The sequence below is a fragment of the Paraclostridium bifermentans genome (assembly GCF_964259345.1).
Classification (GTDB): Bacteria; Bacillota; Clostridia; order Peptostreptococcales; family Peptostreptococcaceae; genus Paraclostridium; species Paraclostridium bifermentans_B.
Genome location: NZ_CAXVJR010000002.1, coordinates 288,357 through 346,027 on the forward strand (window position 1 = coordinate 288,357; position 57,671 = coordinate 346,027).

Here is a 57,671-nt window from a genome sequence, read left to right on the forward strand (position 1 = left end):
GATATATATTTAGCTCAGAGTGAAAAAGAGAGGGCTAAGGTCAAAAGTGCACTTGATGAATATAAGGTTGTAGATGAAAAACATCAAAAGTATGGGATTGGATATACTTCTGCACATAGTTACTTTGAACACTTATATAATGATCCTAAATATACATCAATACTTAGTATTGAATAATAAAAAATAAAAAAATATTTTAAAAGCTATCTTAAAAATATAAGATTGAAATATAGATGAAGGCTATATCCATTGATATGACTTAGATTAAACTATATTTAAATCTTGTAAATAAGATGGCTTTTTTTATGTTTTTCTTAACAAATAAACACGGTTTTAGGCGGGAAAATAAGGAAAGTAAGTTTGCAAAAGAAACAACCCTGTGATACAATAAAGTTGTTGGTAGAAAAAACTTGTTGTAACAATTAAGTTGTTACTTACATATAAATAAAATTAGAATTAAAAATTAGGAGGTAATATATGAATAATAATAACAATATCGTATTTAAAATATCATTAGTACTGACCAGTATGGTGGTGTTATTTGGATTAATATCACCAGATATGTTTAGAGAAGCATCAAATAAGGGGTTTAATTTAATAGTAAGCAATTTTAATTGGGTATATTTAATAGTAATGCTTGCATTAGTAGGATTTGCGGCATTCTTAGCTTTTAGTAAATATGGAAATATAAGACTTGGTAAAGATACAGATAGACCGGAGTTTAGTAACTTATCATGGTTTTCAATGTTATTTGGAGCTGGAATGGGTATAGGATTAGTTTTCTTTGGAGCGGCAGAGCCACTGAAACATATGGTATCACCTATAGGTGTAGCACCAGGAAGTCAAGAATCAATTAATTTTGCAATGCAACAATCATTTATGCACTGGGGAATAACTCCATGGGCAGCATATGCAATAATGGGATTATCATTAGCATATTTCCAATTTAGAAAAGATGCCCCAGGACTTATAAGTAGTATATTTTTACCTATATTAGGTGAAGAGGGAGTAAGAGGACCTATAGGTAAAACGATAGATATATTAGCAGTATTTACAACTATAACAGGAATAGCAACATCTCTAGGTATGGGAACAATGCAAATAGCAGGTGGACTTGAGTATATGTTTGGTATAAAAAATACTATATATGTACAAATGGGAATAATAGCTATAGCAACAATACTATACATCAAAAGCTCAACTAGTGGTTTAGATAAAGGAATAAAACTACTATCTAATATAAATTTAACATTGGCAATTTCATTATTATTAGGAGCTATAATAATAGGGCCTACAATGGATATGATAACTAACTTATCAAATGGAATGGGAGTTTACTTAGAACAATTTATATCTCAAAGTTTATATATGGACCCAACAGGAAGTTGGATAGCAGAGTGGAGAGTATTTTACTGGGCAATGTGGATAGCTTGGATACCATTTGTTGGTATATTTATAGCTAGAATATCAAAAGGTAGAACAATAAGAGAATTTATAATAGGGGTTACTGTAGCGCCAGCATTAGCTTGTATAGTATGGTTTGCAGTGTTTGGAACATTAGGTACGAACTTAGGATTAGATTTTGCAAAAGATGCAACTATGGTAACAGAAACAGCTTTATTCAAGGTATTTGGAAATTATCAATTTGGTAATGTATTATCTATAGTAGCTATGATACTACTTTGCACATTCTTCGTATCATCAGCTGACTCAGCAACATATGTACTTGGAATGTTTACATCTAATGGAGACTTAAATCCAAGTAACAAGAAAAAAATTACATGGGGAATAATACAAGCTTTACTAGCTATAGTGCTACTAATATCAGGTGGATTAGATACACTACAAACTGTATCAATAGTATCAGCGTTTCCATTTGCAGTCATAATGTTAGTAAGTATAGTATCTATAATGAAAGCATTAAGACAAGAGTTTGAACCAGAACAAGAAAGAGTTAAAGTTAAGGTAACAACAAAAGTAGCAGAAAAAGAGTATAGAGTTGAAAATAAATACAAAAAACCTATACTACCAAGACAAAAAGAAGTATATTAATAATATAAAAACAAATACTTATATTAAAACATCATTCAACAAAATAAAGGGGCTATCTATTTTTAGATAGTCCCTTTTATATTAAAACAAACATTATTAATAAATTTCTTTTTCAAATACCAAGTCAAATTCAATTATTTTTCCGTTTAATTCGAAATCACTAGGTATAGCACTCACAAAACGCCAACCTTCTTTACTATACTTGTTTATAATCTCTCTATGATCTGAAACTCTAAATACAGAACTTGCTTTAGACTTAACATATATATATTCATACATAATAAATTGCCCCCTTAATTATTAACTATGCCTAAATATTAATAACGGAGTTAAGCGGAGGGTATATATAAATAAATATATATACCTAAGCGACTCCTAAAAAATTAAAGTTATTCTTCTGTTTTATATAAAAACATTGGAACAGAAGTGTGGATATTAGCATCACCAATAACCATTAAAACATCATTTTCCATAAATTCAATATAAGGGCCTGGAGAAAGGATAAGTTCTCCGTTACGCTTTACTGCTACTATAGTACCACCAGTATTTTGCCAAAAGTTAGTTTGACCAGCTGTCATACCAATAAACTTACAATCAGATGTTATTTTAAACTCAAAAGGAACTAGAGGGTTAATAGTAGATAATCTACTAGAGTAATCTACTATTTTATTCATAGTTTCTAGTATTTGAGACTCAAGTTTAGCTCTACTGTTAAGTAGAGATGATAAATCAGACCTATAAGATGATATATTAGTTATATTTTGATATTTTTTTAAAAAAGATTCAGCATTATCGGAAGATAAAACTATTATTCCTCTTCCTTTTACACTTTGAACAACTTGTATGTCTTCAAGTAACTTAACAGAACGTCTAATCGTTTCAGGTGATACATTATACTTAGCAGCAAGTGCTGATCTACCACGAAGTGTAGTTCCTTCAGCTATACTACCGTTATATATATTATTTGCTATATCAAGAGCGATTTTTTGATATATGGGCATAGTATGTGATTTTTCCATAATTCCTCCAAAAAGATTCAATAAAATATATTACAACACTTAAATATTTTATCTATATTATAAATAGATGTCTATAATAATTTAATAAATAGTATCTATTGAATATTATATCACTAAAAAAGGAAATATATATAAGATTATATAATATATAAAGGAGTAAATTTATATGGAAAATATGAAGAACTTATTGGATTCAGAGTTAGTTAAATATAATGATAGTGTTGTACCTAAAATACCAGTTTTTGAAGGGCAAGATATGACTTCAGAAGTTTATTATTTTAAATCAGGTCAAATATTAAAAGAGCATAGACATCCAAATGGAGAACAAATATTTTTCTTTTTAAAAGGAAATGGAAAAATGAGAGTAGGAGAAAATACTATTGATGTAAGTGTAGGATGTAGTGTATTTGTTAAAGCTGGAGAGTGGCATGAAATAACAAATGGAGATAGTGAAATGGTAGCAGTGCAGGTTACTAAAGTAGGAGCTGGAGCTGAATACAAAGAAAGTTAAGAGATTTGATTAAGATTGTCTCAAAATAAATAGTTATTATAAATATTATAATTAACTTATATTTTGAGACAACATTATTTAAATCTATTTATATAACTTATCTTTTTTATGTTTAATAAAAGGAAATTCTTCTCTTATTTTATCTACATAATTAAAATCTATATCGCAAATAAAATACCCTTCATTACCATCTAATCTATTCAAAATATCACCCCAAGGAGAAACTACTATAGAATTCCCGTAAGATACATATTTATCATCAAGATTTCTAGAAGGTGCACAACCTATTGTATAAACTTGATTATCAACGGCTCTAGACTTAAATAATAATTCCCAATGAGCAGGCCCAGTTTTCATATTAAAGGCAGCTGGAACTATTATAGCTTTAGCACCTTCATTTACCATCATATTAAAAATTTCTGGGAATCTTAAATCATAACATATACATAATCCAAACTTTCCAAACTCAGTTTCAAATGTAGTTACTTTATCTCCAGCGCTAATTGTCTTAGATTCTTGGATAACTTTATCACCTATTTTCATATCAAATAAATGAATTTTTCTATGTTTGCCTATCATATTACCGGATCTATCAAATACATAAGAAGTATTATATACTTTATTGTTTTCATCAAGTTCCGGAATTGAGCCTGCTACTAAGTATATATTATGAAGCTTTGCAAGTTTAGATAAATATGTGAATGTAGCATCACCCTCGTGCTCTGCGTACAAAGGAAACTTATGAGTTATATAAGGACAGCAAAACATCTCAGGTAAAATGGCTATATCAACTTTATCTTCTACAACTTTATTTAAAAAATTACTTAAAGTTTCTAAATTTTTAATTTTATCATCTACAATATTCATTTGAATAACAGCTAATTTACATTTATTCATATAATCCCCCTTTTAAAATAATTATGTAATATTATATTAATATAAATTAAACATATATACTATCTTAATGATATAATATAAAAAATATAAATTAAAGAAAGAAGGATAAAGCTTTGAATGATTTATTAATAATGCTAAATTCCGATATAAAAAGGTGCAATGAGGTTTTAAGTATAAATGATTACTTAGAGATAGTAATAACCTTAGAGGAGCTAAATGATAAATATAAGGATAATATAGAGGCTTCATGCAAAGAAAGTAATAGAGTGTGGAATTATACTAAAAAAGATTTACAAATTTTAAAAGATAAGTTGATACAAAAAAGAGATGAAATAGTAAATGAATATATTTATATAAATATTGATATAAAATCTATAATAGAAAATATGAAAAGTGATATATCTATAAATAAGGAATTAGAATATAGCGAAAAAGAAGAAGCAATAAATATTTTAGAATCTATATACATAATATATAAAGAAAAAATATCTAGGGAATTAAAGTGGGAGAAACTTAAAAAATATATAGCGATAGCATCCTCTAAAGATGTATATTTAGGAAGTAAAATATTAGAATTGATTAATTTAATAATAAAAAAATAAAAAAGGGATATTATCCCTTTTTTATTATCTACAAATATAAGAATTTACATCTACAGACTGAACGATTCCTAATGCTGGTGGATTCCCTATAGCATAAACTGTATATATCCTATTAGCCTTAAGGTTTAATTTGCCTGATAAAACAATATCTCCACCATCATTTAACGTAATATCAACATCATACATACCAGCTGGAACTTTTACATAGTCACTAGATTCTTTAAACTCTATATCTTCAAACAATACATTTGAATTAGCTAGTATATCAACACTAGGAGCATTAGGAGATAAGTGAATTACACGAACTGTAGCTTCTTTTGTAGATGGAACCTCATCGATGTCATCTTCTATTATTAAAAGCTCAATAGCATCTAAATTTCCAACAGCAGCTATAGTAAAAATTCTATCATCAGGAACATCAACCGTTTTACTTAAAACAACATCGGTATCATTTCCAGCAGGATAAACTTTTATGTTATGCATACCTTCTTCAAGATAAGAATAAGGTGTCATACTTGTAAAAGTTAAATCTTCAGCCACTAATTGATCATCAACGTAAACATCTACTGCGGGTGCATCAGGAGATGCATGAAAAACTCTAACTATAGAATAACCATCCTTAGTTTTAAAACAATCCATTTATAAATCTCCCCTTATTATAAAATTTGTTACAATAGTAGATTATGAAAATTTAAGTGTATATGTTCATTATTTAAATGAAACTTATTATAAAAAATATTTAAGGATGAAATAAGTGGGTATAATATAAATAGGACAAATACAATGAAAAATTTTAGGAGGATTATCATGTCAGAAAAAGTATGTTTATGTAAAGGAATAACGAAAGAAACTATAGTTAATGCTATAAAAAATGGAGCAAATACAGTAGAAGATGTAAAAGAAGCAACAGGTGCTACAACTGGATTTTGTCATGGTGGTAGATGTAAATCTAATATAGAAAAATTAATAGAAGAAAATAAATAATTACTTATTTAAACATAGAGTACCGTCTATTCTAACATTTTTAGAAATAGACGGTATTTTTATTATTAAGGAAAATATGATTATCATAAAAATATAGAAAAATTATAAATTTAAGTATATTAATATATTAGGAGTACATGTGAAAATTTTTTATTTAATGCATGTAATAGTTGATATATCAATTGGTTTATAGATATAGAAGTTCAAGTTAAATAAAATTTTTATAAAATTAAATTTTAAAATTTGGTATAAAATTATTTTATTGGGTATAAACATATTAAGCATTTAATTGTCTAAATTACGATTAAAGTGAGCTTTAAATTTTAACTTTATAATTTAATCACAATAAAGGAGCAATTGACAATGAAACACTTATTTACAGAAAAGGTAGTTCCAATAGAACTAGACAACCCATCTATACAAATAGACTATGATAAATGTATAAAATGTGGTTTATGCAAAAGAGTTTGTGAAAATGAAATAGGAGTTGCTAATTACTTTGATTTAGAGAAGACTGGAGATGTAGCAATATGCATAAACTGTGGTCAATGTGTACAAGCTTGTCCTAAAAAAGCTATAACTCAAGTAGAAGATATAGACAGAGTTAAAGAAGCTATAAATAATCCTGATAAAATAGTTATATTTAATACTGCACCAGCTGTTCGCGTGGCACTTGGTGAAGAATTTAACATGGAAGAAGGTTCTTATGTTGAAGATAAAATGGTTAAATCTTTAAGAGAACTTGGTGGAGACTATGTATTTGATGTAACTTTTGGGGCTGATATGACCATAATGGAAGAAGGAAGTGAACTAGTAAGCCGTATGTTAAATGGAAATGGAAAACTTCCTCAATTTACAAGTTGTTGTCCATCTTGGGTTAAGTTTGCAGAAACTTTCTATCCAGAAATAATACCAAACTTATCTACAACAAAAAGTCCAATAGGTATACAAGGTGCTGTTATAAAAACTTATTTTGCCCAAAAAGCAAATATAGATCCAACTAAAATAGTAAATGTAACTATAACTCCATGCACATCTAAAAAATATGAAATAAAAAGACCTGAAATGAGTGATTCAGCTAAGTTTAACAATGTTGAAGGTATGATGGATAATGACATAATATTAACAACTAAGGAACTTGCTAAATGGTTAAGAGAAGAAAATATAGATTTTGAAGCTTTAGAAGGTTCAAAGTTTGATAATATGTTAGGGCTTGGTAGTGGAGCTGGTGTAATATTTGGTAATAGTGGTGGAGTTATGGAAGCTGCGGTTAGGACTGTATACAATATACTTACTCATGAAAATCCACATAAAGACTTCTTACAATTTAAACCAGTTAGAGGACTAGAAGATGTTAAAGAAGCTACTGTAACAATAGGAGATAGAACTTTAAGACTAGCTGCTGTCCAAGGCACTGCACATGCTAGAACTTTAATAGAAAAATTAAAAGCAGGTGAAGTTGAGTATGACTTTGTAGAAGTTATGACTTGTAAAGGTGGCTGTATAGGTGGAGCAGGACAACCAAAGATGAAGGCTAGAATAACAAATGAGATGAGATTAAAACGTATAGAAGGATTATACGATAAAGATAAACATATAAAGGTTAAATGTAGTTATGAAAACCCAGATGTAATAAATGTATATAAAGAATTTTTCAAAGAACCACTATCTCATTTATCACATGAACTTTTACATACTAGTTTTGAATCTAAACACAATATGCTAGGCTTAGATAAAGATAGCAATGTAAGTGATATAGGATAACAAAATAGGATAGATATTATTAGCTCATTGAAATTGCAGTCATATATTGATCATATGTGACTGTAATTTTAAGGAGTTTTAAAATTGAAAATAAATTGTTAAAAAAATATAAATGAAGGATTAGAGAAAATTTTATCTAATATTATTAATTTAGACATATTAATATATAAATCTGATATTTAAATATATATTTTAATAAAACTTATGAAGTTAGGGTATATATTTAAATATCAAATTTATAAATATAAAAATCGAGGTGAATATATGGATGTCAGAGAAATTATAGAAAAATTATATAATACAAATGATGCAACTGAAGAAGAATTGTTATATTTATTAGATAATATAGATGATAACTCAAAAGCGTTATTGATGAAGAAAGCTCATGAAACTAGAATTAGAAACTATGGAAATAAAGTTTATATGAGAGGACTTATAGAACTTACTAGTTTTTGTAAAAAAGATTGTTTGTACTGTGGACTTAGAAGACATAATAAAAATGCCGATAGATACAGATTAAACTTAGAGGAAATTTTAGAATGTGTAAGAAAAGGTGATAAGTTAGGGTATAAGACATTTGTACTTCAAGGTGGAGAAGATTCTTATTTTACGGATGATAAAATGGTAGAAATAATAAAAGCTATAAAGAAAGAATTTCCACAAAATGCAATAACGTTATCTTTAGGAGAGAGAAGTTACGAATCCTATAAGAAAATGTATGAAGCAGGAGCTGATAGATACTTATTAAGACATGAAAGTGCAAGCAAGAATTTATACGAAAGCATTCACCCAGGAGAGCCTTTTGAAGTTAGAAGAAATTGTTTAAAAAATTTAAAAGAAATAGGCTATCAATCAGGTGCTGGATTTATGGTAGGAATACCAAATCAAACTAATAAAGACTTAGTAAATGATTTAAGATTTGTGAAAGAATTTGAACCAGCAATGTGTGGAATAGGACCTTTTATACCTCATAAAGACACACCACTTAAAGATTTTGAACATGGGAGTTTAGAAAAAACTGTAATATGTTTAGCTATAGTTAGGTTACTACTTCCTAAAGTATTACTACCAGCTACAACAGCACTTTCAAGTATAGACCCTAAAGGAAGGGAAGAAGGATTAAAAGCTGGAGGAAATGTTATAATGCCTAATTTATCTCCTATGTCTGTTAGGAAAAAATACTCTTTGTATGATAATAAAGCATACATATTAGATGAAGATGCAGAATATAGAACTATGATAGAACAAAAAATTAATGAAGCGGGATTTGAGGTAGAAGTAAGTAGAGGGGATAATCCTGACTTTAGGAAATAATAAAGGAGATTAAGTTATGTTTATAAATCATGAAGAAATATACAAAATTTTAGAAGAAACTAAAAATCCAACAAATAAAGAAATAAAAGAAGTTTTAGATAGAGCAAAAAAAAGAGAAGGATTATCATATAAGGACATAGCGATACTTTTACAAGCTGAAGAGGAAGCTGATTTAAAAGAAATATACTCTTTAGCAGGAGAAATAAAAAAAGATATATATGGAAAAAGAATAGTTGTATTTGCACCACTTTATGTAAGTGATTATTGTGTAAACAATTGTGTATACTGCGGATATAAAAGAGATAATAACTTCTGCAGAAAAAGATTGACAATGGATGAAGTTGCAGAAGAAGTTAAGATATTAGAACAAATGGGACATAAGAGATTAGCTTTAGAACTTGGAGAAGATCCAGTTAATGCACCTATAGATTATGTACTAGAATGTTTAGATACTATATATAAAACTCAAAATGCAAATGGAGAAATAAGAAGGGTTAATGTAAATATAGCTGCTACAACTGTTGAAAATTATAAAGCTTTACATGAAAAAGGTATAGGAACTTATATATTATTCCAAGAAACATATCATAAACCAACATATGAAAAAATGCACCCTAAATCATTAAAAGGAGACTATAATTATCACCTAACTGCTTTTGATAGAGCTATGGAAGCAGGGATTGATGATGTTGGAGCAGGCGTTTTATTTGGATTAGCTGATCCTAGATTTGAAGTATTAGGATTAATGATGCATAATGCTCACTTAGAAGAAAAGTTTGGAGTAGGTTTCCATACTATATCGGTACCAAGACTTCAACCAGCAACAGGGGTTACATTAGAAAATTATCCACATTTATTAGATGATAAAATGTTTAAAAAAATAGTAGCAATACTTAGAATTGCAGTACCATTTACTGGACTTATATTGTCAACAAGAGAAACTCCTTCAATGAGAAAAGAATTACTTAGATATGGAGTAAGTCAAATATCTGCAGGTTCATCAACTGGTGTTGGAGGGTACAAAGATAGAGAAGAGGGTAAAGAACAAAAACAATTTAAAACTAGTGATGAAAGAAGTCCAATAGAAATATTAAAAGAGTTATTGAGTGATGGATATATACCAAGTTATTGTACTGCTTGTTATAGAAAAGGAAGAACTGGAGATAGATTTATGCAACTTGCTAAATCTGGAAATATTAAATATGTTTGTGAGCCAAATGCTCTTATGACATTACTTGAATTCACATTAGATTATGGAGATAAAGAGCTATACGATAAAGCTCAAGAAATAATAAATGTAGAAGTTGAAAATATTCAAAGAGAAGATATAAAGTCACGCACTAAAGAAAGTATGGAAAAAATGAAAAATGGAGAAAGAGACTTTTATTTATAGGAGGCAAATATGAATACTACTCCAAATGCTAATAGAAAACATATAGGAATATATGGAAATACTAATAGTGGAAAATCATCCCTAATGAATAAAATTTTAGGTCAAGATATATCTCTAGTATCGAGTATAGAGGGTACAACAACCGATCCAGTTCAAAAAGCTATGGAGCTTATACCTTTTGGACCAGTTCTTTTAATAGACACAGCAGGCCTTGAGGATAAAAGTGAACTAGGAGAAGTAAGAGTTAAAAAAAGTTACGAATACTTAAAAAGATTAGATTTTGCCATATATGTAGTTGATGGTAAAAACATTGATATAAATACTTATAAATCATGGAAAAGAGAAGTTAACAAATATAACGTTAATCATATAGTAGCTGTAAATAAAGTGGATTTATTAAGTGAAGAGGATATAAATAACATAAAAAGTATATTTGATAAAGCAATATTCTTATCAGCAAAAAATAATAAGGGTATAGATGAATTAAAAAATGAACTTATAAAAAGCTTAGAACAAGAAGAAGAGGAAAAACCTATAGTAGGAGATTTATTACCTTATGGGGCTAAGGTTATATTAGTAGTACCTATAGACTCAGAAGCTCCTAAAGGTAGAATTATCCTACCTCAAGTTCAAGTTATAAGAGATTGCTTAGACCATGGTATAAAAACTTATGTTGTAAGAGATACTGAACTTCAAGAAGCATTAAGTGAATTAAAACATGTAGATTTAGTTATAACAGATTCACAAGCATTTAAGGAAGTTGATGAAATGATTCCAAAGGATATGAAACTTACTAGTTTTTCAATATTATTCGCAAGGCAAAAAGGAGAACTTAATGATTTTATTGAAGGAACCAAGAAGTTAGATAAACTAAAGCCTATGGATAAAGTGCTTATATGTGAAAGTTGCACTCATAACATATCTCATGAAGATATCGGTAGAGTAAAAATACCTAATATGTTAAGAAAGATAGCTGGTGGAGAATTAGATATAGATTATAAAGTTGGTTATGACTTTAAGGAAAATGTATCTGATTACGATCTTATAATTCACTGCGGGGCATGTATGGTTAATAGAAAAAGTGTACTTAATAAAATTGCTATTTGTAAGGAAAATAATGTACCTATAACTAACTATGGAATGGTTATAGCGTATTTTACTAAAATACTAGATAGATCAGTTGAAATATTTAAATAATATAAAAACAGGTGTATATTTATACACCTGTTTTTATATTAACTTCAATACTATCATCAATATAATCTTTTACAAGATTATAAGGTACTGTTTTATTAAAAGCAGGATACCCTGAAATAAACCTTACTAAAACCGGAGTTTGTAACAATAAAGGATTATTTTCTAAAAAAGTTATATCACCATTAACTATAGAACTAATAGACATAGGAAGCAACTCTAAAAACTTTTTATATCTATATTTAGCTACCTCATATGGATAATCTCCAACAAATACAACTAATGTCAACTGATATATATTTTGATAAAACCAATACCACTGACCATAAATTAAATTTGTACTTACTGTAAATAAATCAAGATCATAAAAGTAAGGAGATATAGATAAATCTACAATAGTTGGATTGTCTAAATGTAATATAGTATATCTTCTAAATCTAATGGGTTCAGTTTCTGTATAAGGCTTAACTATTTTTACATTTACTTTAGATAAGCTTGTATCTCTCAAGAGAACACCTCCTAACTGTAATATCTAATTTATTATATTTAAATAAATTTAAATGGTGATACATTAAACGATAATATACATATACATATATACTTAAAGAATATATTTGTAATATGTAAAAATTTTATCTAAAGAGGTGATTATTATAAAGTATGAAGTTATAGTTAAGTACAACTCTAATATAAAAAGGCTAGAAAGTGAGTTAAACATAGAAGTTGACATATTAAGTCCCTCTTATGCAGCAATAACTACAAACAATAAAGAAGATATAAATAGATTGAGAGAGTATAATGAAATTGATTATATAGAGAACGTTTATATATTAGAAACTCAAGGGTCATCAAGTGGATATTTAAATAATTCTAGATTTAAAGCAGAATATCCAAAGCATTTATATAATTATAACTTTTTAAATTCCCTAAAAACAGATTTGGATGATATAGATGGAAAAAATAAAATGAATAGATTAATGGAAATTAATACAGTTATGGATACGGATTTATCTAATTCTATATTAATAACTCATGATGAAAAATTTTTTGAAGAAGTTGAAACTTTAAACATAAGCTATGACTTAGTTAAATTAAGCAACACAAGGACATTGATGTTTCTTCAAGTTTTAAGTAGAAATAATATAGAAGCGGTACTTAGATTAAAATCAGTTGAAATAATTGAAAATGTTGTAAGAGTAACACCCCTAGGAGAAATAACTAGAGGAATAGAAAATGGAATAACGGGGCAAGAGGAAATAGGAGTTAATTTCTTTAAAAATAATCCTAATATCTTACTAACTGGTCAAGGAACAGCAATAGCTATTATAGATACGGGAATAGATTATTTACATGAAGATTTTATATACCCCGATGGAACTAGCAAAATATTATATTTATGGGATCAAACAAAAGAAGGAAATCCTCCTAATGGATTTTTTCTAGGAACAGAATATACAAGAGAAGATATAAATAAAGCTATAAAGGAAAAAGACTCTACGTTGTCAAAAGATGAAGAAGGTCACGGGACTATGATTAGTGGAATATGTGCAGGTTTAGGAAATGTAAATCGTTTATTTGAGGGGATTGCGCCTGGAGCTGATTTAATAGTAGTTAAACTAGCAAAAGTAGATGGGTATTATAATAGTGCAATGGCATTTGCTGGAGTTCAATATGCTTATAGAAAATCAGAAGAGCTAGATATGCCTACAGTGATAAATGTATCTGTGGGAAGCAATGGATTAGCAGGATATGCAGGAAGAGTTAATAGTAGAGAGACGTATCTTTCAAATGGAATATGTATAGTAACTGGAGCTGGAAATGAAGGAAATACACAAACTCATATTTCGGGAACGTTGGAAAGAGAAGGTGCTATAAATGAGATAGAAATACAAGTTGAAGAGGAAGAGCGTAGTCTAAGAATAGAGGTATGGCTTAGTAGGCCAGACAGAGTAAATTTAACTGTAATATCACCAACAGGAGAAGAAACTAAAGCTGTAGATCTATCTAACTATGATTTAGTAACGGGAATCTTTGATATAGAAAATACCACTTACTCAATTAGATACTCATATCCTGCAAGCTACTCAGGACAAGAACATACAATAGTATATTTATATAATGTAAAGAGGGGTATATGGAGATTAAGATTAGAAGGGGCTTATATAACAGGTGGTAACTATAATGTGTATTTACCTAATCGGGTTTTCTTGAAACAGGGAACTAAATTTAAGGAATCGACTCCTAATTACACAATAAATTATCCATCGGTACATAATGATGTTATAAGTATAGGCACATATAATTCAATAAGTAGAAGTGTATGGGCATCATCATCAAGAGGACCTAATATAATAGAAAGATTAAAGCCCGATGTACTAGCTCCAGGGGTTAATATAATTGCACCTTATATAAATGGAGAATATGCAACTATAACAGGAAGTGCTCCGGCAGCAGCACATGCATCTGGAGCTATTGCTTTATACTTTGAATATATTATAGTAGGAAATACTTACCCTAATAAAGGCTTTGTACAAAAAATAAGGACTTTTATGCAAGGTGGAGCAAGTAGATTAGGTGATTTACAATACCCAAATAATACAGTTGGATATGGAATACTAAATTTAAAAGGTATGTTTGATCAATTAAAGTAGGAGGGAAAAAGGTGAAAAAAAGTGAAAAATCATTTTACTTACTTTACAAAGGTAATATTATAGGAGCCTTTGAAAATAATGGAATAGAAAAGTATATTATATTAAATGATAAGCTTGCATCAATATATGTACCTCTTAATTTTAATGAACTTATATTAAACAACATAAAAGAAGTGAAATGGTGGAGCGGATCAGATGCTATGAGTTCTTTGATGGAAATTACCAATGATTTAGAAAATGGTGAAACTGCTAGTGATGCTGCTGGAACAATTTATGTAGAAACAAATCCTTACGTTAATGTTTCTGGAGAAGGGATACTAATTGCAGTAATAGATTCTGGAGTAGATTACTTACATGAAGACTTAATGGATGAAAATAATAATAGTAAAATACTATATTTATGGGATCAAGAAAGTAATTTAAAAAGTCCTCCTGAAGGGATGATATTTGGAAGTGAATTTACAAGGGAGGAGTTAAATCAAGCAATAAAGGAGAAAAATGGTAATCTAAGCAAGGATAATATAGGAACAGGAACTATGGTTTGTGGAATGCTAGTAGGCGAAGGTAATTTAATTAAGGAATATAAAGGAATAGCAAGAGATGCAGAATTGATAGTCGTAAAATTAAGGGGATATGAAGGTGTTTATTATCCAGGTAAAATAAGCTACACTGTATCGGACTTTTTAGCAGCAATAACTTATGTATTAAGAATTGCAAAAAAAGAAAATAAACCGTTAATAATTAATTTAACGGTTGGAACAAAATCAGATATAAGGGTAGAAGTATCTATATTAGAAAGTTATAAAGAGGTACAAAAATCAGGTGTTATTTTGGTAAGTGGCGCTGGAAATGAAGGGAATACAGATATACATTATAGCAATAATATACTTTCGGTAAATGAATATGAAGATGTCATAATTCAAAATGGTGAAAATAATAATTTAGATATAATTTTAAGTGGAACTGGTCCAGATAAAATTGGAATACAAATAATTTCTCCATCGGGAGATGTTAGTCAAATTATAAGGTACACCCCAGATGATCAAACATATACCGGTAAATTTTATATTGAGAATACTTCTTATAGAGTAGTCTATAGGTTTCCGTGGTTAGAAACTGCAGAACAAGCACTTGAGATAAATTTAAATGATATAAAACCAGGTGTTTGGACCCTTAGATTAACACCTGAATTTATTATAGATGGAACTTTTCATGTATACTTGCCAAATAAAAATTTAATATCTAAAGATACTAGATTTTTAGATCCTACTTCTACAGGAACAATAACTCAATTAGCACTATCACGAAAGATTATAACTATAGGAACTTATAATGGAAAAACCAACAGCTTATGGATTGGTTCTTCAAAAGGTGGATTAACAGGACATAGAATAAATCCAGATATAGTAGCTCCAGGAGTTGATATAATATCAACTTATACAGATGGAGGATACAATACAGCTACGGGAACTGGAGTAAGTAGTACTATTGTATGTGGGGCATTAGCACTTATAATGGAGTACCTTAGTGATCAAAGTGGATTACCTAAGTTATCATTGTTTACAGACCCTTTGAGAACTTATTTAATGCTTGGTGCCACAAGAGATGAGATATATGAATATCCAAATTTATCTCAAGGGTATGGAATATTAAATTTAAGAGATACTTTTAGACAAATTGCTAGAAATTTATAAAATGCAAAAGGTGGGGCATATTAAGAAAGCCCCTTTTTTATGCTAATATAATGAGAAGGTAAATATAGCACGTTCATTTTTAGATTGTGTATATTTAAAATAATAATCAATCCATTAAGATTTAAATACTTTTTATAGGTGATTTAAATTTTAAATTCAAAATTATAAAAAAAATTAAATATTACTTAAATAACTGTGGAAAATGTTATCCTTGTGTGATATACTGTGGAGGTCATAATAATTTTCATAAAGGGAGAGGAAGTATGTTAAAAGCAATCTTAGGATTATTAGCAGTAATTACAACAGGTTTTTCAACAGTCTACATAAGTGACTTTAAAAAACACAGAGATAAGAGTAAAAATAGTATATTTAAAACAGGTATACTTATAGGGTTTATAACAGACTTTTTAGATGCAATAGGGGTAGGGTCTTTTGCAACTACTACGGGGATATTAAAACTTAATAAAAATATTCATATACCAGATAAAATATTACCAGGGACATTAAATGTTGCACATGCACTACCAATGATAGTACAGGCATTTATGTCATTGAATTCAATAGAAGTGGATTTGTTAACTTTAGTAAGTATGATAATATCAGCGGTAGTAGGTTCTTGGATAGGAGCAGGGATAATATCTAAGTTACCAGAGAGAAAAGTACAATTAACTATGGGGGTTGCATTAGTTGGTACAGCTATATTAATAGTATTAGGACAAGTTGGATTAATGCCAGCAGGTGGAGAAGCTATGGGATTAACTGGAACAAAACTAATAATAGGAATAGTAGGAAACTTTATATTAGGGGCCTTAATGACAGCGGGAATAGGTTTATATGCACCTTGTATGGCAATGGTTGCTTTACTAGGAATGAATCCAAAAGCAGCTTTTCCTATAATGATGGGGGCTTGTGCATTTGTTGGACCTATAGCTAGTATAAAATTTGTGAGAGAAAAAGCTTATGAAAGAGAAATATCTATGGGAATAACTATAGGTGGAGTAGTTGGATCTGTTATAGCTTTATTATTTGTAACTAATATGCCAGTGTATTGGTTAAAGTGGTTAGTAGTTGCTGTTGTAAGTTACACTGCTGCAACAATGTTTAAAGCAGGACTAAAAAATGATGAAATTGTAGAGCTTGAGCAAGCTAGTTAATTATAGAAATCTATAAAACTTAAAAGTTTTATAGATTTTTTACGTTAAAAACTATAATTATCATAAATTTTTATTAAAAAAACAAATAATGGGTAATAGTTATATATAATTAAAAGATGAGCAAAATAATTTAAACAAATTGAAGCAAGAGAGGATAAAAATATGAAAAAACAACATGAAGAAAATACAGCAATTGAAAGAAATTCATATGAAGAATTATTTATGCCAAAGAAAAGAGCTTATGAAGAACTATTTAAAGGAGGGTCTATAGAAGAATTAACTGATGACAATCCATATTCATTTATACACCCAAATCATGATGAAGTAGAAGAATTATTAGAAAAAAGCAAAGAAGATAAATAAATTAAAAATATTAACAAAAACAACAGTTAATTAATAATATATGAATGAATAGATTATATTATTAAAGGAGTAAATATATGAAAATAAAATATAAAACGTCTGGCTGTTGTTGTAGAGAAATAAATTTAGAGATAGACGAAGATAATATAATAAAAGATGTTGAGTTTATAGGTGGATGTGCAGGGAATCTTATAGGAATAAGGTCATTAGTTATTGGAAAAAAAGCTGATGAAGTAGCTAAAATGTTAAAAGGAATACCTTGTGGTACTAAATCTACATCTTGTCCAGATCAACTATCAAGAGCAATAAGGGAAAATATATAAATAAGCTTATTTATAAAAGACAGGCGACTTGTAATAGCCTGTCTTTTATTGTCGAAAATATAGACTATTTCAAATAAGAATGATATAGTTTGTATTAATAATCGATAGGGGAGAGAAAAATGTTAGAAGTAAATAGTAAGAAGAGGTTTAAAGTAAATAATAGATTAGCAACAGTATTAACTATAGGTATATCTGTTTGTCTAGTCTTACTATATATAATTAGTTTAATTTCAATATTTAAGTACAATATAAACATGAAAATAGAACCAGAAGACTTTATAAGACTTTTTAATATATTGTTGTCGTTTTTGGCTATTGTAAGTTGTTTACTATGTTACAGCAGTACAAAAAAGGAAGAACTATTTATTATATCCTTGATGTATATGATATTTTTAGTAGATATACTTTTAGGTGTATTTGATAATTTAACATTAGAAAATACAATTATAAGTATGAAAGGATATATTGCTATATCAACATCTATAATGAGAATAGTAATTATTTTGATAGCTGTATTTCCATTTAAAAGAACAAGGAAACTTATAATGAATAATAAAATTTTAGTTATAGTTTTAGTTCTTATAGGAGCAATTTGTTTTGGATATCTAGAGCGCGAAAGTATAATATTTCCTATGAATAAGGATACTGATTTCTTTATAGGATATAATGGATTATTAATTTTCATTTACACCATAAGCAGTATAGTATTTTTTGCAAAAAGTATAAAGAAAAATGATTATACATATTCAGTTATAGGTGCAAGTATATTAATGTTATGGATAAAAGCTATATATGCAATAATAGGATCTAATAAACCTATTATAGATATAAAATTTATATCTATATCTATAACATATATGGCATTTATTATAGTTATAATAGGTTTATTTTTAGAACTTACCATAAGTATAAAGAAAAAGAAAGAGTTACAAGATGAGATAAAAATATTTTATAACTTAGTTGAAAAAAATAAACACAGTTGCATATTTATAAGTAAATTAGATGGACAAATAATTTATTCAAATAATAAATTAAAACAATATTTCTTTAAGAATGAAGAGTATAGTGAGGAAATACTAAGAGAGAAAATTAAAAAATCAATATATTCATTAGATGAAGAAATAAATAAAAACATAAAAGAAGCTATGCATATAGATGGGTGTTGGAATGGAAAGGTAGAACTTAAAAAAGAAAAGACAATACTAGATTGTAGTATACAAACCATAGATATGAATAATGATTGTAAAACATTGGTTGTATCTTTTACAGATATAACAGAAAAGCAAAGAATGGAATCTTATGTTATTGAATATGAAAAAATGAAAAATCATGAAAAAGTTAAGAATGAATTTTTCGCAAATATAAGTCATGAACTTAGGACTCCTTTAAATATATTTTACTCTACAGTTCAATTATTAGATTTAAAAATAAATAATAAAGATGAAGATTTTAGAGGCTACTACTCTAAATATAGACAATGTTTAAGATTGAATTGTCAAAGAATGTTAAGACTTATAAATAATATTGTTGATATAACGAAGATAGATGTAGGATATACAAAGGCTAATATGGTTAATTGTAACATAGTGATGTTGGTAGAAGACATAACTATGTCTGTAATAAGTTATGCAAAACAAAAGGATATCAATATAGTATTTGATACAGAGATAGAAGAGTTAGTAATACAATGTGATCCAGAAATGATTGAAAGAGCTATGTTAAATTTATTATCTAATGCAATTAAATTTACTAATCCAAATGGAAATGTTTTTGTAAATATACACGCAAATAAAGAATGGGTTCAAATAATTGTTGAAGATGATGGAGTAGGTATTCCTATACACATGCAAGACTTAGTATTTGAGAGATTTGTACAAGCAGATAAATCATTAAATAGAATGAATGAAGGCAGTGGAATAGGTCTTAGTATAGTTAAGTCTATAATAGAATTAAATGGTGGCGAAATATATTTAGAAAGTGATGGCAAGAATGGAACAGAATTTGAAATTTTATTGCCTAATAAAATGTTATTAGGAGATGAAATGGAGTTAGAAGGAACTAAATATCATGTAGACATACAAAAAATTGAGTTAGAACTTTCAGATATATATGAGCTGTATTAATGTAACTTTAAAAGTTATTGTTAAATATTGGAATAAAATATATAATATTAGTATAAATATTATTTTTTGCTTTGAAAGGAAAGTATATGGGGAAAAATTGTTTATTTAATAGGGTTAATGTTTTGATTTTAATTAATATTTTTATCCTTTGTTTTGTTTTGAAAAGCAATGTATACGCAGAATTCAAAAGTATAGCATTTAACAATTTAAATGTAGAACATGGTATGAGTCAATCTACAATCGATGTAATATTTCAAGATAGTAAAGGTTATATATGGCTTGGTACAAATGATGGTTTGAATAAATATAATGGATATGAATTTAAAGTGTATACTTATGAAGAAGATAAAAATAGTATTAGTAATAATTATATAACAGATATAGCAGAAGATGCATATGGAAATATATGGATAGCTACTATTGATGGAATAAATAAACTAAATGTAGATACAGAGGAAATTACTAATTATACTGCAGATGAAGGATTAATATCTAGTAATAATATAACAGAAGTTATGTTATCCCAAAATGGTAGTTTGATAGCTGCTACTGCGAATGGATTAAATGTATATAATGAGGAATCAAATAAGTTTGATAGAGTATTAGAAAAAGGTACAGAACTGATAAGTCAATTTATATATTCTATAGATGAAGACAGCGAAGGGAACTTATGGATAGGAACTAAAAAAGGCGTAAGTAAAGTATCTAAAAATTTAAAAGTAACAAGAAACTATCCTATAAATGATAAAGAGAACTTTATAGGAAATAGTGAAATATATAATGTATATTGTGATGATGAAAAAAATGAAGTGTGGTTTGGAACTTTAAATTCTGGATTATATAAATTAAACACAATAACTAATGAAATAAATAGTTATGTTAGTAGTCCGGATGATTCAAACTCTATACCTAGTTCATCAATAGGTGCAATTACTAAAGATAGCAAAGGAAGTATATGGATAGGCACATCTAAAGGACTAGCTAAATACAATGAAAAAGAAGATAACTTTCATATTTACACTAATAAATTATATGATAAGAACAGTTTAGTTAATGATAACGTGAAAAGTTTGATGGAAGATAGTGAAGGGCTTATATGGGTAGGAACATATTCAGGTATAAGTGTATTTGATACAGATAGCAAAATAAATCACTATAAAGCAGGACCAGATAAAGACTATTTATTAAATGAAAATATTGTACATGGTATATATGAAGATGAAGAAGGATATCTATGGGTAGGAACTAATTCGAAAGGTGTAAATATAATTGATAGAGAAACTAATAAGTCTAAATATGTAAACACATCTAATAATAAAAGCTTTATTAATGATTCCATAAATGATATAACAGGTAAAGGAAGTATAGTTTATATAGGTACAGATGGCGGGCTTATAAAAGTTGATAAGTCTAAAAATACAATATCAAGCTATACAGAAAAAGATGGACTAATAAATAATCGTATAAAAGATGTAATGATAGATAGCAAAGGCTATTTATGGATGGGTACTAGTGATGGTGTGTGTATATTAAATATGAAAACTGATGAAATTATAGATATAAATAAATATATAAATGATGGCAAAAAAGAAAATAAGTATGTACGATGTGTTTTTGAAGATAGTGAAGGAAATTACTTTTTAGGATTTTTAAGAGAAGAAGGTCTATGCAAGATAGATGTAAAAAACAAAACTATTACACACTATAAAAATGATAAAAAAAATAAAAGTAGCATAAGCAATAATTATGTAAGATATATAAATGAAGATAGTAAGGGAAATATATGGGTAGGAACTAGCTACGGACTAAATAAGTTAGATAAAAACACGGATACATTTAAAAGATATACAACTAAGGATGGTATAGCTAACAATACTATATATGGAGTATTAGTAGATAATAATGATAGTATATGGGTAAGTACAAATAAAGGAATATCTAAAATTGACACAATTAATGATAAAATACAAAATTTAAGTGTAACTGATGGACTTCAAGGAAATGAGTTTAATGGAAATTCAGCTTATAAAAACAAAAAAGGAGAATTCTTCTTTGGAGGAGTTAATGGGTTAAATTCATTTTACCCAGAAAATATAATAAAATCAGGAGAAAAGCCTAATTTACTATTTGATAAATTTATTATTAATAATAAAGAATATAATGATATTGAAGGATTAAAATTTAGTGAAACAACTGATACAATAACTATTAAGTTTTTTACTCCTAAATATTCTAGTGAAAAAAGTACAACATATGAATATAATTTAGAAGGAACTAGTGGAGATGTAGTAAGAACTAAAGATAACTATGTTACATATAATGATTTACCTCCAGGTAAGTATACATTTAAAGTTAGAGCTATAGATACAAGTGGAAATATAAGTGATGAAAACAGTGTGAACTTTACTATAAAGCCTCCATTTTGGATGAGTTGGTATGCTTATTGTATATACGTACTTATAATTATTATGTTTGTAATAAATCATAAATATAAAGTTAAAAAATTAGATAGATTAGTACAAAAGAGAACTTTGAGATTAAGAGAAGAAATGGAAAGAAATACTGTTTTATTAAATAAAAATATAAAACTAGAAAAAAATAAAAATAGCTATTTTGTAAATTTATCTCATGAGTTGAGAACTCCCTTAAATGTTATAAGTAGTACCAATCAATTAATAGTAGAACTTATGAAAAAAGATGGGGGAATAAAGGGTCAAAGTTTAAATCATCATATAGATGTATCTCAAAGAAATTGTAAGAGACTTTTAAATCTTATAAATAATATAGTTGATACTACAAAACTACAAAATGATATGTATGTAATATCTTTAAAGGAAACAGATATAGTATTCTTAGTAGAAGAAACAGCCTTGACTTTAGTAGATTATGTAAAAGCAAAAGGAATAGAGCTTATAATAGATCCTGAGATAGAAGAAAAAACTATTATGTGTGATAGTTATGAGATAGAAAGGTGCATTGTTAATTTAATTGGAAATGCAGTTAAGTTTACTCCAGAAGGTGGAACTATAACAATAAATATTGAAGATCTTGATGATAGAGTTAAGATAAGTGTTTTAGATACAGGTGTAGGTATTGATGAAAAGCATCATAAAATAATATTTGATAGATTTAGCCAAGTTGTTGATTTAAATAATGAAGTCAAAGGTGGCAGCGGATTAGGACTTACAATAACTAATCATATAGTAAAGTTACATAATGGAGAAATTTATGTAGAAAGTGAACTTGGAAAAGGTAGTGAATTTATTATAATACTTCCTATAAATCCTAATGTAGAACAGAAACCTAAATCTGAAGAATCTAATGTGGAACAAATATAATAAAAAAGCAAACTCAATTGGGTTTGCTTTTTTACTTAGATTAAATAATATTATAAAAAAGTATTTACAGAATATACTAATTTATGATATATTATATACAGATTAAGGAGAGGTGTCCGAGTGGTTTAAGGAGCTGGTCTTGAAAACCAGTGACTCCGAAAGGGGCCGTGGGTTCGAATCCCACCCTCTCCGCCAGTTTATAAAGTACCTAGTAAGTAGGTGCTTTTTTTATGTTATAGTTATAATTAAAACTCAAATTAACAAAAAAAGAAATAATAAATTAAAAGAGATATCTTAAAGTATAATGTAAGTATATTTTTAGGTATCTCTATTTTTAAAAATAAAAGAAGGTGAAAAAATTGAAAATAAGTACTGTTAAATCTATTATTGAGTCAAATACAGATAAGAATAGATATACAACTGGAACTATGCTATATAAAAATAATTTAGTAAAAAATAGTTATATAAAGAAGGATGGAGAGAATATAAATTTTTATTCTATAGTAGTTAATGAATACAATAAAGAATCTAATACTACTTTAGTTGTAATAAGTGATAGGACAAACAGAATAATTAGTACTAGTTGTGATTGTAATGATTGGTTAAGTAAAAGTGAAAATAACAATACATTTATATGTAGTCATATGGTGGCTACAATATTTCAATGTATAGATGACTTAAAAAAGAAAAAAATAAGTAAAGTTGATAAACATAATTCATTTAATAATGAAATAAAATATGTGAACTTGAATATAAGTGCGGATTTTACAATTGATGAAAATAACAATTTAAACTTTTCGTTTAATATAGGAAAATTAGATAAACGTAGATATAAAGAAATATACAAAACATATAAAGAAAACAAGAGATTATATAAAGTAAGAGATTCGTTATATATAGATTTACATGATAAAGATACAAGAAAACTTTTAGAGTTAATAGATGCGCTTGGGGTTGATAGTGAAATTGAAAATGTAAAAGTTGAAAGTAATAAAGCTTTGTATATTGACAATTATATAAAAGAAAACAATATAAACTTTATAAAAGGAAAAGAATATATAGAAAATATATCTAATAGATTTAATAATCGAACTGATCAAAGTATAGTTCCGAATGGATTGAAAAATATACTAAGAGATTATCAAGTAGAAGGTTTAAACTGGTTTAGAAACATAAGCTTTTATGGATTTGGAGGAATACTAGCAGATGAAATGGGATTGGGGAAAACTTTACAGACAATATCATTTATAATGACAAATAAAAGTAAAAAAAATATAATAATAACTCCAACATCACTTATACATAACTGGAAAAGTGAATTTGAAAAATTTGCACCAAATATAAAAGTAGGAATGGTTTATGGAGATAAAAAAGCAAGAGAATCAATTCTTAAAAATTATAAAGAGTATGATGTTATTTTAACTACATATTCAACTATAAGAAATGATTTAGAAAATTATGAAGGTATTAAATTTGATAACTGTATTATTGATGAAGCTCAGAATATTAAAAATTCAGATGCTATAACTACAAAATCGGTAAAATTTATAAATTCTAAAGTAAGATTTGCTTTAACAGGAACACCTATAGAAAATAATTTAATGGAGTTGTGGTCTATATTTGACTTTATAATGCCTGGTTATTTATATGATAAAAAAGAGTTTCAAGATAGGTTTTTAAATAATGATAATAATGAACTTAAGAAGTTGATAAATCCATTTATTTTAAGAAGAACTAAAAAAGAAGTTATAAAAGAACTTCCAGATAAGATAGAAAAGAAATTTATAGTTGAATTAAATAAAGAGCAAAAAAGAATATATGAAATTTATAATAAAAATGTTTTAGAAAAATTAAAAGATAATAAAAATAATAGCGATAAAATTACTATACTTTCATACTTAACAAAATTAAGACAATTATGTTTACACCCTAAATCCTTATTAAAGGACTACGAAGGCAAAAGTTCTAAAGTTGATACATGTATAGAAATAGTAACAGATGCTATTGAAAATAATAGAAAAATACTTTTATTTTCTCAATTTACTACTATTTTAAAATATATGAAAGAAGAACTGAACAAAAATAATATAAAGTACAGTTATTTAGATGGACAAACTAATTCTAAAGAGCGATTAAGATTAGTTAATGAATTTAACAGTGATGATGAAATAAAGGTATTTTTAATATCATTAAAAGCAGGTGGTACTGGATTGAATTTAACTAGTGCAGATATGGTTATACATTTTGATCCTTGGTGGAATATATCAGTAGAAAATCAAGCAAGTGATAGAGCTCATAGAATAGGACAGAAAAATGTAGTTGAAGTAATAAAGTTAATATCAAAAGGTACTATAGAAGAAAAAATTGTAGAATTACAAGAAAGTAAAAAAGCATTAATAGATGATATTATAGACAATAAGCTATCTAATGCAAAAACACTATCAAATCTAAGTAAAGATGAACTAATAAATTTATTCAAATAGTTATTTTATATTCAAATAATAAGATTCCTATATGTAATTAAGGAACAAAAGAACAAAAAAATACATATTAATATATAAGTAGATAAATCTACTTATATATTAATATGGGAGATGTTTATTAAAATGGCAAAGAAAAAAGTTGAAGAAAACATTAAAAAAGTTACTAAGCCAGTTACAGATGTAGGTAAAGAAGTTTTAAATGGAGCCGGAAATATAGGTAAAGAAACAATAAATACAGGATTAAACGTAGGTAAAGATGTGTTAAATGGCGTTGGGAATATAGCAAAAGAAACAATAAATACAGGTGTAAATGTAGGGAAAAAAGTTAAAGAAAATATAAAAGGTAAATAGTTTTAAAAAGGGAGCTCAATGCTCCCTTTATTAATATACATGTAAATATTGGGATAAACATGAAACGACAAGAAATGACACTTCTAATAGGTTATAATATAAAAAGTGCATAGACATATAGAATGAGAGGAGATTAGAAAATTGGGGAATAAGTTTGTGGCTTTAAAGGAATCGTATCAATTGTTAATTGAGAGTGATAAAATACTTAAAAATAGATTAGATTATGACGGGTTTATCAAAAATATTTCTATAGACCAAGAAAATAAGGTAATCTTAGTAGAAGATAAATTAGGAAGTATTATACAGTATGACGAATGTGATTGTTATACAGCACTTATAAAAATAATTAAGAGATATAAAGATGATAATATAAGTAAAATTTATAAGAATCTAAAAGATATAAGTTTAAAAGTTGAAATGGCACAATTGTAATTATAATAAAAAATAATCTTTGCTTAATTATTTAAGTAAAGATTATTTTTTATTGTTTAAATAAAGATAGGAATAATCTGTTATAATGTATATTGAACTTAAAAATAAAATTATATGAAATAAAAGGAAGTTAAATATGGTTAAAGTTACTATAAAAGATGTAGCAAAAGAAGCAGGGGTAGCAACGTCTACAGTATCAAGAGTTTTATCTAACAACTCAAAAATAAGTGATGAAACTAAAGAAAAAGTACATAAAGCTATAGATAAATTAAATTATAAGCCAAATGCTATAGCTAGAAGTCTAGCAAAAAATAAAACTAGAATACTTGGAGTGATATTACCAAGTGAAGCACAAGATTTGCTTGTAAATTCATTTTTTATAAATGCAATGAAGGGAATGAGCTTATATGCTCAAAGTAAAAACTATTATATTACTTATGTATTTACAAAAGAAAATGAAACAGAATTAGAAAGTATAAAAGAGATAATAAATACAAATTTAATAGAAGGTATAATTCTTTTAAGATCAAAAGAAAATGATCAATGTATAAATTATTTAAAAAATATAAATTTTCCATTTTCAATTATAGGCAGACCAGAGGATTCAGAAGGAATACTGTGGGTTGATAATGATAATTTTCAAGCAACTTACAATATTGCAACTAGATTAATCGAAAAAGGACATAAAAATATTGGTTTTATAGGTGCTATTGAAAATTTAAACATGTCAAAAGATAGACTTAATGGATATAAGATGGCATTAGAAGTAAATGGGATGAGTATAAATGAAAATATAATTATTCATGCCAAAGATTTTACGGAAGATGAAGGATACATATGTACAAAAAAGCTAATTAAACATAATGAGTTAAGTGCGATTATAGCAACTGATGATGTATTAGCTTTTGGAGCTAGAAAAATATTAAAAGAAGAAGACATAGATAATATATCTTTAGTAGGATTTAATGATACCCAATTAGATAAGTATCAGACACCACCACTAGCATCTGTTAATATAAATGCAGATGAACTGGGATATCATGTCACTAGGTTGTTAATTGAAAAATTAGAAAATAGTGAGTGTAAATGTAGTCATTTTATAGTAAAAACAGAATTTATAGAAAGAGAATCATTTATATAAAAACAAGCTATGTATAATTAAGACATAGCTTGTTTTTATATAAATGCAACCGATTGCATTAGAATGGATTTATTTTATAATTAAATTATAAAATAAATCCAATAAATTGTTGAAAACATTTTCATGGCGTGATATACTAAGACTGTAAAAAGGAAAATAATTAAAACAAATAAATTTTTTTAACAAATTATGCAATCGATTGCATAGAAAGAAAGGGGATTAATATGAGTAATAAAACTAAACTAATATCTTTTGATTTTTGGCAAAAACTAGGTAAAGCGTTATTAGTAGTTATAGCGGTTATGCCAGCAGCAGGACTTATGGTTTCAATAGGTAAACTTATAGGGATGTCATCAGATGCACACATTATTATGACTACAGCTAAGGTTGTAGAAGATATAGGTTGGGGAATAATAGGGAATCTACATATATTATTTGCTGTGGCTATAGGTGGTTCTTGGGCTAAAGAACGTGCAGGTGGATCATTTGCAGCTGTAATTGCGTTTATACTAATAAATAGAATAACAGGAGTTTTACTTGGAGTAAACTCAGAAATGCTATTAGACCCTAACGCAACAGTAACATCACTAACAGGATCTACATTAGTAGTTAAAGATTATTTTACATCTATACTAGGTGCGCCAGCTCTTAATATGGGAGTATTTGTTGGTATTATATCAGGATTTATGGGGGCAGTACTATATAATAAGTTCTATAACTTTGATAAGTTGCCAAAAGCTTTAGCATTTTTCAATGGAAAACGTTTTGTACCGTTTGTAGTTATATTAGGTTCAGTAGTAGGAGCTATAATATTATCTATAGTATGGCCATTTGCGCAAGGAGCATTAAATGCATTTGGAGTTTGGATAGCATCTTCTAAAGATACAGCACCAGTACTAGCACCATTTGTATACGGAACACTTGAAAGATTATTATTACCATTTGGACTTCATCATATGATAACAGTTCCTATGAATTATACAGAACTAGGTGGTGTGTACCATATAGCTACTGGAGCAGCAGCGGGAACTACAGTTGCAGGGCAAGATCCATTATGGTTAGCTTGGATAACAGATTTAATAAACTTTAAATCAGCAGGGGATATTTCAGCATATAACAACTTACTAACAAGTATAACACCAGCTCGTTTTAAAGCAGGACAAGTTATATTATCAACTGCATCACTTGCAGGTATATCTTTAGCAATGTATAAAAATGTAGATAAAGATAAAAAGAAAAATTATAAACCTATATTTATATCAGCTATGTTAGCTTGTTTCTTAACAGGAGTTACAGAGCCTATAGAATTTATGTTTATGTTTATATCACCAATATTATACTTAGTATATGCACTGCTTACAGGATTAGGGTTTGCTCTTGCAGATATAATAAACTTAAGAGTTCATGCGTTTGGATTTATAGAATTTTTAACTCGTACGCCAATGCTTATAAAAGCAGGACTTACAATGGATTTAGTTAACTTCTTTATATCATGTGTAGTATTTTTCTTATTAAATTATGTAGTATTTAATTTCTTAATTAAGAAATTTAACATAGCAACTCCAGGTCGTAAAGGTAATTATATAGAAGAAGGCAATGAAGAAAATGAGAAAAGCGAATCTGCTAATATAGATCAAGATGTACTATCTGGTAAGATAATAAATCTACTTGGAGGAGCAGATAATATAGAAGATGTTGATGCATGTATGACAAGACTAAGAGTTACAGTAAAAGATGTTGGCTTAGTTGGAAGTGAAAAAGAGTGGAAAGCGCTGGGAGCGCTAGGTCTTATAGTAAAAGATAGAGGAGTACAAGCTATATATGGACCAAAAGCAGATGTTTTAAAATCAAATATACTAGATATGTTAGGAGCGTAATAAAATTGAGACTTTTAACACTAAACTGTCATTCGTGGCAAGAAGATAAGCAACTTGATAAGATTAAATATATAGCAAAAGTAATAAATGAAAAAAATTATGATGTAATAGCTCTTCAAGAAGTAAGTCAACTAATAGAAGCTAATATAGCTTATGATAATGTAAAGGATAATAATTTTGCATTATTATTGAAATACGAGCTAAATAAATTAGGAAACCATGAATATGATTTTTATTGGGATATTTCTCATATAGGATATGATATTTATGAAGAGGGGCTTTGTCTTATGACAAAGCTTCCTATAGTTAATAAAGAAACGTTTTATATATCAAAAAGCAAAGATATAAATTTTTGGAAAACTAGAAAGATAGTAAAGCTTGATATAAAATACAGTGATAAAAAAATTAGTTTTTATTCTTGTCATTTGGGGTGGTGGAATGACTTAGATGAGCCATTTAAATATCAAGCAAACAACTTACTAGAAAAAATAAAAAATGATGATTTAGCATTTTTAATGGGAGACTTTAATAATAATGCAAATATAAGGTATGAAGGATATGACTATCTTAGTGAAGCGTTATTAGATACATATAAATTAGCAAAAGAAAAAGACGATGGAATTACAGTCAAGGGAAATATAGCTGGATGGGATAAAAATAAAGATGAATTAAGGTTAGACTTAGTCTTTACTAATAAAGATATAGATGTTATTAGTTCTAAAGTTATATTTAATGGATTAAATAAAGAAATAGTATCAGATCATTACGGAGTAGAGATAGAGATAAGTATATAAAGTTTGGAAATTATGGAGGTTTAGAAATATGAAAAAAGTTTGGTGGAAAGAAGCTGTAGCTTACCAGGTATACCCAAGAAGTTTTTTTGATTCTAATAATGATGGAATCGGGGATTTAAGAGGAATTATAGAAAAATTAGATTATATAAAAGATTTAGGTATAGATGTTATATGGGTATCACCTTTTTATAAATCTCCTAATGACGATAATGGATATGATATAAGTGATTATAAAGATATAATGGATGAGTTTGGAACTATGGAGGATTTTGATGAATTACTAGATCAAGTGCATAAAAGAGGAATGAAATTAATTGTTGATTTAGTAATAAATCATACTAGTGATGAACATCCTTGGTTTATAGAGTCTAGATCTTCAAAAGAGAATCCTAAGAGAGATTGGTATATATGGAGAGATGGAAATGAAAATAAAGAACCTAACAATTGGGAAAGTATATTTGGAGGTTCAGCTTGGGAGAAAGATGAAGAAAGTAATCAGTATTACTTACATTTATTTACTAAGAAGCAACCAGATTTAAATTGGAAAAATAAAGAAATGAGATCAGCAATATATGAGATGATGAATTGGTGGTTAGAAAAAGGTATAGATGGGTTTAGAGTAGATGCTATAAGTCATATAAATAAAGAAGAAGGACTTTTAGATATGCCTAATCCTGATAATTTAAAATATGTTTCATCTTTTGATAAGCATATGAATGTAGATGGAATACATAAGTATTTAAAAGATATAAAGGAAAATACTTATTCTAAATATGACGTTATGACTGTTGGAGAAGCTAATGGAGTAACTCCAGAAGATGCGCATCTATGGGTATCTGAAGAAGAAGGTAAATTTGATATGGTATTCCAATTTGAACATTTAGATTTATGGAATAATGATATGAACAAGCAATTAGATTTAGTGAAATTCAAAAAGGTTTTAAGCAAATGGCAATATGCACTTCATAATACTGGGTGGAATGCTTTATTTATAGAAAATCATGATATTCCTAGAATTGTATCTATGCTAGGAAATGATAATGAACACTGGTATGAAAGTGCAACATGCTTAGGGCTTATGTACTTTATGCAAGAGGGAACTCCTTTTATATATCAAGGTCAAGAAATAGGTATGACAAATGTTGAGTTTGAAAGTATCGAAGATTATAATGACGTAAGAACTAAAAATGAATATTATTTGGGCTTAGAAAATGGAATGAAACATGATGAATTAATAAAAAGATCTTGGAGATTATCAAGAGATAATGCAAGAACTCCAATGCAATGGAATAATACAGACTATGCAGGGTTTAGTAAAACTAAGCCTTGGATAAATGTAAATCCTAATTTTAAAAATATTAATGTAGAAAATCAACTAAAAGATGAAAATTCAATACTTAATTTTTACAAGCAGATGATAAAAGTTAGAAAATCAGATGACACTCTAGTATATGGAAAATATAAACTTATATTAGAAGAAGATAAAAACATATATGCGTATGAAAGAGTTCTAGAAGACAAAAAATTTGTTGTTATAACAAATATGTCAAATAATAATATTATATATAGCAATAAATCTCAACAACTTAGATATGAAAATTTAGTGTTATCAAATATAGATGTAAAACAGCATAAAATAACCGATAAAATAGAACTAAGACCATGGGAAGCTAGAATGTATAAATTATAGTTTATAGGGGGATTAAATGAGCGAAAAAGAGAAGATGTTAAGAGGTGAAGGGTATATAGCATCAGATAAAGAATTAGTTAAGGATAGAAAAAATGCAAGAAAATTAACTAGAATGTACAATCAAACAACAGAAGATGAAGATAAAAAAAGAAGTGAAATACTAAAAAACTTATTAGGTACTATTGGGAATAATATATTTATAGAACCTAATTTTAGATGTGATTATGGGTATAATATTCATTTAGGAGAAAACTTTTTTTCAAACTTTGATTGTATAATGCTCGATATATGCAAAATCAATATAGGTGATAATGTAATGTTTGGTCCAGGAGTACACATTTATACTGCATATCACCCTATAGATAGTACTTCAAGAATATCTGGAATAGAGTATGGCTCACCTGTTAACATTGGAGATAATGTTTGGATTGGAGGTAAAACCATAATAAATCCAGGAGTTAATATAGGAGAAAATACAGTTATAGGTTCTGGGAGTGTTGTAGTTAAAGATATACCAGCAAATTGTGTTGCTGTAGGAAATCCTTGTAAGGTAATAAAAAAAATATAGTAAATACAAAACTATTAAGAATTAAAATGGAAAATACCACATATAAAAACTAATAAAATAAGTTTTTATATGTGGAGGGGTTATGGAAGATTTATTATCTAAAATAGATATAATGAAAAATAACTTACAGATTAAAGATATAAAATCAATAAACAAAAATAAGTTTAAGACTATACCCACAAAAGATATTAACAAGGATAATGAACTAATTGTTAAGGAATATAATTATTATGTAAAATTAACAAAAAAAATAAAAAGATATTTAAAAAATGATGAAAACATAGTATTTGAAATTAATAGAGATAGGTTTAATAGAATAATATGTCTAATGACTAACTTAAAGAAAAGTGAACTAGATGTATTTTTTTATATTGACATAAGATTAATTACAGGAAATACAAAAGATACTTTTATGAGGTGTACTTATTATAATAAAGATATGGCTATATTACATATAAATGAATTTTCATCAGGAAAACCAAATAATGGATATGGAAGCATTATATTAAAAAAATTGGATTACATAGTAGAAGAAATTAATATAAGGCTAGATGCATATAACCATTATTATGAAGATTATAAATTTAATTATATATATAAAATAGAAGGTTTAGCTATACCTACAAAAAGTATAATAAATCAAGAAAATTTAAATAAAATATATAGAAAATATGGTTTTTTAGTAAATGAAACAGATAATATGAAAATTGAAAAATATATTAGAATCAATCACTTAATATATAACTAGAATATGAACTTAGTTTTTGGATAAATTAAATATGAAACATATATCATCTAGGAGGAGTTATTATGAATAACAATAAAAATAGACACAAAGATAGACCAAAAACTAATGCAGAAAAAAGAAAGATATTATCAGAGCATGGATCAGAAATAGGTATAATTGACGGTAAGAAAATAGGAGCTAGAAATTCTGGATCTACAAAAACTAGAGATGAAAAATTATATAATAAAATAGGCAAAAAAGGAACGTATTAATAAAAATAGGTATGATGTTTTAACATCATACCTATTTTTATTAACCAATATATACATAAATCATAATATATAAAAAGACATTTGAATTTTAGGAGGTATATTATGAATTTAGATTATTGCATTAGAAATAAGGAAACAATAAAAGTCAAAATAAAGTCAGAGTATTCCGAGGAGTTTGTAGTTGTAGAATATGACGATTACTTGTATGCTACTGGAAATAAACCTAATAAAAATGGTGTTTTTATATTAAATATAAGTGAAAATGGGAATGTAAAGATCAAACTAGATGGAGGGGACTATATAAGATTAGATAATAAAAACTTTCTAATAGCTGATACAGATAAAGAAGGTGCAACTAAATTTAAAGTTTATAAAGTCGATAATAAATTATATGTATTAAAAGCACCAAATGGATATTATGTAAGAGTCAGAGAAGATGATAAGAGATTAGCGGCTAAAGCAGAGGGAACAGGAGAAAAGACAAGATTCAAGTTTAAAGAAGTTGATTAATGAATAGGGGGATTATAATGAAATATTCAAGCTATAAAATAGGGAATATAATAAAAATACAAGATATAGAAGGTCAGCCATATAAATTTATAACTATTGGAACAGATCCAAGTGATATATATACTTTTACAAAGTTAATTTACAGTGATGAAACTTTAATAGTAGATTGTGAATATAATGAAATAAGTATAGATGATTTAAAAATAGGAGATAAAGTAGTAGCATACCATTCTAATATAATGACACTTAGTATACCACCGCAAACTCAAGTATATATAATAGAAGTTAAATAACTTTTTACACATCTGTATCAAAATATAACTAATTAATATTTTGATACAGTTTTTTATTGGAAGGGATTATTAATAGAGAGATAATCGTATCATATTTTAAAATTCAAAAATTCAGTATTATTATATGGATATAAAGTTAAATTATAAATAAAAATTAAATATAATTAGGTAGAATAAAATATTCATATAAGTATTTATTAATTCATATATTTTAACTAAGGTATATTATAGAAAAGGAGAGTGATTGTAATGGCTAAGGATATAGTTATAGATTTTTTAACCAAACTATCTATAGATATAGAAAATAAAGCTAATGTAGATGTAAGTTATAGCCAACAAAGAGATTACTTTTCTAGTGGCAAAATACTAGGGCAACCTATATACTATGTATTTAAATATTTTAGAAAAGAACAGCAATTAGGTATGTATATAGAATCAAGGGATTGTGAAGGAGCTCAGTTTTTAAAAGATATATACTATGAAAAAAATGAATTTATATCAAGAAAAGTTGGGTATGAAATAAGTATAAGTGAAAGAAAGCAAAATAAAGATTGGGTAAGAATGGGCTTTGAGATAGACGTAGATAATTTTAATGAACTTATGGAATATAAAAAGTTATATTTCCATGCATTTTTAAAATTTAAAGGATCAATAGAAAAAATAGTTGAAAAGTATGTAGATGCAATATTTAATTTTACAGGAAATTTTGGATATACAAAGACAGAATTACTGAGAGAAGTATACATGGATGAAGAGGTTTTAGATGATATAATATTCAATTTAGATAGAAAGAAAAATATAATACTTCAAGGGCCTTATGGAGTTGGAAAAACATTTATAGCTAAAAAAATATGTTACTTTCATCAAGGAAATAGAGATAATTCAAATATAGAAATGGTACAATTTCATGAGCATTATACATATGAATCTTTTATAAGAGGGAACAATAAAGGAGTTAACGGAGAAGAGTATATAAGAGATGGTATTTTTTATAAATTTATAAAAAGAGCACAAAATTATCCTGAACATAAACATTACTTCATAATAGATGAAATAAATAGAGTAGATTTAAATAAAATATTTGGAGATATAAATTTGATTATAGAAAATAATAAGCGTGGAAAAGAATACTCTATAAAACTTTTAAATAGTGAAAAAGATGAGATTTTTTATATACCAGAAAATGTATATATTATAGGCACTATGAATGTTGCGGGTTATAAAACTAATAGAATAGAATATCCAATAAGAAGAAGATTTGGATTTATAGATATAGAGCCAGTGTTTGATAATATAGACTTTAGAAATTATCTTGGAGAACATATTGGTGTTGAAATGGCAGATAAAGTAATAAGCAAAATGATTAATTTAAATAAAATAATAGAGGAAGATGAAACACTAGGGAAAGATTATAAAATAGGTCAAAGCTATTTTATGGGAAATGACAGGATCGATGAATATCAAGTATATAGTTGGTATAGGCAAATTATAAAAAAAGAAATAGAACCTATATTAAAAGTTCATATGAAGAGCAAAGAAAAGAAATACATAGATAATATAATAAAAAATTTAATTGATGAATAAAAAGTCCTTGGATATATACATATAGAGGGCTTTTTGTATATATAAAAAATTTTATAATATAAAGCTGTGTTGATAAATTTATGTTATAACTATATAAATAAAATACAGTGCAATTTTTATTAGATAGATATGTGAAATATAATATATAATATATATGTATAAAACAAGATAAGGAGAATGTCATATGAATGGTAGTAACAGAAGGATAAAAATTTTAGAACTTTTAAAAAATAAACAAAAAGCAGTAAGTGGATCAGAGTTATCTAAAATATTAGCTGTAAGTAGACAAGTTATTGTTTCTGATATAGCACTACTTAGAGCATCAGGAGAAGCTATATTATCAACACCTAAAGGTTATGTAATTGATGATAGAGAAAATGAAAATTATATATATAAAACTATAGCATGTAAACATAAAAAAAATCTTATAGAAGAAGAACTAAATTTAATTGTAGATGAAGGTGCTACAGTAGTTAATGTTATAGTTGAACATAGTGTATATGGGCAAATAACTGGAGATTTACATTTGTCTTCAAGAAGAGATATAAGAGAATTTATGAAAAAATTAGATAAAGACACAACTCCATTGTCACAACTTACAGATGGGATACATTTACATACTATAAAGTGTAAAGATACAGAAACTCTAGAAAATGTAATTAATGTGTTAAGAGAAGGTGGATATACATTATAACGTTGACAAATTTATATATAGACTATACACTTATAATTACATGTGTAAAGACAGATGTGATTATAAGTGTATAGGGGGATTATTTATGAATAAAAGGACGAATACTAAAACAGTTGTTATATCAGCAATATTATGTGCATTAGGAATTATAATACCTATGTTTTCACCGATTAAGGTAATATTAGAGCCTGCATCGTTTACATTAGCTAGCCACGTAGCTATATTTATGGCTATGTTTATATCTCCATCAACTGCTATATTTGTAACAATAGGGACTACGGTAGGTTTTTTGATAGGAGGATTTCCGATAGTTATAGTATTAAGAGCACTTAGTCATTTAGGATTTGTAATTATAGGATCTATTTACTTAAAGAAACATAGCAAGTCCATAAAATCTATAAAATCATCTTTAGGATGTTCGTTTATTATTGGAATGGTACATGCAATATGTGAAATTTTAGTTGTTATACCTTTTTATTTTGGATCAGATTTAGCAAGTGGATATTATGAACATGGATTTATGGTATCTATAATAGGTTTAGTTGGTATTGGGACTATAATACATAGTATGTTGGATTTTGGATTATCTGTATACATATGGAACTTAATTCCTAAAAATTTTAGGAGTATAAGTGAACTAAATGAAGTTGTTAATAGTTAAAATATAAAAAAACAGTTAATATTAACTGTTTTTTTATATTTTTAATGGAAATTTTTGATATAAATATTAAAATTAATACAAAAATCAGTTATAATATAAAATATGATAGGAAATTTAAACTAAATGTAGAAAAATATATATTAATTCACAAAAAATTCATATTGATGATATATTATGTATTTAAAAGTATGAATTAATATGATTTAAAGGTTACAAAAAATATACAAATTTTGAAAATTTACTAATGATTAGTATGTGTAATAACGAAGGGAGATTAAGTATGTTTGATAGAAAAATTGCAACAGCTATATCTATAACATCTTTAGGTATAGTACTATCAGGAACATCGGTATTTGCTGATACGAAAACAGGAACAGTAACAGCAAGTGCATTAAATATAAGAAGTGGACCATCTACAAGTTATTCTATAGTAGGATATGCATCTAAAGGGAATAATTTACAAATATTAGAAACATCAAATGGGTGGTATAAAGTTAAATTATCTAATGGAAAAATTGGATGGGGAAGTGGAAAATATATAAATGTATCAGGAGAATCATCAAATACAGGTACTCCATCAACAAGCAAAACAGGAACAGTAACAGCTGATGCATTACATGTAAGAACAGGACCATCTACTGGACATAGCAAAATAACTAAAGTATATAAAGGCCAAAATGTAGATGTATTAGAAAGTTCAAATGGATGGCATAAGATAAAAACTCCAAGTGGTCATATAGGATGGTCAAGTGGAGATTATATAAGTTTATCAGGAGGATCTGATAGTGGATCAGGAGGATCTGATAGTGGTAATACTGATGATTCATTAGCAGGTAAAACAGGAACAGTAACAGCAAGTGCATTAAATGTAAGAAGCGGACCGTCTACTAGTAATGGTGTAATAGGTACAACTTATAGAGGTAACAGTGTTCAAATAATAACAAGTTCAAATGGATGGCATAAAGTTAAGTTATCAAATGGACAAGTAGGATGGGTAAGTGGTAAATATATAAGCTTATCAGGACAAGGTGGAGGAGGAGATATAGATACTCCATCAACTGGTAAAACAGGAACAGTAACAGCAAGTGCATTAAATGTAAGAAGTGGACCATCTACTAGTAACTCAATAGTAGGAAAAGTTTATAAAGGAAATTCTGTTGAAATATTAGACAGTTCAAATGGATGGCATAAAGTTAAGTTATCAAACGGACAAGTGGGATGGGCAAGTGCTCAATATATATCTACATCTGGATCTGGAAGTGGAGGAGATTCTACTAATCCAGACGGAGGAGGATCTGTAGATACAAATAAAGCTCAAGCTATAGTAAATACAGCTAAAGCACAACTTGGAAAACCATATGTTTGGGGAGCTGAAGGGCCTAATAGCTTTGACTGTTCTGGATTAATATACTATGTATATGGACAAAATGGAATAAACCTTCCTAGAACATCAAGAGAACAAGCTAATGTAGGAACTACTATAAGTCAATCACAATTACAACCAGGAGATTTAATATTCTCAAGTACTGATGGAAGCGGTGGAGTTTCACATGTAGGTATATATATAGGTAATGGACAAATGATACATGCGCCACAAGCAGGAGATGTTGTTAAAGTTACAAATGCAAATTCTTCATATTGGCAAAGTACTTTTGTAAAAGCTAAAAGAGTTATATAGATATTAAGGTATAGGGAGATATTTTATTTTAAATATCTCCCTATATTAATTTTACACAAATTTAACGTAGAATTTTTTATTTATTTAAGGTAATACTATAGTGTAAAATTTAAATATAATTTATAATTAGTTTAGAGATATTTGGAGGTGGAGAAGTGAAGAAAAAAATAACATCTTTAGTTTTAGTTTTCATAATGATGATTTGCATTACTCCAGTACAGGCATTTGCAAATAGTAATCATAAAACTATTGTCATAAATATGAACAGAAGCAATTTCTCGGACTTTTTAGAAATACCAACATTAAAAAAAGAGTTAGAAAAGCGCGGATATATTGCATTAATGAATGTAAGAGGGGATCAAGGAACAGATGATAAAAGATCATATGCTACTATAGGTGCAGGTGGAAGAGTTAATACTTATAGTGGTGATTTTACAGGATTTAAAGATATAAATGAAGACAATAAAGTTTTATATGAAAGTGCTACTGGAAAAAAAGCTAAAGGTATAAACGACGCAAATATAAATTTATCTATAAATGATAATATAGAAGATGGAAAATATGGGTCAACACTAGGTGAGTTAGGACAAACTTTAAATGAAAAAAAATTAAAAGTATCTGTTTTAGGAAATGCTGATACAGGTACTGAACCTAAAGACCTAAATAGAAACATAGCAGCCATGGCTATGGATAACTACGGTAGGGTTGACAGCGGAAATGTAGATAATATAAATAAAGTAGATAATTCTATGCCATTTGGTATAAGTACTGATTATACTAAATTAAAAAACGAAACTAAGAAGTATTACAATGAAAGTGATTTATTATTTGTAGAATTAGGAGATACATACAGATTAGATTTATACAAAAACTACTTAAATGAAGATACTTACTCAAAAATGGAAAGTAAAATTCATAAAAATATTGACTCTTATATAAAAGAAGTATTTAATCTTATAGATGAAAATGATAAAGTTTATATAATTAGTGCTTTTCCAAAGACTATAGACTATAAAAATAAGAGAAGATTATCACCTGTTGTAAAGTTAGATGGAGATGGAAAAGGATTATTAACATCAGCTACAACTAGAAGAGATGGAATAATTGGTAATGTAGATATTGCAGTAGATATATTATCAGACTATAATTTATCATCTGAAAATATGGTAGGTAGAGAATTAGAAAATATAAGCATGGATGACAATGCTAAATTTATAAAATCTGAATATAGTAAAATTGTAAGTATATCTAATGTAAGAAGTAATATTATACATTTCTATATAAACTATGTTTTAATTGTAATAGGTTTAGTTATAGGTTTGATAGCGTTTAAAAAACCAATTCAAAATAAGTTTAAAGATAAATACTTGAAATTAGCAAATATATTAAAAGAGTTAGTTAAGTTTGTACTTATTTTACCGCTTGCATTTTTACTAGCTCCAATACTTAATTTGAATACTCAAATAGGTATATATATATCTATAATTGCAATATCTATAGTTATATATGCACTGGGAGGTCTAATATTTAAAGAAGATAATAAACAAATAGGTTTTTACTCTATAATATCTATTGGAACTATAGTAGTTGATGCTCTTTTGGGATCTTACTTAATGAAAAATAGTATAATGTCATATGATGCAATAGTAGGAGCTAGATATTATGGAATAGGGAATGAATATCAAGGTATAATAATTGGATCGTCTATAATAGCTATGGCTATTTTAATGATGAATAAAAAATTACCTAAAATAGCAGTTCCTATAATATCTTTGCTTATATTATTTATAAGTGCTTCTCCAACTATGGGAGCAAATGTTGGAGCTGCAATATCTGAAAGTGTTGCTTTAATATTATTTACAATGCTTGTATTTGATGTGAGGATAGATATAAAAAAGGCAATGCTTATATTAATAGGTGCAGGACTTGTTGTACTAGGTTTTGCCACAATAGATATGATTAGTGGATCAGAATCACATTTATCTTTATTTATAAACCAAATTATATCAGAGGGGCCAAGTGCCATAATTGAGACTTTCTCTAGAAAAATATCTATGAACATGCAATTAATGCAAACAAGTTCGTGGGTAAATATAATATATATAGGTATAGCATCTATAGTTATAATTAGGATATTATATCCTAAGGTATTTAAAACAGTAATGAGTGAATATGTATATATAAAGAAAGCACTTATATCTATAAGTGCAGGAGCTTTAATAACCTTGCTTGTTAATGATTCTGGTGTAGTATCAGCTGCTACAACTATAATTTATATATCTATTCCGTTTTTAATAATGATGATTAATAAGATAATATTTAAAGAAAGATAATAAAATAGCGTACATTGTACGCTATTTTATTTTATTAAGTAACAAATCCCCCGATAAAATCATAATATAAAATAAAGGCAAAGCACTGGCCGTAAAATGGGGGAATATTTATGAAAATTCAAAAAATAGGAACTGTTATATATTTAGATGAATATAGTGCTAAGGTAAAGATTAAGAAATCTAAAAAATATAATTTTTACTGCGATTGCCAAGAAAATAAAATCCTCACTGTGAATAACAATATAAACGCTAAATTAGGAGATGAGGTTTTTATAGAAATTAATAGATTAAAAAATATAAAATTAATGTATATATGCTATATTCAACCAGTTATATTTATAGTTATTGGCATGTTATGTGGAGAAATTATAAAGCAAAGTTTGAATCAACCAAGTATATTTTATAATTATATATTTAGCTTAATATTTTTTACAATAGGTATAATATATAAGGATTATTATAAAGAAAAAAATAAGCACAAAATAGAAAATAATCATAAAATAGTTAAAATAATATCCTAATAAAATTAAAATGTTCTATAAGATTGCTCTTATAGAGCATTTTAATTTTATTAGCAATTATTAAGTTAACGTAGTATAATCTAAGATAGACTAAGTAAGGAGATGATTTTATGAATTTAAACAGAAATGATGAGTGTTGGTGCAAAAGTGGTAAGAAGTATAAAAAGTGCCATATGGAATTTGACGAAAGGTTAGAATCGTTAAAAAAAGATGGATATGAAGTACCTACACATGATATTATAAAAAATAAAGAACAGATAGAAAAAATAAAGGAAAGTGCAAGAATAAATAATGAAGTATTAGACTTAGTAGCTAAAAATATTAAAGTAGGAATGACTACAGAAGATATAAATAAAATAGTACATGACTATACTGTATCACAAGGAGCTGAACCAGCACCATTAGGTTATGGAGGGTTTCCAAAGAGTGTATGTACATCTATAAATACAGAGATATGTCATGGGATACCAAGTGAAGATGTTATATTAAAAGATGGAGACATAATAAATGTTGATGTGTCTACTATATATAATGGATATTACTCAGATGCATCTAGAATGTTTATGATAGGTAATGTAAGTGATGATGCAAAAAAATTAGTAGAAGTTACAAAAGAATGCTTAGAAGAAGGTATAAAAGCTGTAAGACCATGGGGGCATATTGGAGATATAGGAGCAGCGATACAAGCTCATGCTGAAAAACATGGATATTCAGTAGTTAGAGATTTTGGAGGACATGGTATAGGACTTCAATTCCATGAAGATCCATTTGTATTCCACTATGGAGCTAAAAATGAAGGAATGATATTAGTACCAGGAATGATATTTACTATAGAGCCAATGATAAATGAAGGTGGATATGAATTATATATAGATGCAGAAAATGAATGGACAGCATATACAGATGATGGATCGCTTTCTGCACAATGGGAGCATATGGTTTTAGTTACTGAAGATGGGGTTGAAATATTATCAAAATAAAGATTAACATAAAAACTATATAATAATGGTATGAAATGTTGCATATGTATAATTAGTAGTTATAAGTTACTTTAAAGAGGTGTTTTATGGAGAATAATCAAAATAAAGTAACAAATAAAAAGAAACAAATTAATTGCAAAAACAATAAAAAAAGTTTCGGGCTAGGAAGTTATACATATGCAGACTATGTAATACTATCATCTACATTATCTTATGCCATAGGTGAAGAGTTAAATGATGAAGATTTGGCCTTTCTAATAGTGTTTTTGAGTCAAGTATCATCGGATTTAGCTCTAATAAGAACAAAAAGAGCTCTTAAAATTAGTCAAGAAACTCAGGATGAAGAAGCTGATGAACAAGATATTATAGAATCTATAGATATAGATACAATAGATAATACACTTTTTACTTCAATAAATAGAAGTAAAGTAAAAAAAATAAAAAAAAGAAAAATAAAGAAGAAAAAGGCTTAAAAATAATAAACTATAGTCTTTTTCTTTTTTTAGGCTTAAGGAACTATAATTGTTTATGACTTGAGAATAAAACATGGAAAATAGTATATAAAATATGAAATTTTTACAAATATTGATATAATTAAGTGAATCATTATATAGAGATTGATATAATAGTTATTAGGAAATAAAATTTAAAATAGGAGTGATATCTTGCGGTCAGAATTAAAAAGTATTGGATTAATTATATTGGGATCATCAATACTAGCATTTGGATGCTATAACCTTAATTATCAAAATAATATAACTGAAGGTGGAGTTTTAGGGTTATTACTTTTAATAAAGAATGTATTCGACATATCTCCATCTATTACTAACTTAGTCATTGATTTATCTTTATTTTTAATTGGAACTAAGTTTTTTGGGAAAAAATTCTTATTATATTCTATATTATCTACAATTACATTTTCTTCAACCTATAAAATTTGGGAAGGTATTGGATTTATAGTTCCTAATTTAGAGGGAAATATGTTAGTCGCAAGTATATTTGCAGGGCTAATGGTAGGTATAGGAGTAGGATTGGTTGTAAGAGGTGGAGGTGCATCTGGAGGAGATGATGTAATAGCTCTTATAGGAAATAAAATTACACCGCTTAAAGTTAATCATATATACTTAATTAGTGATTGTATAGTACTAATATTATCTTTAGTATATTTAGATTTAAAACAAATATTATTTTCTCTTGTTGCAGTAACTATAAGTGGAAAAGTAATAAGTGTTATATATAAAGATGAAGAAAATAAAACTGAAAATGAAGCTATAATAATATAAAAAGTACTGTAAAAAGTGCTTTTTTACATTTAAGGTACTTATGATTAATAAATATCTGTGAATAACTTATAAAGTATAGTCATACCAATATCTTGATGAAAGTAAAAAAAGGATGTTTTGAGCAACGTACGAAGTCGTTCGAAGCGAATTTTTTATATTGCACATTATATAGTGAAAGTTTAAAAATGGTTAAATATGGTATAATTATTATATTGATAGTAAATAAGGGGGGGAATATATTGAAAATAATTAATAAAAAATTAATAATTGTAAATCTGATAATAGTACTTAGTATAGTATTTACTGTTGGGTGCACATCAAAATCAAAAACTGAAGAAGCATACAATAAATATATTGATGTATGGCAGAAGAAAGATTATAAAAAAATGTACTCTATGCTTAATAATGAATCTAAGAAAAATATAAGTGAAGAAAACTTCATTAGTGAGTATAAAAAAGTGTATGGACTTATAAATGCATCTAATATAAAAGTAAGTACAGAAGAAGAAATAAAAGAAAATGAAGATATTAAACTAAATGTTAAAATGGATACTATTGGAGGAAATATAAATTCTTCTGAAGCTAAAATTAAGCTTTTAAAAGAAGATGGAAATTACAAAATAGCATGGAATGAAAGCTTAGTGATTCCGCAATTAAAAAAGGGAGATAAAGTTGGAATAGAAAGTGATGCTTATAAAGGCAAAAGAGGAAGTATATATGATAGAAATGGAAATTTATTAGCAGGAGAAGGGGAAACAAAACAAGTACAAATAAATATAAATAAATTTAATGATTCAAATGAAGAGTCTAAAGTAAATGAAATAGCAAATATATTGGATATAAGCCAAGGATATATAGAAGATAAAATATCACAAAATAAAAATCCAGAACATGCAGTTGTTTTAGTTGATTTATTAGAATCTGACATAGATAAAATAAATGAATTGCTTCAAATACCAGGAGTTCAAATAATGACCAATAAAGGGGTTCGAGTATATAATGGTGGAAAAGCTATAGGGTCTTTAATTGGGCATGTTGGGAATATAACATCAGAACAGTTAGAGAAAAATAAAGAGGCAGGATATAATGAACATAGTAAAATAGGTGTAGGTGGTATAGAAGAAGTATATGAAAAAAAATTAAGAGCAATCGATGGAGGTAAAGTTTATATACTAAAAACTGATGGAACAAAAGAAGTAATAGCAGAAAAAAAACCTAAAAATGGAGAAGATGTAAAACTATCTATAGATCTTGACTTACAGAAAAAAATATATGAAGAAATGGAAGGAGAAAAAGGTGCTAGTGTGGCTACAGATCCTAAAACAGGAGAGGTGTTAGCTATGGTGAGTTCACCTTCGTTTGATCCTAATGTGTATAGTACATACATAACTAAAAGTGAAAAAGATGAGTGGGAAAAAGATTCAAATGCTCAATTTGAAAGAAGATTTAAATATGCATATTCGCCAGGATCTACTATGAAGTTGGTTACTGCATCAATTGGATTAAAAGATGGGGTTATAGACCCTAACAAAGCAATAGATATAAAAGGTAAAACATGGGATGAATATAATGTTACAAGAGTAACTGATCCTGGAAAACCAGTTAATTTAAAAGATGCAACTATGTATTCAGATAATATATACTTTGCTAAAACTGCAGTTGAAATTGGAGGAGATAGATTTGTAAAAGGTGCTAAAGATTTTGGCATAGGAGAAGATATAAAATTTGGATATCCAATGCAAAAATCTCAAATATCTAATGATGGTAAGTTAAATAATAAGTCGTTGCTTGCAGATACCGGATATGGACAAGGGCAAGTACTTACAACACCTTTAAATATGACTATGATATACTCAACTTTAGGAAATGATGGAAAGATAATGATGCCTAAGTTAGATATAACAAAACCTAGTGAACCGAAGGTATATAAAGAAGCTATAGACAAATCTAATTTAATTACACTTACAGACTGTTTTTCATCTGTAATAAATGATGAAAGAGGAACTGGTCATGATGCTAAAATCGATGGGGTTAATATAGCAGGAAAAACTGGTACAGCAGAAATAAAGAAAAGTAAAGAAGATACTAGTGGAACTGAGAATGGATGGTTTGTAGCAGTTGATACAGATAAAGGTAAACTAGCTATATCTATGATAATAGAAAATGTAAAAGATAGAGGTGGAAGTCATATACCTACAGTCAAAGTAAAAAATGTAATGGAGTATTATTTAAACAAATAAATTTGATATAACCATTGAATTATGCTAAATTAAGATATAAAATATATTATAATTTAAAATGATTTTATGGGGGAATGAATATGAAAAAATTATTAGCATCTGATGTAGATGGAACACTTTATGTAAACCAAAAAATAGATGAAAAAAGTTTAGAAGGTATAAAAAAGTTTAGAGAAGACGGAAATGTATTTTTATTGTGTACAGGTCGAAATTTTGGTGGAGTTAAACACTTATTTGAAGAGTATGATATTGAAGTAGATGGATTCGTACTTTGTAATGGAGCTATAGTTTTAAATAAAGATTTTGAGGCTATACATAATGAAAATATAGATGATAAAACTATAAAGTCTTTGTTTGAGGAAGCTAAAGATAAAAGTGAGTATAATTTTTATTTTGCAGATGGAGAAAATTTATATATAATAGATGGATATAATACACATCCTATAATAAGTTCAGCTGACCTGTCTAGTAAAATGAACATAATTAGAATAAATGAAACTGAATTTTATGAAAATAATTATTGTGCAAATATAGTTGGAATTGATATAAAAGATGAATGTGTAAATAAAGCTGAAAATAAGAAGTTAGATATTGAAAATAAGTTTAAAGATAACGTATCAGTATATAGAAACTTATCTTTTATAGATATAGTTCCTAAAAATACATCTAAAGGAGAGGGTATATCCAAGGTGCTAGAATCATATGGAGTAAAAGAAGAGAATGTATTTGTAATAGGAGACTCTTGGAATGATTTAAGTATGTTCGAAAAGTATAATAATTCATATACTTTTACATACTCAGAAGATGATTTAAAAAAACATGCAAATAATATTGTGAATACGTTTTATGATGGTTTAAATCATATGATGAAATAAATTAAATCTATTTTAAGTGGAAATAGTACACTGTAAAACATATATATAAGTATAGACTATTTTCATAGGGGGAATAGATTTGAAAAGAAGATATGAAAGAATGCAAAAAATTTGTAAAGATTTATCTGAAGAAGCATTTAAAGCTTACGCAGGTAAAAAGGACTACAAAAGAGCTATTGAATGCTATACTATATTAGCAACAAGTACGGGGGTACCAACCGATATAGCTAAATTTTCTCAAAATATGTTAGCTAGATTAAATAAAAAAATAGAAGAAAATTTATAAAAAAAGATTGCTTGATAAAAATCAAGCAATCTTTTTTTGCTTAATAAAATTATACTTAACAAAAATTTGTTGATAATTTACACAATATAGATATATCAACAGATTGGTATTAAAAGTAAAAAATATTTTTGAGCAATGAATAAAGTTAATGGAATATAATCTAAGTGAAATTTTTTACTTCTTTTCAAGAAAAGTGTTGACCTATATATAAGAAAAGTGTTATATATATAAGTGTAAAGTGTTAAAAAGAGTACACTAAATAAACGAATAAAACATACTATAAATTAATATATAAAAAATGAGGAGGACTCAAAATGAAGGCAAGAGTTGCGATTAATGGATTTGGAAGAATAGGAAGAATGGTTTTAAGAATAGCTGAGGAAAATGGTTTCAAAAACTTTGAAATAGTTGCTATAAATGCTAGAAGCGATGCTAAAACTTTAGCTCATTTATTTAAATATGACTCATCTTACGGAGTGTTTAGAGGTAAAGTAGAGACTGATGAAAAAGAAAATATTATAATAAACGGAAAAAAAATAAAAGTATTAAAAGAAAATGATCCAAGCAATTTGCCATGGGAAGAATTAGGTGTAGATATAGTTATAGAATCTACAGGAAAATTTACAAAGAGAGAAGATGCTCAAAAACATATAGATGCAGGGGCTAAGAAAGTTATAATAACTGCTCCAGGAAAAAATGAAGATAAAACTATAGTTATAGGTGTTAATGAAAATGAATATGACAATAATAAACATCATGTAATTTCAAATGCATCTTGTACAACGAATTGTATAGCTCCGGTAGTTAAAGTTTTAGATGAAGAATTTGGAATAGTAAAAGGGTTAATGACAACTATACATGCGTATACAAATGACCAACAAATATTAGATAAAACTCATAAAGATCTTAGAAGAGCAAGAAGTGCGGGAGTTTCTATGATACCTACAACAACAGGAGCGGCTAAAGCTGTAGCTAAGGTTTTACCTGACTTAGAAGGAAAATTAAATGGATTTGCAGTAAGAGTTCCAAGTCCTAGTGTTTCTATGGTTGACTTAGTTTGTGAGTTTTCAAGAGATGTTACAAAAGAAGAGGTAAACAAAGCATTAGAAAAAGCATCAGAAAGAGAATTAAATGGAGTATTAGGATATTCAGATTTACCACTGGTATCTATAGATTACAAGCAAACTTCAGAATCATCTATAATTGATGGATTATCTACTATGGTTAATGACGGTAATATGGTAAAAGTTGTAGCTTGGTATGATAACGAATGGGGATACTCATGCAGAACTGTAGACTTAGTTGCATATGTAGCAAAAGAACTTTTAATGGCAAGTAAAGTTAGTGCTTAAAATGTTAAAAAATTAAAGGCTGTATCAAAAGTTATTTTGAGACAGCCTTTTTAAATGGAAAAATTGCAAATTTTATAGTTTATTCATAAAAAATATATATAATTTAGGGGGATAATATAATTCAGTTGGTTGTTAATCAAAAATTTATACTAGTAGTAGATGATTAAAATATATTTATAGGCATAATAAAATAAAGTGATATAATAACACATTTTACAAATAAGATTAATTCTAGTTATAAACATAAAAGTGAGATAATATTTATAAATAAATATAAAATAAAATGTTTTTAAATAGTATTAAAATTATGTATTATAGTATATAATTTTAATAAGAAATATTTAAGTTTAAAAGGGCTGTCAAATTTAGACAGTCCTTTAAACTAATAAGGAAGTGGCTTTATGAACTTTTGGAGGGAGAAAAGAAAAAAAATATATTTTATAATTCTCTCAGTAATTATAGTGATTATAGGGCAGTATTTTCTTTTCAAGCATGGAGTTATAAGTCCATTAGTAAAGGGTGTAGAGTTTAGGATATCGGAAGGTAACTATATGCAGACTATAGATGAATACATAATTAAATTAGGTGAATCTATAGAGGTGAATAGTGGTAATTACATAGTTATACCACCTTATGCATCTAAACCTAAAATTTCATATAAAGCATCTAATCCTGATATTTTATCAATAGATAAAAATACTATAACAGGAATAAAAGAAGGTTATTCTGCTATTATGGTAACAAAAAATGGTAGGGCAATAAAAAAAGCTACAATTAGAGTTGTTGATCCTAAGGTAGAAAACCTAGAAGTAGATATAAATCAGGATGATATACGATATGTAGGTGATACTACACCTATAAATGTAAGTGTTGATGTAGATTTTGATTTTCATGAGAAGGAAAAATATACATATGAAATATCTAATGAAGATGTTTTAAAAATTGAAGATAATACTCTAAAAGCTATAGGAGTTGGAAACTCTAAACTATCAGTAAAATCAGGAGATAAAGTTAAAGAGTACAACTTTAATGTACAAGCTAAAGTTTCTAACATATATGTAAGTGATAACATAAATCTACATATAAATGAAACAATAAAGCTTGATACTAGAATAGAAACTTCACCTAAAAATTTAGAACATCCTGAAATAAAATATGAGTTATTAGGATTTAAATTACCTGTATCAAGATCTATAACCATGCCTACTAAAAATGGAACGATAACTGGTATAAGAGAAGGAAGCGAGAAAATCAAGATAACCTGTGGGAATAAAAGTAAAATAGTAACCGTAAATGTTTTAAAAGAAGATGTAGAATCTAAAAAGGTAAAAAATCTAGAAGTTATTTCTAAAATAGATGGAGATAAACTGGTAATATCATTAAATTGGGATTATTTAGAGGATATTTACGAATATGAAGTTTATTTAAAAAATAATTCTTTAGAAGAAAAAGATTTTAGTTTATTTAAGTCTATAAAAATAACTAAAGACGACATTAAGGAAAATAATAAAATAAATACTACTATAACTATAGATTTAAAAGAGATACAAGATCCTAATGTAGATATATATGTAGTAGGTAAGAGTGATGGAAAATATACTCAAAAGAGTGATGTTGTAAATGTAAAAGAGACGTATAAATCACCAGAAAATATAGAAGACTATAAAGTAAATAACTTAAAATATACTATAAATGAAGATAATAGTATAAGTATATCATGGGATAAACTAGATAAATTTGACTGTACATATAGTGTCTATATAAGAGATAATACTAAAAATGAAGAAGGTGGATTTGAATTATATCAGTATGGAATAAGTGATACTAATATAAATATACCTATAGAACCAAATAAGGATATAAATATGGACGTTTATGTTGTAGCAAATTCATCTCAAGGAGCAAGTCAATCTAGTGATGTAATAAATATATTAAAAACTATAGAAGAGATTAAACCAGAAGAATAAAAATAAAAAAGGATAGGTTTTAACCTATCCTTTTTTTATTTTATTTTTTCTAAATATCCACTAGGATGGAAATAATAAATACTAGATGTATTTTTATCAACAAAGTATCCTAAGTCAGTATCTACATTAGGAAGAAAAACATATCCAGAAAGTCCTTTTTCTTTTAAAGCTGGAAAAGTATTTTCGTCACCTTGATATGCATAAACTAAATTTGGATTCATATCTAATAATAAATTAAGAGCATCTTCTTTAGTTAAAATTTTTACAACATCAACCTCTTCAACAGGTTTATTGCTATTTTCATTATTAATTACTTGATCTGTGTTAGAGATATCTTCTTTAATCTCTACATCTGTATTTTCAGTTTTAGGAACATCTATGTCATTAGAAGAAGTTGTATCTTCTTTAGGAGTATATTGTTCAATGTTAGTTTTCTCATTAGTATCTATGGAAGTTTTAACTGTATCATTAGTTTCTAATGTTTTATTATCAGTATTTTCTTTTGAAGTACTTTCTAAAGTATCTTTTTCTATAACAGTTTCTTGTTGATTATTTACTTCATTATTATTTTCAGCAAATACATCCTTAATGACAGGATTAGTAATGAATAATGCACTGCATAACACAAATAAAACAATAACTAATTTTTTCATATCATTACCTCTTTTCAAAATTTAGTAATCTTTCTATATATAAATATTAACATAAATTATTTATGATATAACAGTTACAGCCTTGTAATTTAAGGTTACTAAATTGTAATAAAAAAACATGCTAATTTTAGCATGTTTTTATTAAGATATAGAGCTATACTTTTTATCTATAAAATTGCTCAAATATATTTTTATAACACCCATAAATGGCGCTGAAAGTATCATACCTGGAATACCAAAGAACCCTCCACCTATAGTAACTGCCAAAATTGTTAAAAATGGACTAAGACCAAGTTGTCCACCAACTATTTTAGGCTCTATAAATGCAATTTCAACTTGTTGTACTAATATTAAGTAAATCAATGAAAATAAAGCAACACTAGGATTATAGAATAGGTTTATTATAACTACTGGAGTCATACCTATTACGGGACCAAAATATGGAATCATATTCATAAACCCTATCAATGTTCCAAATAACAATGAATATTGAGAACCTATGAAATAAAGTCCTATTCCTGAAATTAGACCAACTATAAATGAATCTAAAATTTTACCTGCAAAATATTTGCCTATATTATCATTTATGGTATGACCTAAATTCAATATGAAATTAGCGTGTTTTTTACCAAATAATACACATAATGTTTTTTTATAAAAACAGAAAAAGTTTTCTTTTTCTAAAATTATGTAGAAGCATATTATAAATGCAAGCACAAATTGAACTACAAATTTAGATATAGAAAAAGTAGTAGTAAATATTTGACCTATATAGCCTATAAATAAGCTACTAATTTGAGGCATAGCTGAGAATATTTTATCTCCTACCTCTTTTAGAGTCTTAGGATCTACATTTTTTAAACTGTCACCTAACTGAATTAAAAATTGTTGAGTTTTATCTGCATAAATAGGAAATTCATTTACTATGTCAGCTAAACTACTGACTATAACTGGAGCAGTAAAGAATATAAAAGAAGCTAGTAAAAATATTAAAACACCATAAGTTATAAACAAAGAATAAACTCTTTTAATTTTTAACTTTAATTCTAAAAAATTAACTATTGGTATAAATATGTAAGCTAATATAAAAGCTATTATAAATGGTGTAAGTAAAGATAGTAAAACCTGTATTGTATTAAAAAAATATTTATAGTTGTCTATAAACTTTATAAAAATATAAGATACAACAACGGTTAATACTACATTTAAATATATTTTTTTATCTTTCAAAATCAACACATCCTTTCAATAAATTTTTATAATTAAAAATTAAATCAATATATGTATTATACAATAAAAGTATTGTGAATATATATATATTAATAAAACAAATACTAAATAAATTTGATAAGGTTACATCACTATAACTTAGGGGGTGTTTGTTATAGAGCATGAAGTAATAGTTAAATACAATGGAGATGTTCTTAAAGTTGCAGATGAACTAGATGTATCTGTAGAGATTTTAGGTTATAACTACGCAATAATAACTTCAGATACTATTGAAAAAATAGATAAATTACTTGATTATCCTCAAATTGAATATATAGAAAAACCATTTATACTAACAACTCAAGATGCACAAAGTTTTTCAAGAACGGGGATAACAAGATTTAAAAACACAAATAGATTAACAGGGAAGGGTACTATATTAGGAATAATTGATTCGGGAATTGATTATAATATAGATTTATTTAAAGATGAACAAGGCAATTCAAAAATATTATACTATTGGGATCAATCATTAAAAGGAACTCCGCCTGATGGATTTAAAAATGGAACATTATACACTAATGAAGACATAAATAAGGCTATAAGAGGAGAAATAAATATACCTATTTCACCAACTAGTTCACATGGAACGCATGTAAGTGGTATTGCATGCCAAATTGCAGAGGAAGCTAAACTGATAGTTGTAAGAGTTGGAAGTATACAAACAGATATATTTTCTAAAAGTACAGAATTTATGAGAGCTATTAAATTTATATTAGATAAAGCATTAGAATTAGAGATGCCAGTAGCTATAAATATAAGTTATGGAAGTAATGAAGGGTCACATAGAGGGCTATCATTATTTGAACAATATATAGATGATATGTGTTCATTTTGGAAAAATAATATAGTTGTAGCAGCTGGTAATAATGGAGACAAAGATGGTCATAAAAGCATAAAATTAGAAGATGAAGTAGTAGAAGTTGAATTTGTTGTAGGAGAAAATGAAAAAGTATTAAGCATAAACATGTGGCCAGACTTTGTAGATGACTTTAGTGTATATTTAGTTAGTCCATCTAACACAAGAACACAACAAATTTCATTAACATCTGGTGAAATTAGAAATGTTTTAGGTAGCACTAGAATAAAAGGGTATTTTTATCCAATATCGCCTTATTCACTTTTAAGAAGAATTACAATCCAAATGAGTTCTAATACAAATATAAATCCAGGAATATGGAGGTTAGTATTTACACCTATAAATATAGTTATGGGGAATATTGACATGTACCTACCAACATCAGAAGGAATAAGCAAAGACACTAGGTTTTTAGAGGCTAATAAAAATTTAACAGTTACAGTTCCAGGTACAGCAAATAAAGTAATTACTGTTGGAAGTTTTAACTCAAGAACAGACACTGTATCTATATTTTCGGGAGAGGGAGATATAGATAAAAATGTGTATAAACCAGACTTACTAGCTCCAGGAGAAGATATATTATCAGTACTTCCAGGAGGTAGTATAGGGGCATTGACTGGAACTAGCATGGCAACACCACATGTTACAGGGGTAGTTTCTCTTTTGATGGAGTGGGGAATTGTAAATAAAAATGATTTATTTTTTTATTCTCAGAAAATAAGGGCTTTTTTAATAAAAGAAGCTAAAAGAAATCCTATTTACACATATCCAAATAACTCAATGGGATATGGAATGTTAGATTTATCAGGAGTTAACCTAGATGGCATATCTCAGTTAAATCAGGGATATGACTTACTTTATAGAAAGAAGAGAAAAAAAAAAATCAAAAACATGAGGTTAGAAATACCTGATGATTTAGAATTTTTATATAGGATAACTCATGGTCCGGGATTTGAAAAAGAGTTAAAAGAATTAGGTGCAGATTATAGTTATTATGAAATAAGTGATGATACAGGTATAATAGCACTTCCAGTAAAAGATCAAAGAAAGTTTAATAATTTATTAAGTATAAAATCTATAAAAAATTTTGAGCCTGTTATAGTTATGAATCAACTAGGTACTGTAAATAGGGGAATTGAAAATGGAGTAACAGCAAGAGAAGAAACTGGAGCGAATTTTTTACAAAATAATTCAAACATACCTATAACTGGAAGAGGGGTACTGATAGCAATAATAGATTCTGGAATAGATTATTTGCATGAGGATTTTATATATCCAGATAAAACATCTAAGGTTGTTTTTTTGTGGGATCAGACAAAAGATGGAAATCCACCTAAAGGATATAAAATTGGAACTGAATATACTAGAGAAGATATAAATAAAGCTATAGAAATACAAGATGGAAGTTTATCAAAAGATGAAGATGGTCAAGGTACTATGCTAAGTGGTATATGTGCAGGGCTAGGCAATATAAACAAAGAGTATGCAGGAATATCTCCAGACTCAGAACTTATAGTTGTAAAATTGAAAAAAATAAAAGGTAATTATAATAGTGCTATATTTGAAGCTGCTATAACTTATGCATATGAAAAAGCATATGAAATGAAAATGCCATTAGTAATAAATTTATCCCTAGGGAGTAACAACTTAATAGGAGCAACTGAAAGTATATTGAAAGCTAAACCATTATTTACAAGAGGTTTATGTTTAATATCTGCTGTAGGAAATGAAGGTAACACTCAAACTCATGCATCTGGGAAATTAGACTTTGTAGGAGAAGAGCAAGATGTAGAATTAGAATTATTTGAAGATGAAGATTTATTAGAAATCAATATATGGTTAAATAAACCAGATAAAGCTAGTGTAGCGGTAATAACTCCTAGTGGAGAAGAGAGTAAATTTATACAGGTATCTAGCTATAATGAAGTATCTGGTTTATTTGACTTAGAAGCAACTTGGTATGTTATAACATATATATATCCAACTCCTTATTCAGGGCAACAGCAAACTACGGTTATATTAAAAAATGCAACAAAAGGTATATGGAGAATAAGATTAAGAGGAGAATATATAACTAATGGAACCTATAACGTATATCTTCCCAATAAAGTTTTAATAAATCCAGGAACAAAATTTAGAGATTCTACACCAGCTGAAACTGTAAATTATCCATCGACATATGGTGATGTGATATCAGTAGGAGCATATAATATAGTTGATAGTAGCATATGGCCACCATCATCTAGAGGACCAACTATAAATGATTTACTTAGACCTGATATAGTAGCACCAGGTGTAAATATAATATCTACATATCCTGGAAATAAATATGCCACAATTACTGGGACTTCAGCAGCAGGAGCTCACGTTACAGGGGCTGTTGCATTATACTTTCAATATACATTAGTTGATAAGTATTATCCTCGAAAAGGTTTTACAACTATGGTAAGAACTTATCTTCATGGAGGAGCAAAAAGGAGTCAAGATATAGAGTATCCTAATGAGAGTTATGGATATGGATTTTTGGATATAAAAGGATCATTTGATCAGTTAAAATAAATAAAGGGAGGAAATATTATTGTGGAAAAATCCTACCTTATAATTTATCAAGGTAATGTAGAGAATGTAATAGATGAATTAAAAGCAAATTTTATAAACAAGTACATTATACTAAATGAGAGTTTATTAGTTATATATGTTCCTATATTCTTTTATGAAGAAATTTTAAACGATATAAATAGTGTTTCCTGGTGGCAAAAGTCTGCACCAATGAGTTCTCTAATAAAAATTAATGGAGACTCTAAGAATTTAGATAAAGGTGTAAGCGTAACTGATTCAGCAGGTACAGAGTATATATATAAAAATCCTTATATAACTACTACGGGCAAAAATGTATTAATAGCAATCATAGACTCAGGAATAGATTATATGCATCCTGATTTTAGAAGTAAAGATAATACAACTAATATTGTAGCTATATGGGATCAAGAAAGTGATAAAAAATCTCCTCCAGAAGGAATGCTATTTGGAAGTGAGTTTACAAAACAAGATATAAATAAAGCTATACTTGAAAATGATAGAACTTTGAGTGTAGACAACGTAGGGACAGGAACAACTGCTGCAGGAATAGCTGCAGGAAAAGGTAATTTAAATTCTTTATATAAAGGAGTAGCTGTTGATGCTGAACTAGTCGTTGTAAAACTTAGGGAGTATGAAGATACTTATAAAATAGGTAAAATAAATTATCAAAAATCTGATTTTTTAGCAGGGATAAAATATGTTTTGGACATTGCAAAAAAAGAAGACAAATTCATTGTTATAAATCTAACAATAGGTCTTGTATCTAAGTCTATAATAGAGATGACGATGCTAGATACATTTACACAATTAAATGAATCGGGAATTATTGTAGTGAGTGGTGCAGGAAATGAAGGGAACACCGATATTCATTATGAAGGAAAATTTATAGATAAAAACAAAGTGCAAGATATAATAATTCAAGTTGGAGAACAAAAAAATTTAGCTATAAATCTAGTAACTAGTGGCCCTGATAAGATAGGAGCATCATTAATTTCTCCATCAGGGGAATTAAGCTATCAGATAATGTACTCTCCTGAATATTATGTTTATAGAGGCAAATTTAATTTAGAAGATACATCTTATGAAATGAGGTTAGTTTATCCTTGGCTAGAATCAGGGCATCAAGAATTAGAAATAAGTTTATATGATATAAAGCCAGGGATATGGACATTAAGATTAGTTCCAGAATTTATTTTAGGTGGAAATTATGATGTATATCTGCCTAATAAAAATTTAATTTCACAAGAAACTAGATTTTCAGATCCTGCATCATTATCTACTATAACTATGTATGGAGCAGCTGAAAATATAATAACTATAGGTGCTTATAATGATAAAACAG

At 27.3% G+C, this 57,671-nt stretch carries 51 protein-coding genes and 1 tRNA gene (2 of these 52 cut by a window edge); 45 read left to right on the plus strand and 7 right to left on the minus strand.

Annotated features, from left to right (window positions below; all coding sequences use genetic code 11):
• A protein-coding gene (locus ACEXNK_RS05435; RefSeq protein ID WP_373599118.1) for a PIG-L family deacetylase crosses the window boundary here: on the plus strand, positions 1 to 177 show its end. Its footprint begins 609 nt before the window's first position; only the last 177 of its 786 coding nucleotides appear in the window; its start codon lies off the left edge, out of view; it ends in the stop codon at positions 175 to 177.
• A gap of 300 nt (positions 178 to 477) precedes the next feature.
• Positions 478 to 2,052, plus strand: coding sequence for a BCCT family transporter (locus ACEXNK_RS05440; protein ID WP_373599117.1), 1,575 nt, complete (start codon positions 478 to 480; stop codon positions 2,050 to 2,052).
• 96 nt (positions 2,053 to 2,148) lie between these two features.
• Here the strand turns inward: ACEXNK_RS05440 and ACEXNK_RS05445 are convergent, their stop codons facing one another.
• A complete protein-coding gene (locus ACEXNK_RS05445; protein WP_373599116.1) occupies positions 2,149 to 2,331 on the minus strand; it encodes a DUF4177 domain-containing protein in 183 nt (60 codons plus the stop codon).
• A 110-nt stretch (positions 2,332 to 2,441) separates the two neighbouring features.
• Positions 2,442 to 3,071, minus strand: coding sequence for a TrkA C-terminal domain-containing protein (locus ACEXNK_RS05450; RefSeq protein WP_373599115.1), 630 nt, complete (start codon positions 3,069 to 3,071; stop codon positions 2,442 to 2,444).
• A gap of 166 nt (positions 3,072 to 3,237) precedes the next feature.
• Between ACEXNK_RS05450 and ACEXNK_RS05455 the strand changes: the two genes are divergently transcribed.
• A complete protein-coding gene (locus ACEXNK_RS05455; RefSeq protein ID WP_373599114.1) occupies positions 3,238 to 3,582 on the plus strand; it encodes a cupin domain-containing protein in 345 nt (114 codons plus the stop codon).
• Between the two features lie 84 nt (positions 3,583 to 3,666).
• On the opposite strand, the gene ACEXNK_RS05460 is transcribed toward ACEXNK_RS05455, so the two are convergent.
• Entirely contained in the window at positions 3,667 to 4,479 is an 813-nt protein-coding gene (locus ACEXNK_RS05460) for a carbon-nitrogen hydrolase family protein (RefSeq protein WP_373599113.1), read from the minus strand.
• Positions 4,480 to 4,592: 113 nt separating this feature from the next.
• Between ACEXNK_RS05460 and ACEXNK_RS05465 the strand changes: the two genes are divergently transcribed.
• Complete coding sequence (locus ACEXNK_RS05465) at positions 4,593 to 5,081, plus strand: hypothetical protein (protein WP_373599112.1); 489 nt, start codon at positions 4,593 to 4,595, stop codon at positions 5,079 to 5,081.
• 24 nt (positions 5,082 to 5,105) lie between these two features.
• Here ACEXNK_RS05465 and ACEXNK_RS05470 read toward each other — a convergent pair whose 3' ends face one another.
• On the minus strand, positions 5,106 to 5,720 hold the full coding sequence (locus ACEXNK_RS05470; RefSeq protein WP_373599111.1) for a DUF4397 domain-containing protein: 615 nt from the start codon (positions 5,718 to 5,720) through the stop codon (positions 5,106 to 5,108).
• 168 nt (positions 5,721 to 5,888) lie between these two features.
• On the opposite strand from ACEXNK_RS05470, the gene ACEXNK_RS05475 reads away from it, so the two are divergent.
• From ACEXNK_RS05475 to hydF, 5 genes are all read left to right on the plus strand, one after another.
• Positions 5,889 to 6,065, plus strand: a complete 177-nt coding sequence (locus tag ACEXNK_RS05475; protein ID WP_373599110.1) for a (2Fe-2S)-binding protein — start codon at positions 5,889 to 5,891, stop codon at positions 6,063 to 6,065.
• A gap of 363 nt (positions 6,066 to 6,428) precedes the next feature.
• On the plus strand, positions 6,429 to 7,829 hold the full coding sequence (locus ACEXNK_RS05480; protein WP_373599109.1) for a [FeFe] hydrogenase, group A: 1,401 nt from the start codon (positions 6,429 to 6,431) through the stop codon (positions 7,827 to 7,829).
• 264 nt (positions 7,830 to 8,093) lie between these two features.
• Positions 8,094 to 9,143, plus strand: coding sequence for a [FeFe] hydrogenase H-cluster radical SAM maturase HydE (gene hydE, locus ACEXNK_RS05485; protein WP_373599108.1), 1,050 nt, complete (start codon positions 8,094 to 8,096; stop codon positions 9,141 to 9,143).
• Positions 9,144 to 9,159: 16 nt separating this feature from the next.
• On the plus strand, positions 9,160 to 10,536 hold the full coding sequence (gene hydG, locus ACEXNK_RS05490; RefSeq protein WP_373599107.1) for a [FeFe] hydrogenase H-cluster radical SAM maturase HydG: 1,377 nt from the start codon (positions 9,160 to 9,162) through the stop codon (positions 10,534 to 10,536).
• 9 nt (positions 10,537 to 10,545) lie between these two features.
• Positions 10,546 to 11,733, plus strand: a complete 1,188-nt coding sequence (gene hydF, locus ACEXNK_RS05495) for a [FeFe] hydrogenase H-cluster maturation GTPase HydF (protein ID WP_373599106.1) — start codon at positions 10,546 to 10,548, stop codon at positions 11,731 to 11,733.
• Between the two features lie 19 nt (positions 11,734 to 11,752).
• Here the strand turns inward: hydF and ACEXNK_RS05500 are convergent, their stop codons facing one another.
• The gene (locus ACEXNK_RS05500) at positions 11,753 to 12,238 is read right to left on the minus strand and encodes a staygreen family protein (RefSeq protein ID WP_373599105.1); all 486 of its coding nucleotides are present in this window, start codon (positions 12,236 to 12,238) and stop codon (positions 11,753 to 11,755) included.
• Positions 12,239 to 12,374: 136 nt separating this feature from the next.
• Here ACEXNK_RS05500 and ACEXNK_RS05505 point away from each other — a divergent pair, with 136 nt between their 5' ends.
• The 34 genes from ACEXNK_RS05505 (at position 12,375) to ACEXNK_RS05670 (ending at position 50,968) form a co-directional block, all read left to right on the plus strand.
• Positions 12,375 to 14,381: a S8 family serine peptidase gene (locus tag ACEXNK_RS05505; protein ID WP_373599104.1), complete on the plus strand. Its 2,007-nt coding sequence runs from the start codon at positions 12,375 to 12,377 to the stop codon at positions 14,379 to 14,381.
• Positions 14,382 to 14,392: 11 nt separating this feature from the next.
• Positions 14,393 to 16,075, plus strand: coding sequence for a bile acid germinant receptor pseudoprotease CspC (gene cspC / locus ACEXNK_RS05510; protein WP_373599103.1), 1,683 nt, complete (start codon positions 14,393 to 14,395; stop codon positions 16,073 to 16,075).
• A 263-nt stretch (positions 16,076 to 16,338) separates the two neighbouring features.
• Positions 16,339 to 17,229 carry a TSUP family transporter gene (locus ACEXNK_RS05515; RefSeq protein ID WP_373599102.1) on the plus strand — a complete coding sequence of 297 codons (891 nt, stop codon included), beginning with the start codon at positions 16,339 to 16,341 and terminating at the stop codon, positions 17,227 to 17,229.
• Between the two features lie 162 nt (positions 17,230 to 17,391).
• On the plus strand, positions 17,392 to 17,592 hold the full coding sequence (locus ACEXNK_RS05520; RefSeq protein ID WP_373599101.1) for a hypothetical protein: 201 nt from the start codon (positions 17,392 to 17,394) through the stop codon (positions 17,590 to 17,592).
• 77 nt (positions 17,593 to 17,669) lie between these two features.
• Positions 17,670 to 17,915, plus strand: a complete 246-nt coding sequence (locus ACEXNK_RS05525) for a TIGR03905 family TSCPD domain-containing protein (RefSeq protein ID WP_373599100.1) — start codon at positions 17,670 to 17,672, stop codon at positions 17,913 to 17,915.
• Positions 17,916 to 18,034: 119 nt separating this feature from the next.
• On the plus strand, positions 18,035 to 20,038 hold the full coding sequence (locus ACEXNK_RS05530) for an ATP-binding protein (protein WP_373599099.1): 2,004 nt from the start codon (positions 18,035 to 18,037) through the stop codon (positions 20,036 to 20,038).
• Positions 20,039 to 20,160: 122 nt separating this feature from the next.
• The gene (locus ACEXNK_RS05535; RefSeq protein WP_373601562.1) at positions 20,161 to 23,376 is read left to right on the plus strand and encodes a ligand-binding sensor domain-containing protein; all 3,216 of its coding nucleotides are present in this window, start codon (positions 20,161 to 20,163) and stop codon (positions 23,374 to 23,376) included.
• 106 nt (positions 23,377 to 23,482) lie between these two features.
• Positions 23,483 to 23,571: transfer RNA gene (locus ACEXNK_RS05540), tRNA-Ser, on the plus strand.
• Between the two features lie 164 nt (positions 23,572 to 23,735).
• Positions 23,736 to 25,859, plus strand: coding sequence for a DEAD/DEAH box helicase (locus ACEXNK_RS05545; RefSeq protein ID WP_373601563.1), 2,124 nt, complete (start codon positions 23,736 to 23,738; stop codon positions 25,857 to 25,859).
• A 123-nt stretch (positions 25,860 to 25,982) separates the two neighbouring features.
• The gene (locus ACEXNK_RS05550) at positions 25,983 to 26,210 is read left to right on the plus strand and encodes a hypothetical protein (protein ID WP_373599096.1); all 228 of its coding nucleotides are present in this window, start codon (positions 25,983 to 25,985) and stop codon (positions 26,208 to 26,210) included.
• A 141-nt stretch (positions 26,211 to 26,351) separates the two neighbouring features.
• Entirely contained in the window at positions 26,352 to 26,642 is a 291-nt protein-coding gene (locus tag ACEXNK_RS05555) for a hypothetical protein (RefSeq protein WP_373599095.1), read from the plus strand.
• 136 nt (positions 26,643 to 26,778) lie between these two features.
• Positions 26,779 to 27,783 (plus strand): LacI family DNA-binding transcriptional regulator, encoded by a 1,005-nt coding sequence (locus ACEXNK_RS05560; RefSeq protein ID WP_373599094.1) that lies wholly within the window; start codon positions 26,779 to 26,781, stop codon positions 27,781 to 27,783.
• A 224-nt stretch (positions 27,784 to 28,007) separates the two neighbouring features.
• Positions 28,008 to 29,660 carry a PTS transporter subunit IIBC gene (locus tag ACEXNK_RS05565; RefSeq protein WP_373599093.1) on the plus strand — a complete coding sequence of 551 codons (1,653 nt, stop codon included), beginning with the start codon at positions 28,008 to 28,010 and terminating at the stop codon, positions 29,658 to 29,660.
• A gap of 5 nt (positions 29,661 to 29,665) precedes the next feature.
• Entirely contained in the window at positions 29,666 to 30,454 is a 789-nt protein-coding gene (locus ACEXNK_RS05570; protein ID WP_373599092.1) for an endonuclease/exonuclease/phosphatase family protein, read from the plus strand.
• A gap of 28 nt (positions 30,455 to 30,482) precedes the next feature.
• Positions 30,483 to 32,144, plus strand: coding sequence for an alpha-glucosidase (locus ACEXNK_RS05575; protein WP_373599091.1), 1,662 nt, complete (start codon positions 30,483 to 30,485; stop codon positions 32,142 to 32,144).
• 16 nt (positions 32,145 to 32,160) lie between these two features.
• Positions 32,161 to 32,712: a sugar O-acetyltransferase gene (locus tag ACEXNK_RS05580; RefSeq protein ID WP_373599090.1), complete on the plus strand. Its 552-nt coding sequence runs from the start codon at positions 32,161 to 32,163 to the stop codon at positions 32,710 to 32,712.
• Positions 32,713 to 32,794: 82 nt separating this feature from the next.
• Positions 32,795 to 33,460, plus strand: a complete 666-nt coding sequence (locus ACEXNK_RS05585; protein WP_373599089.1) for a hypothetical protein — start codon at positions 32,795 to 32,797, stop codon at positions 33,458 to 33,460.
• Positions 33,461 to 33,522: 62 nt separating this feature from the next.
• Positions 33,523 to 33,711: a hypothetical protein gene (locus ACEXNK_RS05590; RefSeq protein ID WP_373599088.1), complete on the plus strand. Its 189-nt coding sequence runs from the start codon at positions 33,523 to 33,525 to the stop codon at positions 33,709 to 33,711.
• A 102-nt stretch (positions 33,712 to 33,813) separates the two neighbouring features.
• Positions 33,814 to 34,221 carry a fascin domain-containing protein gene (locus ACEXNK_RS05595; RefSeq protein WP_373599087.1) on the plus strand — a complete coding sequence of 136 codons (408 nt, stop codon included), beginning with the start codon at positions 33,814 to 33,816 and terminating at the stop codon, positions 34,219 to 34,221.
• 17 nt (positions 34,222 to 34,238) lie between these two features.
• The gene (locus ACEXNK_RS05600) at positions 34,239 to 34,514 is read left to right on the plus strand and encodes a hypothetical protein (RefSeq protein ID WP_373599086.1); all 276 of its coding nucleotides are present in this window, start codon (positions 34,239 to 34,241) and stop codon (positions 34,512 to 34,514) included.
• 249 nt (positions 34,515 to 34,763) lie between these two features.
• Positions 34,764 to 36,098 (plus strand): AAA family ATPase, encoded by a 1,335-nt coding sequence (locus ACEXNK_RS05605; RefSeq protein WP_373599085.1) that lies wholly within the window; start codon positions 34,764 to 34,766, stop codon positions 36,096 to 36,098.
• A gap of 184 nt (positions 36,099 to 36,282) precedes the next feature.
• Positions 36,283 to 36,792, plus strand: coding sequence for a transcription repressor NadR (locus tag ACEXNK_RS05610; RefSeq protein WP_373599084.1), 510 nt, complete (start codon positions 36,283 to 36,285; stop codon positions 36,790 to 36,792).
• Positions 36,793 to 36,877: 85 nt separating this feature from the next.
• Entirely contained in the window at positions 36,878 to 37,453 is a 576-nt protein-coding gene (locus ACEXNK_RS05615) for a hypothetical protein (RefSeq protein WP_373599083.1), read from the plus strand.
• Positions 37,454 to 37,733: 280 nt separating this feature from the next.
• The gene (locus ACEXNK_RS05620; RefSeq protein ID WP_373601398.1) at positions 37,734 to 39,131 is read left to right on the plus strand and encodes a C40 family peptidase; all 1,398 of its coding nucleotides are present in this window, start codon (positions 37,734 to 37,736) and stop codon (positions 39,129 to 39,131) included.
• 155 nt (positions 39,132 to 39,286) lie between these two features.
• Complete coding sequence (locus ACEXNK_RS05625) at positions 39,287 to 41,464, plus strand: hypothetical protein (protein ID WP_373601397.1); 2,178 nt, start codon at positions 39,287 to 39,289, stop codon at positions 41,462 to 41,464.
• A 110-nt stretch (positions 41,465 to 41,574) separates the two neighbouring features.
• Positions 41,575 to 41,985, plus strand: coding sequence for a SoxR reducing system RseC family protein (locus tag ACEXNK_RS05630; RefSeq protein ID WP_373601396.1), 411 nt, complete (start codon positions 41,575 to 41,577; stop codon positions 41,983 to 41,985).
• 110 nt (positions 41,986 to 42,095) lie between these two features.
• Positions 42,096 to 42,965: a methionyl aminopeptidase gene (locus tag ACEXNK_RS05635; protein ID WP_373601395.1), complete on the plus strand. Its 870-nt coding sequence runs from the start codon at positions 42,096 to 42,098 to the stop codon at positions 42,963 to 42,965.
• A gap of 86 nt (positions 42,966 to 43,051) precedes the next feature.
• Positions 43,052 to 43,438, plus strand: coding sequence for a hypothetical protein (locus tag ACEXNK_RS05640; protein WP_373601394.1), 387 nt, complete (start codon positions 43,052 to 43,054; stop codon positions 43,436 to 43,438).
• A 192-nt stretch (positions 43,439 to 43,630) separates the two neighbouring features.
• The gene (locus ACEXNK_RS05645) at positions 43,631 to 44,248 is read left to right on the plus strand and encodes a YitT family protein (protein ID WP_373601393.1); all 618 of its coding nucleotides are present in this window, start codon (positions 43,631 to 43,633) and stop codon (positions 44,246 to 44,248) included.
• 239 nt (positions 44,249 to 44,487) lie between these two features.
• Positions 44,488 to 46,488 carry a penicillin-binding transpeptidase domain-containing protein gene (locus ACEXNK_RS05650; RefSeq protein WP_373601392.1) on the plus strand — a complete coding sequence of 667 codons (2,001 nt, stop codon included), beginning with the start codon at positions 44,488 to 44,490 and terminating at the stop codon, positions 46,486 to 46,488.
• A gap of 80 nt (positions 46,489 to 46,568) precedes the next feature.
• Complete coding sequence (locus ACEXNK_RS05655) at positions 46,569 to 47,363, plus strand: Cof-type HAD-IIB family hydrolase (protein ID WP_373601391.1); 795 nt, start codon at positions 46,569 to 46,571, stop codon at positions 47,361 to 47,363.
• 79 nt (positions 47,364 to 47,442) lie between these two features.
• A complete protein-coding gene (locus ACEXNK_RS05660) occupies positions 47,443 to 47,649 on the plus strand; it encodes a hypothetical protein (protein WP_373601390.1) in 207 nt (68 codons plus the stop codon).
• Positions 47,650 to 47,963: 314 nt separating this feature from the next.
• Positions 47,964 to 49,001 carry a type I glyceraldehyde-3-phosphate dehydrogenase gene (gene gap / locus ACEXNK_RS05665; protein WP_373601389.1) on the plus strand — a complete coding sequence of 346 codons (1,038 nt, stop codon included), beginning with the start codon at positions 47,964 to 47,966 and terminating at the stop codon, positions 48,999 to 49,001.
• Positions 49,002 to 49,552: 551 nt separating this feature from the next.
• Positions 49,553 to 50,968: a hypothetical protein gene (locus tag ACEXNK_RS05670; RefSeq protein WP_373601388.1), complete on the plus strand. Its 1,416-nt coding sequence runs from the start codon at positions 49,553 to 49,555 to the stop codon at positions 50,966 to 50,968.
• 35 nt (positions 50,969 to 51,003) lie between these two features.
• Here the strand turns inward: ACEXNK_RS05670 and ACEXNK_RS05675 are convergent, their stop codons facing one another.
• The gene (locus ACEXNK_RS05675; RefSeq protein WP_373601387.1) at positions 51,004 to 51,621 is read right to left on the minus strand and encodes a hypothetical protein; all 618 of its coding nucleotides are present in this window, start codon (positions 51,619 to 51,621) and stop codon (positions 51,004 to 51,006) included.
• 141 nt (positions 51,622 to 51,762) lie between these two features.
• On the minus strand, positions 51,763 to 52,851 hold the full coding sequence (locus tag ACEXNK_RS05680; protein ID WP_373601564.1) for an AI-2E family transporter: 1,089 nt from the start codon (positions 52,849 to 52,851) through the stop codon (positions 51,763 to 51,765).
• 145 nt (positions 52,852 to 52,996) lie between these two features.
• On the opposite strand from ACEXNK_RS05680, the gene cspBA reads away from it, so the two are divergent.
• Positions 52,997 to 56,308 carry a bifunctional germination protease/germinant receptor pseudoprotease CspBA gene (cspBA, locus tag ACEXNK_RS05685; RefSeq protein WP_373600928.1) on the plus strand — a complete coding sequence of 1,104 codons (3,312 nt, stop codon included), beginning with the start codon at positions 52,997 to 52,999 and terminating at the stop codon, positions 56,306 to 56,308.
• A 21-nt stretch (positions 56,309 to 56,329) separates the two neighbouring features.
• Positions 56,330 to 57,671, plus strand: the 5' portion of a protein-coding gene (gene cspC, locus ACEXNK_RS05690) for a bile acid germinant receptor pseudoprotease CspC (RefSeq protein ID WP_373600929.1). The gene runs 353 nt beyond the window's last position; only the first 1,342 of its 1,695 coding nucleotides appear in the window; it begins with the start codon at positions 56,330 to 56,332; the stop codon falls past the right edge of the window.

Coding starts and splice junctions, on each gene's coding strand:
- ACEXNK_RS05440 (WP_373599117.1), top strand. CDS start 478: ATGAATAATAATAACAATATCGTATTTAAAATATCATTAGTACTGACC.
- ACEXNK_RS05445 (WP_373599116.1), bottom strand. CDS start 2,331: ATGTATGAATATATATATGTTAAGTCTAAAGCAAGTTCTGTATTTAGA.
- ACEXNK_RS05450 (WP_373599115.1), bottom strand. CDS start 3,071: ATGGAAAAATCACATACTATGCCCATATATCAAAAAATCGCTCTTGAT.
- ACEXNK_RS05455 (WP_373599114.1), top strand. CDS start 3,238: ATGGAAAATATGAAGAACTTATTGGATTCAGAGTTAGTTAAATATAAT.
- ACEXNK_RS05460 (WP_373599113.1), bottom strand. CDS start 4,479: ATGAATAAATGTAAATTAGCTGTTATTCAAATGAATATTGTAGATGAT.
- ACEXNK_RS05470 (WP_373599111.1), bottom strand. CDS start 5,720: ATGGATTGTTTTAAAACTAAGGATGGTTATTCTATAGTTAGAGTTTTT.
- ACEXNK_RS05475 (WP_373599110.1), top strand. CDS start 5,889: ATGTCAGAAAAAGTATGTTTATGTAAAGGAATAACGAAAGAAACTATA.
- ACEXNK_RS05480 (WP_373599109.1), top strand. CDS start 6,429: ATGAAACACTTATTTACAGAAAAGGTAGTTCCAATAGAACTAGACAAC.
- hydE (WP_373599108.1), top strand. CDS start 8,094: ATGGATGTCAGAGAAATTATAGAAAAATTATATAATACAAATGATGCA.
- hydG (WP_373599107.1), top strand. CDS start 9,160: ATGTTTATAAATCATGAAGAAATATACAAAATTTTAGAAGAAACTAAA.
- hydF (WP_373599106.1), top strand. CDS start 10,546: ATGAATACTACTCCAAATGCTAATAGAAAACATATAGGAATATATGGA.
- ACEXNK_RS05515 (WP_373599102.1), top strand. CDS start 16,339: ATGTTAAAAGCAATCTTAGGATTATTAGCAGTAATTACAACAGGTTTT.
- ACEXNK_RS05520 (WP_373599101.1), top strand. CDS start 17,392: ATGAAAAAACAACATGAAGAAAATACAGCAATTGAAAGAAATTCATAT.
- ACEXNK_RS05525 (WP_373599100.1), top strand. CDS start 17,670: ATGAAAATAAAATATAAAACGTCTGGCTGTTGTTGTAGAGAAATAAAT.
- ACEXNK_RS05530 (WP_373599099.1), top strand. CDS start 18,035: ATGTTAGAAGTAAATAGTAAGAAGAGGTTTAAAGTAAATAATAGATTA.
- ACEXNK_RS05550 (WP_373599096.1), top strand. CDS start 25,983: ATGGCAAAGAAAAAAGTTGAAGAAAACATTAAAAAAGTTACTAAGCCA.
- ACEXNK_RS05560 (WP_373599094.1), top strand. CDS start 26,779: ATGGTTAAAGTTACTATAAAAGATGTAGCAAAAGAAGCAGGGGTAGCA.
- ACEXNK_RS05565 (WP_373599093.1), top strand. CDS start 28,008: ATGAGTAATAAAACTAAACTAATATCTTTTGATTTTTGGCAAAAACTA.
- ACEXNK_RS05575 (WP_373599091.1), top strand. CDS start 30,483: ATGAAAAAAGTTTGGTGGAAAGAAGCTGTAGCTTACCAGGTATACCCA.
- ACEXNK_RS05580 (WP_373599090.1), top strand. CDS start 32,161: ATGAGCGAAAAAGAGAAGATGTTAAGAGGTGAAGGGTATATAGCATCA.
- ACEXNK_RS05585 (WP_373599089.1), top strand. CDS start 32,795: ATGGAAGATTTATTATCTAAAATAGATATAATGAAAAATAACTTACAG.
- ACEXNK_RS05590 (WP_373599088.1), top strand. CDS start 33,523: ATGAATAACAATAAAAATAGACACAAAGATAGACCAAAAACTAATGCA.
- ACEXNK_RS05595 (WP_373599087.1), top strand. CDS start 33,814: ATGAATTTAGATTATTGCATTAGAAATAAGGAAACAATAAAAGTCAAA.
- ACEXNK_RS05600 (WP_373599086.1), top strand. CDS start 34,239: ATGAAATATTCAAGCTATAAAATAGGGAATATAATAAAAATACAAGAT.
- ACEXNK_RS05605 (WP_373599085.1), top strand. CDS start 34,764: ATGGCTAAGGATATAGTTATAGATTTTTTAACCAAACTATCTATAGAT.
- ACEXNK_RS05610 (WP_373599084.1), top strand. CDS start 36,283: ATGAATGGTAGTAACAGAAGGATAAAAATTTTAGAACTTTTAAAAAAT.
- ACEXNK_RS05615 (WP_373599083.1), top strand. CDS start 36,878: ATGAATAAAAGGACGAATACTAAAACAGTTGTTATATCAGCAATATTA.
- ACEXNK_RS05620 (WP_373601398.1), top strand. CDS start 37,734: ATGTTTGATAGAAAAATTGCAACAGCTATATCTATAACATCTTTAGGT.
- ACEXNK_RS05630 (WP_373601396.1), top strand. CDS start 41,575: ATGAAAATTCAAAAAATAGGAACTGTTATATATTTAGATGAATATAGT.
- ACEXNK_RS05635 (WP_373601395.1), top strand. CDS start 42,096: ATGAATTTAAACAGAAATGATGAGTGTTGGTGCAAAAGTGGTAAGAAG.
- ACEXNK_RS05640 (WP_373601394.1), top strand. CDS start 43,052: ATGGAGAATAATCAAAATAAAGTAACAAATAAAAAGAAACAAATTAAT.
- ACEXNK_RS05655 (WP_373601391.1), top strand. CDS start 46,569: ATGAAAAAATTATTAGCATCTGATGTAGATGGAACACTTTATGTAAAC.
- gap (WP_373601389.1), top strand. CDS start 47,964: ATGAAGGCAAGAGTTGCGATTAATGGATTTGGAAGAATAGGAAGAATG.
- ACEXNK_RS05670 (WP_373601388.1), top strand. CDS start 49,553: ATGCAGACTATAGATGAATACATAATTAAATTAGGTGAATCTATAGAG.
- ACEXNK_RS05675 (WP_373601387.1), bottom strand. CDS start 51,621: ATGAAAAAATTAGTTATTGTTTTATTTGTGTTATGCAGTGCATTATTC.